Genomic DNA, 57,671 nt, shown 5'->3' on the forward strand with positions numbered 1-57,671 from the left:
CTCCAGCCCACCCCAGCCCCCCTTCCTGGTTTTTGGCGCCCCCCGTATCGAGGAGGCCGAGATTGCCGAGGTTGAGGCCTGCCTGCGTTCGGGTTGGCTGGGCACGGGGCCGCGGGTGGCCCAGTTCGAGCAGGATTTCGCCCGTTGGCGCGGGGTTCGCCCCTCGCAGGTGGCGGCCGTCAACTCGTGCACGGCCGCCCTGCATGTGAGCATGGTCGCGGCAGGTCTGGAGCCGGGCAGCGAGGTCATCACCACGCCGTTGACCTTCTGCGCCACGGTGAACGCCATCCTGCACGCCGGGCTGCAGCCGGTACTGGCGGACGTCGACCCGGTGACCCAGAACATCGATCCGGATGCCATCGAGGCGGCCATCACGCCCCGGACGCGGGCCATCCTGCCGGTCCATTTCGCTGGCCGTCCCTGTGCCATGGACCGCATCATGGCCATTGCCGAGCGGCACGGCCTGGTGGTGATCGAGGATTGTGCGCACGCCATCGAGACCGAGTTCCGTGGCAAGCCGGCCGGTACCTTCGGTGATTTCGGCTGCTACAGCTTCTATGTGACCAAGAATGTCGTGACGGGCGAGGGCGGCATGATCCTCGGGCGCGACGAGGAGCACATCGCGCGTGCACGCATCCTGGCCCTGCATGGCATGAGCAAGGACGCCTGGCATCGCTTCGGCGACAAGGGCTATCGGCATTACCAGGTGGTCGAGTGCGGCTTCAAGTACAACATGATGGATCTCCAGGCGGCAATCGGTATCCATCAGCTGGCTCGGGTCGAGCAGAACTGGCGGCGCCGCGCCGAGCTGTGGCAGCGCTACGACCGGGCATTTGCCGATCTGCCGGTGGGGCTGCCGGCGGCCCCGGAGCCTGATACGCGCCATGGCTATCATCTCTATACGTTGATGATCGACCCGGCGCGCTGCGGCATGGAACGGGATGCGTTCCTGGATGCGATGAACGCGGCGCGCATTGGCACCGGGGTGCACTATCTTTCGGTGCCCGAGCACCCGTATTACCAGCAGCGCTTCGGCTGGCGCCCCGAGCAGTGGCCGAACGCCATGCGCATCGGCCGGCAGACGGTCAGTCTGCCGCTGTCTCCCGCGATGAGCGACGAGGATGCCGAGCGGGTGATCGTCGAGGTTCGTGCCCTGGTAGGGCGCCAAGGCTGATCCTCCGCGCCTCGGGCATCGCCCCTAAACGTCTACTTCTCCAAGGCTTCGTGCGTTCGCACGGGTTATGATGCCGTGCCACTTTCCGGGGAATCTCTTTGAACCGTCTCAGCATTGTCCTGCCAGCCAAGAACGAAGGCCCGGCGCTCAAGTCCCTGCTGCCCCGCCTGCGCGCCGCTCAGCCGCACGCAGAGATCATCGTGGTGGATGACGGCTCGACCGACGACACGCGGCAGATTTGCGAGGCGGCCGGCGTGAGTTGCCTGTCCTCGCCGTACTCGATGGGCAACGGCGCCGCCATCAAGCGTGGTGCGCGTGCCGCATCCGGCGACGTGCTGGTATTCATGGACGGCGATGGCCAGCACGATCCGGCCGATATTTCCCGGCTGCTGGAGAAGATCGAGCAAGGGTTCGACATGGCCGTAGGCGCCCGCGACTGGGGTAGCCAGGCCGGTGTTGGCCGTGGCGTGGCCAACACGCTGTACAACTGGCTGGCGACCCGCATGACCGGGCACGAGGTGCTGGATCTGACCTCGGGTTATCGCGCGGTGCGCGCCGATCGCTTTCGCGAATTCCTGCACCTGCTGCCCAATGGCTTTTCCTACCCCACCACCAGCACCATGGCCTTCTTTCGCAGCGCCTACCCGGTGGCGTACGTGCCGATCAAGGCGGCACAACGCGTGGGCAAGAGCCACATCAAGCCGCTCAAGGACGGCGTGCGCTTCCTGTTGATCATCTTCAAGATCGCCACGTTGTATTCGCCACTCAAGCTGTTTGTTCCGGCTAGCGCGGTGTTCTTCGCGCTGGGCTGCGCGAACTACCTGCGGACGTTCCTGGCGTACGGTCGCCTGACCAACGGTAGCGCGCTGATGTGGAGCGCAGCCGTCATCATCTTCCTGATCGGCCTGGTATCGGAGCAGATCACCGCGTTGACGTACCGGCGTGATAGTTGACGTCCGGTTCGCCTCATGAAAAACGTTCGGGAAACACGCGCCGCCCCGCCGCCACACAGGCTGCTGGTGTTGAGTTCCACGTATCCCCGCTGGGCCGGTGATCCCGAACCTGCATTCGTGCACGAGCTCGCCAGGCGGCTCGTCGGCCGGTTCGAGGTTACAGTGTTGTGCCCGCATGCGGCGGGGGCGAAGCGTGAGGAGATCCTCGATGGAGTGCGGGTCTGCCGCTATCGCTATGCGCCGTCCCGTTGGGAGCGCCTGGTCAACGATGGCGGGATCCTGGCAAACCTCAAGGCGCAGCGATGGAAGTGGTTGTTGCTTCCCAGCTTTGTGCTGGGGCAGTGGCTGGCCATGCTGCGGCTCAGGTTGGCCTGGCGGCCGGAGGTGATCCATGCGCACTGGTTGTTGCCCCAGGGGATCTTGGCTGCATCCGCACCGGCGGTGCCACTGGTGGTGACCTCCCACGGCGCGGACCTGTTCGCGCTCAAGGGTGGCCTTTTCAGTTGGCTGCGGGGCAAGGTGATCAAGCGTGCGGCGGCGGTGACGGTGGTCAGCGAAGCCATGCGTCAGCGGTTGCGCGCGGAATGCCCGGAGGCCGACGCCCGCGTCATGCCCATGGGCGTGGACCTGGATGCGCGATTCACGGCTGACGCCGGCGAGCCGAGGTCACGCAGCACGATTTTGTCCGTGGGTCGACTGGTCGAAAAGAAAGGGCTGGTTCATCTCATCGAAGCCATGCCGATGGTGCTTGCCGCACACCCGGATGCACGCCTGGCTATCGTCGGGTTTGGTCCGGAGCGTGGCCGCCTGGAAGAACGGGTCAGCCAATTGCAGTTGCAGGATGCCGTGCACTTCGTGGGCGCGGTTCCCCAATCGGAACTCCCGCGGCATTATCGCTCGGCTGCGCTTTTCGCGGCCCCGTTCGTGGAGGCAGCGGGAGGGGACCAGGAGGGCCTGGGGCTGGTCGTCGCGGAGGCCATCGGCTGCCTGTGTCCTGCGGTGGTCGGCGATGTGCCGGCGGTTCACGATCTGATGGGTGACGCCCCCGGATGGGTGGTTCCCCAGCGGGACCCGGCGGCCCTGGCCAAGGCCATCATCAGCGTGCTTGACGATCCTGCTGCCGCTGCGAGACAGGTCGCTGGTTTGCGCGAGCGGTTGCAACAACGGATTTCCTGGCGTGCGGTCGCGGCCGGTTATGCGGACCTCTTCGACGGGCTGGTGTCGGGCGCGGAGCGGGTCGATGCTTGAGACCATGGAGCGCAAGCCACACGCCGACATCAGCAACATGCCGTTGCGCACGCTCAAGGCGCGCAAGATCGAGTTGCTGCTCGGACTCGATCATTCGCCGGCCGGCGGGAGCCTGCTGGAGGTCGGCACCGGCAGTGGTGGAATAGCCCACTACTTTGCCTGCCAGGTGCCGGGGCAGTGGCGTGTCAGTGCGGTCGACGTGATCGACAACCGGCAATTGACGGAAGGCTACGAATTCCGCCTGATCGACGGATGCGCACTGCCCTATGCGGACCGGTCGTTTGATGTCGTGATCAGCAATCACGTCATCGAGCACGTGGGCGACGAGGCAAGTCAGCTGATCCATCTGCGGGAATTGAAGCGGGTGCTGAAACCCGGGGGGCAGGGATATCTGGCCGTTCCCAATCGCTGGATGGTGATGGAGCCTCACTTCAGGGTGCCGCTGTTGAGCTGGCTACCCAGGTCGTGGCGTTCACCCTACCTGCGCCTGGCGGGCAAGGGCGAGCATTACGATTGCGAGCCGCTCACCATGGGGCGTGCGGAGCGGCTGATTGAAGCCGCTGGCCTGCACTACGCCAACGTGGGGTTGGCGGCGTTGCGAGCCACCGTGTCGATCGAACGTCCTGCCGGCCCAGTCATCCGCTGGCTCGCGGGCATGCCGGACGGACTGCTGAAGCCCGGTTTGCCCATCATGCCCACGTTGATCTATCGCGTATGGCGCGGCGAAGGGGATGCGATTTGAACGTGCGGCGCGAGTTAGCGAGGCGGTGCATGGCGCTGGGCGCCGGGAAGTACAGGAGGCGCGCTTGGGCAAGCGCTCGTTGAAAATCTGGTTTCCCGCCGTGAGGGCGGGCAGTGGTGCAGACGTTTTCATCGAACGACTGGCGCAGGCATTGGCCACCGCAGGACATGAGCCCGTGGTGCAGTGGTTCGAGCACCGCTACGAACTTACCCCGTGGCAGCTTCGCAAGGTTCAGGCTCCTGCCGGGGTGGACATCGTACATGCCAACAGCTGGCAAGCCTTCGCATTCAAGAGAGCCGGGATCCCGCTGGTGGTGACCGAGCACCACTATGTGCTCGATCCGGGCTTTCGCAGTTACAAATCCGCCGTGCAGCATGTCTATCACCGGACGCTGGTAGGCAGTTTCATGCGGCGCTCGTTCGCCGCGGCGGACAGGATCACCACGGACAGTCGATTCACCGCGGACGTGCTGGCACGTAGCGCGGGCGTGCAGGTCAGCGGAGTCATTCCGCTGTGGGTCGATTACCAGAAGTTCTCGCCGGCGGAGCATCTGCCGGTTTCCAAGGCAGGGCAGGTGTTCCGTTTGCTCTACGTCGGCAATGCATCGCGGCGAAAAGGTGCGGACATCATCCCGGCGTTGGCAGAGCAGTTGGGTCCCGGATTTGAAATTCGGTGTACTGCGGGATTGCGTGCCACCACGGGTATCGGGGCCGGGGCCAACGTCACGGTGCTGGGGCGCCGTTCGCAACAGGAATTGATCGACGAGTACAGGCAATGCGATGCCGTACTGGTTCCTTCCCGCTATGAAGGTTTTGGCTACGCCGCGCTGGAAGCCATGGCGTGTGCGAAGCCGGTGGTCGGCTTCAGCTGCGGCGCGGTAGACGAGGTGGTCGTCGATGGCGAGTCCGCTTTGCTGTGCCGCATCGATGATGTGGATGCACTGGCGGTCCATTGCCGGCGCCTGGCCGAAAACCGGGATCTCGCACGCGAGATGGGGAGGCGTGGCCGCCAGCGCGCGGTATCGGTGTTTACCGAAACCGATGCGGTCGACGCCTACGTCGCGCTGTATCGGTCGCTGGTAGGCGCATGAGGCGCTTGCGGAATAAAAGGGGGCAGTGATCGTGATTGATGGACGCGTATTGAATCTCGGTTCCGGCGAGCTCTATGAGCCAGGGGCGGTCAACGTCGATTTCTATGCGGACAAGGCTGACATCCGCCATGATCTCAATCGGTTCCCTTACCCATTCGCGGACAGCACGTTTGACGAGATCAGGTGCCTGAACATCATCGAGCATCTCGATGATGTCATTGGCGCGATGTGCGAGCTGCATCGCATCGGCAAGCCGGGCTGCAAGGTCACCATTCGCGTTCCGCATTTTCGTAGTGCAAGCCTGTATGAAGACCTCACTCACAAGCACGGCTTCGCCTGGCGGAGCTTCGATATTTTTTCCAACGACGGGAAGGTCTATGGAAACTATGTCGGAGTGAAGTTCGAGATCGTGTCCCGCGCCTACACGCCGTACAAGCTAGGGTTCCTCTACGATCTGTTGTCCAGGATGCCGGTGCTCACCGATAACCTGCTCAGCAAGTACGTGCCGATGGCCTCGATCCTTTTTGTCCTCAAGGTCATCAAATAGCTCTCGAGCTGTCAGGGGGAGTTTGCTCCAACCCTGCCTTGTAGCGGCGCATCAGGCGGCGCACCAGCGCCCAGCCGGCGACGGTCATGCAGATTTCGGCCACGATGACCGATGCCACCAGTCCGTACACGCCGAACCTTGGTGTGAGGACAAGCATGCTCGCGGCAAGGATCAATACGCCGCCGAGCTCGAAACCGAGGCGTTCGAGCGGGCGCCCAAGCGCGGCGAGCACGCACCCGGCGGCATTTCTCATGGAGATGAGAACCGGCGTCACGGCGAGCCACCGAAGCAGTTCGGCGCTGCCGGCAAAGGTCGGCCCCAGGACCCAGGTCAGGTAGGGGCTCAGCAAGGCCAGGGCCAGGCCGCAGACGACGCCCCAGCCCAGCGCAATGATGGCAATCGTCCATACCAGCCGGTAGTGCTGGTGGCTGACTTCATCACGGAGGCGGAATAGCCGCGGTTGTGCGGCCATGAGCATCGCAACGACCGGCATCACCAGCGCGTTCATGATGCGCGAACAGGCGATGTAGATACCCGCCTGCTGGGCGCCCACGCCCCTGACCGCGATCATCTTGTCCAGTTCGGACGGATTGAAGGCGACCAGCAGCATGGCAGCGTAGGATGCGCCGTCCTTGAGCTCCTGGCGGGTTGCCCGGCGCGGACGCCAGTCGAGTTGGATATGCCGTCGTGTGATCAGCCACCCCCCTACCAGGCCCACCAGCGATGCGGCCAATTGCAGTGCTATGAAGGCAGGCAGGCGAAGCTTGTCCGGCAGCGCAAAGCAGGCGCCGCAGACCACCACGCGCAAGCCAAGGGGCAGCCATTGCACCACCTGGCTGAGCGGCACGCGTTCCAGTGCCTGGAGCGCGAAGCTGAAAAGCATGGTGAGCGGAGTCAGCAGTAGCTCCGTCACCCCCAGCCCGGCCAGCAAGGGCAAGGTCAGCGTGGGATCCGTGACCAGGCACGAGCTCGCAAATACGAATGCCACCAGCAGGGCAAGACCAAGCAGAACCGTGAGTGGCCATGCATAGCGCCAGACACCCGCGATGGCCGACGGTCCACGGGACACCCGGCTGAGCATGATGTATCCCGAGCCGAGGTTGGGCAGCGTGCCTAGCACGATGGCCAACGAAGCCGCCGCAGCATAGTTGCCGTAGCGACTGGGTCCCAGCAGTCGGGTGAGCAGGATCAGCGTGCCCGCCTGCGTGGCCACCCGGAGGCCGAGCATGATGGCGGTTTTCAAGCTGGCGCGTGCGAGTCGTCCCTTCATTTCGCTCCCGTGTCGCCCTGCGTGGTACTTGAGCCGGCGGGCTTCTCTTGCAGCACGGCATCGAGCGAGCGCAGCAGCGGTCCGAGGCGCCCTCCGATATTGAGCGCCGTGAGGGCGGTGAGCTGGGTCTTCGCCTCGTCCATGTTCCCCGTTGCGGCCAGCATCCGGATGAGAGTGGCGCGGTAAGCCGGCTCGCTGGGCTTGGCATCCACGGCCCTTCGGGCCATCTGCAGGCCGAGCTTGCGGTTGCCGAGCACGCTCCAGGCGTAGTCGGCGTACATGGACAACAGCCGGGCGCTGGGATTGGGGTGGCTGACTGCCGCGCCATAGGCTTCCAGCATGCGGTCGGACGGAAGGTCGCAACTTTCGTCGTGCGCGCATTGGGTCAGGGCGCCAAGGGAGCTCTCGTCCTGCACGCCGGGCGGGCCTCTTCTCAACTTGCCGATCAGGCTGTCCCACCAGACATCCTTTTGCGGCAACCGCATGCGGGCATTCATGAAGATCAACGCTTGCTCGGGAAGAATCGATGAGCCCGGCAGGCGGCCGGCCCGCTCCAGTGCCTCATACGCCAGCGGGACAAAAGGCGAGGTGGGCTCGTAGTGCGAGTAAATGATGTAGGTGCGACCCAACTCATACTGGGCTCGCGGGGAGTCGGGGGCACGCGAGGCAAGGGTCTGGGAGAGCAGCAGGGGGTTACTCCAGGCCACCGATGTCCAGGCGGTTTCGCCAACCCACGCGAGCAGCAGGCCACCGAGTAGACCGAATCGTACGAGCGAGCCCGTTCGAGGCGTGGCGTGCTCAGGGGCAGGCGCTGTTGGCGCGAGCGCAGGGATCACTGCCAGCATCAAGCCCAGACTTGCGAAGTAGTTGCGGTGCTCATAGACGAGCTCCAGCGGAAGAATGGTGCCCGTCAGTAGGTGACTGCCAAGAAACCAGGCGAGGCCCAAAGCGGCGATGGGACGCCGTGGCCGCAGCCAGAATGCGGCTGCCACCAGGAGTATCAGGGCGGCAATGCTGGCGGCGGTTGTCCACGGAGTGAACAGCCCTGCCGAGGGCACGAAATCGTCGTGGTAGAACGACAGGCCCTGCGGCGTAGGCACGATCGTCCAGCGGATGTAATCAACCACGACGCGCGCTTCGCTGAGCAGTCGCGTGGTCATGGTGAAATCGCGCGTCGCCCAGGATTTGGGCTGCATGAGTCCCGGCAGCAGGTAGGCCATCCCTGCGAGCAGGGGAAGTACAAGCACCACCAGAAACATCACGAGCAGTCGCTTGTCCCTCGCAACGTGACTCGCATCGGGCATGGCCGATGAGCTGGTACGAAAGTTGAAGAGACACCACTCCATCATCAAGGCATACAGCGGCAACATCACCGCGGTCTCCTTGGCCAGCGCCCCCAGCGCCGTGGGTACCGTGATGCTTGCCAGGCAAAGCAAAAGCCCGGGCGTAAGCAAGTGCGTGCGGGGCTCGCGTTGCATCCACCTGCGACCGTGCAGGTAGCCGATCAAGCCCACCAGCACAAAGATGTTGGCCAGGCTTTCCATGCGCTGCACGACATAGAGCACGGCCGTGAGATTAATCGGCAGCAGCAACCAGGCCGTGGTGATGAGCAGCGCGAGCGGCACCGTTTGCTGATCGGGCACGGCCTCACCCGTCAGTGGCTCGGTTTCGGGGGATGGCGGCAGACTCAGCAGCGTGCGCAGGAGGATGAAGACCAGCAGCCCATTGAGCAGGTGGAAGAGCAGGTTGCTCGCCTTCATCCAGAATGGGTCGAGGCCGCTCATGAGGAAGTTGGCAGCGAAGGTGAGCGAGGCGAGGGGGCGCTTGAAGTCGCTCGAAGGGGAGGACAGTGCCGCATTCAGCAGCGACGTGAAACTTCCATCGTCCGGCTGCACGCCCTTGTTGTCGACGATGTTGGGATAGTCGTCAAACAGCCAGCCGCCGTGGAGGCCCGGCCAGTAGATCACTGCAGTCAGCAGCAGGACCAGCGCAAGCAGGCGCCAGCCCGAACGGGTTGACATGGAAAAGGGCGTCACGAGTTCTGGTTGGCATCAACGGAGATCGTGGCAGCTTACAGCGTTCGGGCCGGTGTTCCAGTCTGGAAATCTGGCCCGGTTGGTCGAATGCGGGCCACCGTTGGGCCTTCAGGGGGCATTAGGCTTACCGTGAGTCGGCGCGGTCAGGCGGGCGGGGCCCTGCCTGACGCTCGGCTGTGTTCATGGGGCGAGGTTTGACCAACCTCCAGGCCCTCATTGAGAGGGCGTCTCGGCGGTCCGTCATGGTCAGGAGGGCCCGCAGGGCATAGTCCATGGATCTGGGCACGTTCTTTCGATCCAGGCTCGTTCACTCATGTCGCTGCGATTACTTGCCAGATGGGCATCTGAAATCGACGTCGGCCTGCAGGATTTCCGTCGGCACGCGTGGATGCACGGATAGCAGGCTGTTGTTGGGGCGATTGCCCTCTACGGCAATTCCAGCAAGGTCAGTCATGGTTTCGAAGAACATGCCTGTCGATGCCAGCATGTCCTGTCGGTTCTGCAGAAGAGACACTTTGTCCTGGTTCAGCCTTTTGTAGAGCGGAGACGCCCAGAACAGTGCGGCTGGGTGTTGCGTCGCTTTTGAGAACTGTCCGTGTCCGCTCTGCATGCGGCAGTCATCGAAAAGCGCTTCGCCGTGGTCTGAAGAATAGAGCAGCCAGCTTTCGACGTCCTCATGCTTGGCGAGCTCGTCAATGAGTCCACTTAGAACGTGGTCCGTGAAAAGAATGGTGTTGTCGTAGCCATTGATAAGGACTTGCTTGTCGTCCCGATCGAACAGTTGCGCGGGGGCGCCGACGGGGTCGTCGGGAGTGAACTTGGCAAATGTCCTTGGGTATCTATCCGTGTAGCGGAAATGGCTGCCCATCGTATGGATGACCACGAAGCTGTCTCTTTGGTCTGGCGCACTGAGGATCCGCCTCAGCTGCGCGAGCGCGGCATCATCGTGCTTGCCTTCATAGCGGTAGTCCACTGGATTAAGGAATCGTACGTCATCTGATTCATGGGCGTAAGCCGAGATGGGCGAGTCGTGATAACCCATGGGCGCCTGGAGTGAAACCCAGGAGGTTCGAAATCCTGCCTGTTTGAAGACAGTGACGATCGAAGCCTCGGAAAAGGCGGTGTCGGTTATCGTGCTTGGCTTGCGGCTGATCATCAAGGGCACCGCCAGCCGCGTAAAAGGCCACGGCGTGTACATCCGTTTGAACGACACCACGCCATGGATTTTCGCGAGCTCCGGCGTGGTGTCTCGCTGGTACCCGTTCAGGCCCCAATGGTCTGCACGTGATGTTTCGCCAATGACAAGTACGTAGAGTCGTCGGTGGCCGTCTGTCGGAGGTGCTTGAACTGCGAATCTGAAGTCCTTTTCTCTGGCGATCGCATCCGCCAATGCCCGCCGCTCATTGAAGAAGCTGGAGAGCACCCAAGGGAGTCCAGTGGGATAGGTCGCTTCAACGGCTTTGTCTTCGCTCTCCTTTTCGATAGGAAATGCAGGTGCCTGGCCATGGGCGCCGGAGCTGACTGTAGTGGGAAATTTGGCGATGCAGGTGATTGCGATCCACGCGATCACGCCATAGATCAACAGGCGAGGCTTCCATAGTCGCCTGTAGGCATGGCCGAAGGGCCACGCCAGATAACCAAGAGTGAAGGGAAGCGCGAAGCTCAGGAGCAGGAACAAAGGCAGGGAACTGAGAAAATCTGACGCTTCTGCACGATTGGTCTCCAGCAGGACGGAGATGGCATTGGCATCAAATGTCCAGCCGTACTCTCGTATGAATGCAACCTCGCCAATCCCGATGATTGCCAAGATGGTCAGAACGATGACAACAAGACGAGGGAGGCGACCGTAAGCCAGGACCAGAACAAAGAGGCTCGCAAGCGCGCTGCAGAGAATGACAATGGACTGATCCCATTCGAGTGACTGGAACCCTCCACCAACCAATGTCAGAGATGGAAGCGCGCAGATGCCAGCCAGGCAGAGAAGGGATGCCAACTTGGTATAGGTGCGTTTCGTTGCGGCTTCTTCTTGAATGCTATCGATCGACATGCATTTCAGCCGGTGGAAGTGGGTTGGTAGCGCGCAGACATACGAAGTGGGAGCCTTAGACTAGGCCAGTAAGACCTATTGCCGGACGTGCTGTCCCGGGTGATGTCGCGCCAATTTTCCTTGCCGGGTGCTGGGGTGCTCTATCCGGCCAGGAGGCATTGGGTTCAATCGAGCCCTGTAAGTGGGCGCCGCCCCGGCACCTTCCCTGGTGCGAACGATGGAGTCGCACTAGCGCATCGGGATCGCTTTGGGCTCGATTGGCTTGCCGACATTGGGTTCCGGGACGGATGGCGGCGACTCCCCGGCCGACTGGGCGGCGGCTACATTCTGTGCAGACTGCTTTTGCAGGGCGATCAGGGTTGCATCGTTACGTAGCGCTGGCTGTAACTGCCAAGCCTGGGTAACAACCGCCAACGCCTCCTGGTAACGCTGACTTTCCAGGAGGTAAGCCGCGAGGCGCCGGGAATATCCCCCAACGTTCGTGTCCAGACTCAATGCCTGCCGCCAATGCCGGATGGCAAGTTCATGATCGTGCAGCACCGCGCCGGCTAGCTCCGCATAAGATGAGTGCAGGCTCTCACGGGTAGGGTTGCGCCTGATGGTGATTTCGTACGCACGCGCAAGCTGTTGGGCGTCAATGTCCTGGTTTCCCCGAAGACGTTCGGTCGTCAACTGATCGAGGGCGGCGTAGGCCTCGGGGCCCAGCGGATGGTTTTGCAGCTTGTCCAGGAAGCTGGCCCACAGTGCCTGGATGTCCTTTTGGTCGTGGTGGTCCGCATTGACAAGAATGAGGGCCTCTTCGGCCATCGGTGATGCCACGGGGAGACCGGCGGCTCGGCGCAGTTCCTTGATGCTTAGCGCGTAAAGCGGATTACCAGGGTTGTTCCCGGCCATGAACATGTAGCGTCGTGCCAGATCGTAGGCGGCGCGCGCGGAGCCCGGGTTGTCTTCGGCCAGCGTATTGGTCAGTAGAAGCCGGTCCCCCCAGATGGAGGCCCGAATGAAGGTGAGCGAGCCAAAATACACCACGAGGATGACCATGATGGAGGCGAGCACGGCTCTCTCCGTACGGCGTGTGGCGACGTATAGAAGGTCGGCCAGGGCCAGCAGAATGCCAAAGAGCGCCGGGTAGTTGCGGTGCTCGAACACCAGCTCCAGAGGGATGGGAGAGCTGGTCAGGCTGTGCGCCACAAAGAACCATCCAATGCCCAATGCAAACAACGGTCGCAGCTTTCGGAGCAGAATGGCCAGCGCCATGAGGCTTAGCAATAGCAGACCACCCAGCAGGGTGGAGATCGGCTGAAACAAGTCCTGTGAAACGGGGTAATTGTCGTAGTAAAAATGCAGCAGCTTGGGTAGCGGCAGCAGAATCCATCCGATATACAGGGGAAGCACGCGTAACTGGCTCAGCTGACGTTGCCATGCCGTGTAGCCGCGCCCCGCGTAGAGGGCATCGGCGGTATAGTGGGGGAGCAGATACAGCACGGCAGCCAATGCGGCCAGTGCGGCGCCTGTGGCATAAGCCGCTTTCAATGCGCGCCTCGTGGCGCGCGATTGTGCCGCAAAGTGCAACAGCGTCAATTCAAGCAGAAGCGTGTAACCCGGCACCAGCAGTGCCGTTTCCTTGGCGAAGTAGCCTACGACAGAGAGAAGGGCGCATAGCATGAGCCATGGCCACGCAGGCCGGCCTTTCGTCTGCTGCTGTCGTCCGCGCCAGTAGGCGAGCAGCGAAAGCAGCACAAACAGGAAGCCCAGCAGCTCCATGCGCTGCACAACGTACATCACGGTGGACACGTGCAATGGATGGATGGCCCACAGCGTGGCCACGCCCAGCGCCCAGTAACCGGAGGTTTGTCGCAACGCAGCCGTGTCGGCGTCTTGCGCCTTGACAGCCCAGCCGGCGAACAGGAAGCGCTGCGTCAGCAGCATCAGCAGTACGGCATTGAGCGCGTGCAACGCAAGGTTGGTGGCCTTGAACCACCAGGTGTTCCCACCCAATGCATAGTTGAACGCATAGCTCAACATGGCCAGCGGCCTCTGAATGTTGCTATGCGACCATGTCCATACGCGCAGCCAGTCCTGCCAGTGCCAGCCGGTGACATGAATGGCGGGGTTTTCCGCAAAGATGGGGTAGTCGTCGAAGATGAAGCCGCCCTGCAGTGCTGGCCAGAACACCAGCGCAATCAGCAGCAGCGCGACCAGCGGCAGAGCCGAGCGGAAGAGATGGGCGGGATGGAGGGGCATGAACTGGTCTGGTCGGGTGAGATGACGAAGCCTGTCGCACAAAAGGCAAGGGCCGCCCTGGGGCGGCCCTTGGTGGAGGTTGAGCCTCCGTTTAAGCTCAGGTACCAGCCGGCTGGCAGCTGGCCGGGGCGTACTTGGCCAGGACGTTGGTCGAGCAAGTCCAGCCGCCGCTACCGTTGCGCTTCCAGGTCACCGTGCTGCTGGTGATGGCGGTGTTGGCGTGGTTGCCGAAGGTCGCCATGATCGTTTCAGCGTTAGCCGTCCAGGCAACCGTCGGCACCTTGCCGCTGTCGGTGATCAGGTCGGAGGACGAGGCGGTGTCGACGCAGCTGCCCGTGCCGAACGAGGTCAGGCCGTTGTTGAGGCAGTCTTCCACGGCCACCTTCAGGTCACCGGTTTCGCCGATCACGCGGGTGACCTGCGAGCGGACAACGTAGGTCTGGTACTGCGGGATGGCGATGGCGGCCAGGATCGCGATGATCGCCACGACGATCATCAGTTCGATCAGGGTAAAGCCCTTCTGGTTCTTCATGGTGGTTCCTCTGTTTTGGTTAGCTAACCTTGGATTGTGCCCCTGAGCCCCGGTCCCGTACCCCCTAGGCGGATCCGGTCCCCTCACAACTCGCGTCGTCAGGAACGACCTGGTAGCTCGATGACATTGGCAGCATGTTGCATGCCACTTCCGTCGACGCTGGGTACCCGCCGTGAGGCAGGTCGCCGGATTGTGCAAGGGTTGGCACTAATCAACAAGCGCCCATACCCTGGTCTTGTCATTACTGCTGACCGGTTCGCGGCCGTGAAGGGCAATCCGTCGCACCAGGGACCAATAGTGTCAAACAGTGACGTGGTGCGGCATCTTTGGCCCCTTGGCCTTAACCGTTGCTGCAACTGGCGGGGAGGTATTGGGGATCCACGTCCGATATGCAGGACCACGAGCCGGAGCTGTTGCGATCGAGCTGGATGTAGTGCCCGCTGATCGCCGCCTGCCCTTGCAGTACGCACTGTATGTCCCCGTCGCCATTGACGGGAGCGTTGGCGGTGATGCTTTGGCAGCGCGGAGTGGATGAGGCGAGCCCCAGGTTGTCCGCGTTAGCGTAGCTTGACCCGTTGGTGACGCCTTGGTTTAGCAGGGTCTCGTAGGCGGTGCGGCCTGGAGAGATTTCGCTGAGTGCTGCCGTCATCTGGCTCTTCGCCACGTAGGTCTGGTACTGCGGAAGGGCGATCGCCGCCAATACGGCGATGATGGCCACCACGACAGTCAACTCGATCAGCGTAAAGCCCGCGTCGGTTCGCTGGCGCGACATATGAACTCCCCTGGGTGTCCCTGGGGGCTTGCACAGCAGCTTTTGTACCAAGCCGCTGCCTGAGCGGGCTGGCGGCCCGCTGTCGTTGCGGCAAGCATGGGGATTCGTGAAACGGATCACGCCCGCCCATGGTGCGTCGGACCCTGCTGCATCGACGCTTCGCCGCACCATACCTTGCGCCAGCCTTCGCGGGCTCTTACCGTGACCTTTTTTGCAACACTCAGGAACCTCACCAATGAAACCCTTGTTTGTCGCGCTGGCGCTTGCGCTGGCCACCACGTCCGCGGTGGCCGCCGAGGTCGAGAACCACGGCCCTCATCCGTTCAACATCCGTGACCTGGTGATGATGGATCGCGTGGGCGATCCGCAGCTGTCGCCGGATGGCCGCTACGCGCTGTACACCCTGCGCACCACCGACTACGCGGCGAACAAGGGCATCACTTCGATCTACCTGCTCGACCTGTCCAGGGGCGGCGAGCCGGTGAAGCTGGTCGACAAGGCCTCGACCCCGCGCTGGGCGCCCGACGGCAGCGCTTTCTATTACGTGGCCGCCAAAGACGGCGTGGCCCAGCTGTGGCGCCGCGCGCTGGGCACGGCAACCAAACCGGTCGATCCGCAGTCCGCGCAAGCCGTCCAGGTAACGCATGCCCCGATTGACGTGGACGGCTATAAGCTGTCGCCGGATGGCAAGAAGGCGGTGCTCACCTTCGGCGTGTTCACCGATTGCGCCGACCTGGCCTGTACCAAGGAGCGCCTCGACGGGCGTGCGGCCGACAAGGCCTCGGGCACGGTCTACGACAAGCTGTTCGTGCGGCACTGGGACACCTGGTCGGACGGCCGTCGCGCGCAGCTCTTCGTTACCGACGTGGATAATCCGGCAGAGCAGCCGGTGCTGTTGACGCGCGGCATCGACGGTGACGTGCCGAGCAAGCCGTTCGGCGACGATGGCGAATTCAGCTTCTCGCCCGACGGCAAGACCGTGTACTTCGATGTGCGCATCGCGGGCAAGAGCGAGCCGTGGTCGACCAATTTCGACGTTTACAGCGTGCCGGTCGATGGCTCGGCGGCGCCGCGCAACCTCACTGCCGCGAACCTGGCGTGGGACGCCTTCCCAGTGCCGTCGCCGGACGGCAAGACGCTCTACTACCTGGCCATGAAGGTGCCGGTGTCCGAAGCAGACCGCTTCGGCATCATGGCATTGGACCTGGCAACCGGGCAGAAGCGCGAGGTCGCGCCAAACTGGGATCGCTCGGCCGGTGGCCTGCAGATTTCCTATGATGGCAAAACGTTGTTCGCCACCGCCGACGACAACGGCCAGCATCCGCTGTTTGCCATCGATGTGGCCAGCGGCAAGGTTTCCACACTGGTTACCGATGGCGACGTGGGTGCTTATTCCGTCGGCAAGTCGAAGCTGCTGGTGCAGCGCGATGACCTCAAGCGCCCGGCTGACCTGTACACCGCCGACCTGCAGGGCAAGGGCCTGAAGCAGGTGACCCACTACAACGCCCAGCGCTTGAAAAACGTGCAGATGGGTGAGCCGGAGTTCTTCACCTTCAAGGGCTGGAACAGCGAGACGGTGCAGGGCTACGTGGTCAAGCCGGCCAACTACAAGTCGGGCAAGAAGTACCCGGTGGCCTTCATCATCCATGGTGGCCCGCAGGGTGCCATGAGCAACGGCTGGAGCTACCGCTGGAACCCGCAGACCTACGCAGGCCAGGGCTTTGCCGTGGTGACGGTGAACTTCCATGGTTCCACCGGCTATGGCCAGGCCTTTACCGATTCCATCTCGGGCGACTGGGGTGGCAAGCCGCTGGAAGACCTCAAGGCCGGCTGGAAGGCCGCGCTGTCCAAGTACAGCTTCCTCGATGGCGATCGCGCCTGCGCCCTCGGCGCCAGCTACGGCGGCTACATGATCTACTGGATCGCCGGCGTGTGGAACGAGCCGTGGAAGTGCCTGGTCGACCACGATGGCGTGTTCGATGCCCGCGCCATGTACTACGACACCGAGGAGCTGTGGTTCGAGGAGCGCGAGAATGGCGGCACGCAGTACGAACACCCGGAGAACTACGAGAAGTTCAACCCGGTCAACCACGTCAAGGACTGGCGCGTGCCCATGCTGGTGATCCACTCCGGCAAGGATTTCCGCATTCCCGACACCCAGGGCCTGGGCGCGTTCACCGCGCTGCAGCGCCGTGGCATTCCCAGCCAGCTGCTGCATTTCCCGGACGAGAACCACTGGGTGCTCAAGCCGCAGAACAGCGTGCAGTGGCATGAAACCGTCAACGCGTGGCTGAAGCAGTGGACGGCCAAGGAAGCATCTTCGAGTAACTGATTGAGCGTATAAGTGCAAAAAAAAGCGGCGGCCATCAGGTCGCCGCTTTTTTGAGCTGTAGCCGTCCTATGGCCGAACCGGTGCCGGTTGGACCGATTGAGTCAGTACTATGTTCAGCAGCTCCTTTATTTCCGTATCTTCGGGTGTCAGCGACAAAGCTGCTCGCAGCACATTTTGAGCGTCTTCTTTCTTGCCTTGTTGCATAAGCATTTGGCCTGTCAGCAGGTAGTAGGTGCGTAGTGTCTGTTTGTCTGCAGTAATCTGCCTTGTGTTGCGGGCGCGTTCGAGCGCAATGGCTGCCCGGTCAGGGTCATGCTGCAAGAGAGCCAGCTGGGCAATGTTGAGCATGCAAACGGTGCAAGGTGTCGGGTCGGCAAGGACCTTGTCGCCGAACTGGCGGCCTGCGGCATAGTTTTTGGTCTTTAGGTAGGCGAACAACAAGTTACTCTTCGGCTGAGGATCGTGCGGGTGCGATGAAAGCACCCAAGTCCACAAGGTGACGTCGTTTGCCCAGTTGGGCAGGACGATCCGAATGCCAATGATGGAAAAAGCAAACCAGAAAAACACGGCAATAGTTGCCGCAGGCCTAGTCATTAGGATGCCGATGCGCCACTTGAGCCATGTGGGGCGGCGCAGCATGGGTACCATGGCGCAGATGGTGGCCAGTGCCAGGCTTGCATAACGTTCATGATAGAGGTTGGCCTCGAACTCCACGGGAATGATGTGGAGGACCGGAAGCAAGGCTGCCGTAGCAGCTACGATCATGCCGCCGAATGAGGACTTGCGTGCAAGCGTGAGATAGAGGCCACCTCCGGCAACGACGAGTGCCAACGTGATGGCCAGAAAGGATTCCGGCGGCATTTGGCCAAGGAAGTCTTGAGGCTCATACGGATGAATGGGGCTCATGCTGGAAATTGGCCAAGTGATGACCTGCAGGTAGTGCAGGTAAACCGTGCTGATTTCCCATACGCGCGCCAAGGGTGGAGCAGGTGGTGCGTAAAAGTTGCTGGTGACAGCGCCTAATGCCCAGTGTCGAAAGGCCAGATAGGCTATACCGGACAGGGCGATGCCAAGATAGGTACGCCAGTTGTGTCTCAGCGTAGTCATGACGCTATCGATGAAGCGGAGGTTCTTTCCTCCTGAGAAGAGCATCCAGTCGAATAACGCGAGCAGCAGGGGAAACGACAAAGCAGCCTCTTTCGAGCAAGCGGCAAGAAAGAAAATCATCGCCACGACGCCTGCACGCAGCCACGGTTTCTGGATGCTTATGTTCGCAACCAAGCCAAGCAGCACGAACAGGATCAAAACCAGTTCGAACTGACACCCGATCCATGCCACGGTTTCGATAAGGGCAGGGTGAAGCCCATAAAGCAGCATGCAAAGCGGGACCAACCACGGTTTGCGCGCCGCATCCAATTGGGATTGCGTGGCGCAGCGCCATGCCAGCACGCCGACCAACGCCACATCGATCAAGTGGAGGGCGAGCGAGATGGCGTGCATTGGCCCCGGCGAGCTGCCGAAAACGTGTAGTTGCAGCGCAAAAAAACCTACAACGAGGGGGCGAAAGTAATACTCCCAGTAATTGAAGTCGCGGAGGATGTAGTGCTTCCACAAGTCACCCTCAATCAGCCACGGGCGATCATGAAAGCTTTGCCAGTCGTCCCAGACAAAGTTGAAATGAATGACGGGCCAATAGAGGAAGGCGATCACCAGCAGGGCGATGGCTCCAAGTGCATAAGTGCGTCGGTAAGTCATGCGCTCCCCCGCGCTTGATGCATCATTTTTGAATATCTTTGGACATGTCGTGCTGACCATGAAATCGGGAAGCAGTGCTTGAACAGCCGAATTTCCTGGGTGGATGCGCCCGGGAACTGGTGATCAAATGTCGGGCGCTGCCGCGTGAATATCTCGATAGCGCTTGCGCTTTGGGCCAGGCCGTCACTGCCTTTCATCGGTCTTCTCCTTGGCTGCGAGGGCTTCGATCAGTGCAGCCTGGGCCACCGGGTCGTTGGGCTTGATAGCCAGGGATTCCTTGAGGAGCTGTTGAGCGTAATCGTAGTGACCCTGCATGGCCATCAAGCGGCCCAGTTCGCGATCATAGATCTGGCGGGCTTCCGGACTTCTCCTGACCAAGAAGGTATCGCTGGCTTTTTTGAGTGCTGCTGTAGCTCGCACGGGGTCGTTCCTGTCGATCGACATGCCGGCGATATGGAGCAGGCAGGACGTGCATGTTGCGGTATCGGCCAGGATCTCGTCCGTCAGCTTCTGAGCATTCGCCGAGTCGCCGTTTCTGTCGTAGGAAAGTAGCAGGTTGTCTCGCGCCGTCGTGGATTGTGGGTCGAGCGCGAGGGCCCATCGCCAAAGCGCGACATCGTTCGCCCAGTTGGGCGCTAGGAGGCGAATGTCCACCACGCAAAGAGCCAGCCACAGGGCAAGGGCAACAGGTGAGAGCAGACGCAATGCGCTTGCGACGCTGGAACTGGGAGGGGTGGTCTGCGGCCACCGGATCAGCGGTGCCAGCGCGCAGACGACGGCGATCGCCATCGTTGCATAGCGCTCGTGATACAGGTTGTGATCAAAGTCCACCGGGATCAGACGTAGCACCGGCAACAACGCGATGGTTGCTCCGACAATCATGAAGCCGACGGCAGCACCGCGCTTCAGGGCTAACCAGAAGCCCATGCCGATCACGCCGAAAAAGGCTGCGCATGTGAGCAGGGACATGGCGGTGACCGTCTGGACGACTGAGGCATCCTTGGGGTGCAGCGGCGCGATGCCAGCCATCGGCCAGAGGATTACCTTCAGGTAGCACAGATAGGTTAGGCTTATTTCCTGCATCCACACCCACCAGATCGTCTTTCCGAATATCGGTGTGGCCTGTGGAGGTGGCAGTGCCAAGTGGCGCGATGCCAAGTAGGCCAAGCCAGCGATCGCCATGCCCGCATAGGCTAGCCCGTTGCGACGAAGCACCGTACCTGCGATGGCGGAAATCGTTCGCGCGCTTGTCCGGGCATACAACGCTATATCGAACAAAACGACGAGCAGTGGCAGCATCCCGCCCGATTCCTTGGCGCATGCGGCCAGGAAACAAAGCACTGCCAGCGTAGCTGCACGAATCCATGTGCGCCGGATATAGGTGTTGGCAACCAGGCCTAGCAGCGTAATCAGAGTCGCCATCAGGTCGAACTGGCAACCGATCCACGAGACGGTTTCGATCAATGCCGGGTGCAGTCCGTAGATCAACATGCAAACCAGCATCGCCCACGCTTGGCGTACTCGAGGAGCGCCGGTCAGGGCGCCGACCCGGTAGGCGAGGGCGCCAACCAAGACAACGTTGACCAGGTGGAGCGCCAGGGACACGACATGCATGGGTCCTGGTGCGCCATGGAAGAGTTTGACCTGCAGCGCAAGGAATGCGACGACCAAGGGGCGAAAGTAAATGGTCCACTGATTGAAGTCGCGGAACACGTAGTGCAGCCACCGTTCTCCTTGCAGATCCCGGAAGCTCGGCCAGTCATCCCATATGAAGCCGGCATGGATGACCGGCATGTAGGTGAATGCTATGGCGGCCAGGATGGCGCCAGCCAGCCCAAGCATCAGCCACTTGTTCATACTTCCCCCTGGATCCCGCGACATCCGACGTCTTGCACGACACGCTATCCCTGCGTGGGCGGGCCGGTTGGCGCCAGCGTGTCTGCTTCACTGCCTTGAATGGTAGGGGGCCGCCGAGGTGGTGGCTAGGGCTGCGCAGGTCATCTGGCTTGAATCGTGACGCACTCCGTCGTCTGGCTCGGGCATGAGACTGCGCCGATGGCCTGGGGGTTACAGCCACCGATTGCGTTTGAGGGTGATGTAAATAGTCACCACGATCCCGACCACCAGCGCGATGATCAAGGGATACGCCCATGGTTTGGCGAGCTCCGGCATGTGGGTGAAGTTCATGCCGTACCAGCTGGTGATGAGGGTGGGAGCGGCAAGCATGGCCGCGTAACCGGCCAGGCGCTTCATGACCTCGTTCTGGCCGAAGGTCACCAGGGAAAGATTGACGTTGATTGCGGCAGCCAGCATCTCGCGCATGGCGCTGATCGACTCGTTCACGCGGAACACGTGGTCGTAGACGTCGCGGAAATAGGCACGCAACTCATCCGGTATCAGTTGCGGATGCAGGCGCACCAGCTGGCTGATGATGTCCTGCATGGGGGCGACAGCCAAGCGCAGGGTCATCAGGTCGCGTTGCATGTCGTACAAGCGCCTTATGGTGCTGCGCTTGAAGGTATCGGCGAAGATGTCCTTCTCGAGCTCCTGCAGCTCCTCGCGAAAGTCACGCACGATTGGCAACAGGTTGTCGACGATGTAGTCGAGCACTCCGTACAAGCCATAGCTGGGGCCGAGCGCAAGAAGTTCGGGCGTGTGCTCGCAGTTGCGTCGCGCAGGCGCATAGGAAAGCGAGGCGCCGTGGCGCACGGTGACCAGGTAGCGGGCGCCCAGGAATACATGAGTCTCGCCAAAGGCAATGTGCCCGCTCACCAGCTGGGCCGTCTGCACCACGATGAACAGCGAATCACCGTAGGTTTCGATCTTGGTGCGCTGGTGCGCGGCCTGGGCATCTTCGATCGCCAGGTCGTGCAGGTCGAACTCTTCCTGGATCTTGTCCAGGAGGGCGGCATCCGGTTCGTGGAGCCCGACCCACACGAAGGTGTCAGGTTGCTTGAGCACCTCGCTGATGTCGTCGATGCTGATGTCGCCTATGCGCTGACCGTCGAAACGGTAGGCGACGCAGTTGATGACCATCGACGGGGAGGGTGCGGGAGCTACGGGAGTAGAGACGGTAAGGGCCATGCGCGAATGATGCGCCGGGCAGGAAGACAGGGCAACGACAGGCCTTTCAGCCTGCCGTGGTCACTTTCACTTCACGATGACGAAGACACCACGCCAGCGCGACCCAGCTTGGCAACGCAAACAGCAGCCAGGGCTGGTTCTGTTGCACCACGCCAGGCAGCAGGTGCAGCAGGATGGCGATCAGGGCCGCTGCCAGTTGCAGCACGATGAGCACGTCGATCTTCCGCGACGCCGGCGCTCCGCGGCGTGAGCGCCACAGGGCGGGAAGCAACAGGAAGGCGAGCGGATTGAACAGCAGCAGGTTGGCGTTGGCCCAGGCCGAGTGGTGCGTGGTCAGGGTCCATAGGACCAGCAGGGCGATGCCGACGAGTCCGGCCAGTACGAGATAGAGCGAGCCGAGCAGCGCGTAGACAGTGCGTACGAAGCGTCGCGTCGCCACCAGGATGCCGGCGAACACGAGGCCGGCCAGGCCCAGCGGCAGTCGCAGGTCGGGCGCCTGTTCCGGCGGGGCATCCAGGCGATTGGGCGAAACCAGTTGTTCGCTGACCACCAGCGGATGCGCGCTGCCGTCGGCCGCAGTCACGGTCACGTGGGATATCTCACGCTGCAGCACCATCGGCAGGAAGCTCTCCTGCCACGCGCTCAGCGGCTGATCGGCGTACGGGCCGAGGCCCAGGTCGAGGATCAGCATCAGCCATGCCTGTTGGCTCATCAGTCGCGCGGTCTGCTGGCGATAGGTCATGCTGGCGGGGCGGGATTTCAGCTGCTGGCCGAGGATGCCGCCCAGTGCCTTGTCGAGTGCGTCGCGCACCTTGGTGGCGCAGTTGTTCGCGTAATAGTCGTAGTCGTAGCGCACGTTTTCCGGGCGCAGGTTCCACAGCAGGAAGTCGCGCAGGTCAGCGGCCTGTGCCGGCGTGAAGGCGAGCCGCTGGCGGGTGACCGAACGCCCCACCTGCACGTAGTACTGTTGGTCGGTATCCGACGGCTCCGCATCCATCAGGTAATGCATGCGGCCGGCGGCGAAGTGCAGCAGGAAGCCCTTCTCGTCGAAGTCGAACACGCCGTAGTTGAAGGTGACGGCCTCGCCGCTCACGCTGTCACGCAGCTCGATGGCATCGTGGCCGAAGCGTTCCCAGTAGGTGTCGCCGGGACCATAGGTGATCAGCGATACCTCGAGGTTGGCGCCGGGTGCGTCGGCGACGCCGGCGTGAGCGCGTGGTGCCCAGCCCAGCACCACTGCCAGTAACAGCAGCGCGAACCCGGCCAGCAGGTGTCGCGGTCCACGTCCCATCATCGCCGGTGCCGGCGTCCTGCCTGGGTGATGCACGCTCAGCCTTCTCCCTGTCGGGTGACCCGGAATGCCTGCACGCGGCGGTCGTCGGCTTCGGTCACATGGAACAGGAAGTCGCCAATGGCGATTTCCTCGCCAACTTCCGGCAGGTGGCCAAACTCGGAGGTGCACATGCCGCCCACGGTGTCGAACTCCTCGTCGGAGAAATGGGCGCCGGTCTGTTCGTTGAAATCGGCGATCGGGGTGAGCGCACTCACCGTCCAGCCGCCGCCTGAGCGTTCATGCATCAGCGAGGGTTCCTCCTCGTCGTCGTGCTCGTCGTCGATCTCACCGACGATCTGCTCCAGCACGTCCTCGATGGTGATCAGTCCGGCGACGCCGCCGTACTCGTCCACCACCAGTGCCATGTGGTTGCGCGTGTGGCGGAATTCCGCCAGCAGCACATTGAGGCGCATCGACTCGGGAATCAGCCCGGCCGGGCGCAGCACGGTGTGGATGTCGAAATGGTCGCCGTCGCCGACGAATTTCAGGAGGTCCTTGGCCAGCAGCACTCCGAGGATGTCGTCCTTGTCCTCGCCATGGACGGGGAAACGCGAGTGGCCGGACTCGACCACCGTGCCGAGGATGTCGCGCAGGGGCGCCTCGGCGGACACCATGACGATCTGTGCGCGCGGGACCATCACGTCGTCCACGCTCAGCTCGGTGACCTTGATTGCACCCTCCACCATGGTGAGGGTGTCATTGGACATCAGGCCATTGGCCTGGGCGGTGCGCAGCTCTTCGATGAGCTCCTTCCGGTTGCGCGGCTCGCCGGAAAACAGATGGCCCAGTCGATCCCACCACTTGCGGTGGGCCGGGCCGCTGGTACTGCCAGGGTCCTCGTTCATTACTCGTGCGGATGCTGCCCGAAACCGGGCGGAATCATGAGTCTAGCGGAAAATCCGTGACGATTCAGGAACAAGGCCGCAGGGTTTGCCCTTGAGAGGCCCCGGGCGACCGGCTGGCGGCGGTGCTGGTTCATGCCGGGTTGCCGAGAACTGGGCACGCGTCGCGGCCGGGGCGTGCCCAATGGCGTTCGCCTGGGGCATGCGCCAGGCGCGGCCATGTCCTTCGGTGGGTCGACCCGGCCGATGGTCTGGCCGGCCGCTGGCTGCCTTGTTTCGACGGGGGTAGGGCGAACCCGTGGGCCGATGCGCAGGCTTGCTGTACGGTGCCCTCGTGGGCCGCCGAGGCCCCACGGCAGCCGGTCTTGGTGGCCTCCAGGCTGTTCCGACCATCCGCCTGACGCGCGCCGGGCGGATGGGCCGGGGAGTGCGCCACCCGCTGCCGCTTCAACGGCCACGGCTGCGACGGGCCCGGGAAGACGTCTAGACGTCCTTTTCCGAGGCGTACGGGTCCGCGATGCCCAGTCCGGCGAGAATGCGAGTCTCCAGGGCTTCCATGGCCTCGGCTTCGGTGTCCTCGATGTGGTCGTAGCCGAGCAGGTGCAGCACGCCATGCACGGTCAGGTGGGCCCAGTGGTCGCGAGGTGAGATGCCCTGTTCGGCCGCTTCGCGGGCCACCACGGGAGCACAGATGGCCAGGTCGCCGATCAACGGCAGGTTCAGGCCCGGGGGCAGTTCGGCGGGAAAGGAGAGCACGTTGGTGGCGTAGTCCCTGCCGCGGTACTCACGGTTGAGCATGCGGCCCTCACGGGTGTCGACGATGCGGATGGCCAATTCAGCCGCCTTGCGTCGCTTGGCGCCGCGCAGGGCCGCATCGACCCAGCGGCGGAAGCTCGCGGCGGCGGGCACGCCCTTGCGCGCCACGCCGTAGACGATGGAAACCCCTGCCGGCGTGCTCACCTGGATTGCTCCTCGGACGACTGCTCGAATGCCTCGTAGGCACGCACGATCTTCGCCACCAGCGGATGGCGCACCACGTCGCGCGAAGTGAAGAACGTGAAGCTGATGCCTTCCACCCCGCGCAGCACCTCGATGGCGTGGCGCAGGCCCGAGCGCACGTTGCGCGGCAGGTCGATCTGGCTGACGTCGCCGGTGATCACCGCCACCGAGCCGAAGCCGATGCGGGTGAGGAACATCTTCATCTGCTCCACCGTGGTGTTCTGCGCTTCGTCGAGGATCACGTAGGAATCGTTGAGCGTGCGGCCGCGCATATACGCCAGCGGTGCGATCTCGATCACGTTGCGTTCGATCAGCTTGGCCACTTTCTCGAAGCCCAGCATTTCGTACAGCGCGTCGTACAGCGGGCGCAGATAGGGGTCGACCTTCTGGGTCAGGTCGCCAGGCAGGAAGCCGAGCTTCTCGCCGGCTTCCACCGCTGGGCGCACCAACAGCAGGCGCTGCACGCGATTGGCCTCGAGTGCCTCCACGGCGCTGGCCACGGCGAGATAGGTCTTGCCGGTGCCAGCCGGGCCCACGCCGAAACTGATGTCGTGGGTGGTGATGGCATGCAGGTAACGGGCCTGGTTGGGGCCGCGGCCCTTGATGACGCCGCGCTTCACCTTGATGGTGACTTCCTGCGCGCCCTCGGCGGCCTCGTTGACGATCGCGTCGATGCCCGATTCGGCCAGGTGCAGGTTGATCTTGGCGCCGTTGAGCGACTCGTTGGCGGTCACTTCGTACAGCGCTCGCAGCACCTTCTCGGTCGTGCGCGCCGCGCCTTCCTCTCCGATCACCTGGAACAGGTTGCCGCGATGGTTGATCTCCACGCCCAGGCGCAACTCCACCTGGCGCAGGTGCTCATCGAACGGACCGCACAAGTTGGACAGGCGGGCGTTGTCTTCCGGTTCAAGGGCGAAGTCGCGCTGGTTGAGGCCGTTGGTCATGGGTTGCGTCGAAAAGTTGGTGGTCAATCCCCTCTCCCGCCGGCGACCGAAGGAAGTCCCCGTGGGAGAGCAGGTGCCGGTCCCGCGGGGACTACCTTCGGGTCGCAGCGGACGAGGCGGCGGGCGGAGCGGTCGGCCTGGGGTCTTCCGATCCCCAAACAGGGGGCCAGCCCCGCACCCTCACCCCAACGCCTCTCCCGAGGGGGAGAGGGGCAAAGGTCAAGCAGCTACTTCATCGGCGAGGTGCACCCGGCCACGCAGCGAGTTGCTCATGGCCTCGGTGATCACCACGTCAATGAACTGGCCGATCATCCGCGCATTGCCGGGGAAGTTCACGTAGCGCATGTTCTCGGTGCGGCCGGTGAATTCGTTGGGATTCTTCTTGCTGGTCTTTTCCACCAGCACGCGCTGCACGGTGCCGACCATGGCCTCGTTGATCTTGCGCGCATTGTCGTTGATGGCGGCCTGCAGGCGCGCGAGGCGGGCATGCTTCACCTCGGCGGAGGTTGTGTCCTCGAGGTTGGCGGCCGGGGTGCCGGGACGCGACGAGAAGATGAAGGAGAAGCTTTGGTCGAAGCCGATGTCGTCGATCAGCTTCATGGTCTTCTCGAAATCCTCGTCGGTCTCGCCAGGGAAGCCCACGATGAAGTCCGAGGAGATGCAGATGTCCGGGCGAACCGCGCGCAGCTTGCGGATCTTCTGCTTGAACTCCAGCGCGGTGTAGCCGCGCTTCATCGCGCTGAGGATGCGATCGGAGCCGGCCTGCACCGGCAGGTGCAGGAAGTTGGCCAGCTGCGGCACATGGGCGTAGGCCTCGATCAGCGAGTCGGAGAACTCCAGCGGATGCGAGGTGGTGAAACGGATGCGGCCGATGCCCTCGATCTGCGCGATGGCGTGGATCAGCACGGCCAGGTCGGCGGTGCCGCCGTCATGGGTGGGGCCGCGGTAGGCGTTGACGTTCTGTCCCAGCAGGTTCACTTCGCGCACGCCCTGCGCGGCCAGCTGGGCCACCTCGACGATCACGTCGTCGAACGGGCGGCTGATCTCCTCGCCGCGGGTATAGGGCACCACGCAGTACGAACAGTACTTGGAGCAGCCTTCCATGATCGACACGAAGGCGGTCGGGCCCTCGGCGCGCGGCTCGGGCAGGCGGTCGAACTTCTCGATCTCGGGGAAGCTGATGTCCACCTGCGCCTTGCCGCTGGCGCGACGCGCCTCGATCAGCTCGGGCAGGCGGTGCAGGGTCTGCGGGCCGAACACCAGGTCGACGTACGGAGCGCGCTTGATGATGTCCTGGCCTTCCTGCGAAGCCACGCAGCCGCCCACGCCGATCAGCACCGGCTTGCCGCCCTGCTTGTGCTCCTTCCAGCGGCCGAGCTGGCTGAACACCTTTTCCTGGGCCTTCTCGCGGATCGAGCAGGTGTTGACCAGGATGACGTCCGCCTCGGACTCGTCCTGGGTCAGCTCCAGGCCGTGCGAGGCCTTGAGCACGTCCGCCATCTTGGCCGAGTCGTACTCGTTCATCTGGCAGCCGTGGGTCTTGATGAAAAGCTTGCCGGTCATGGGCTTGGGTACCGTGGTTCAGTGGGCGGCGAAAAGGCCGCCGAACCGCACAGTTTACGCGCCTGAGGCCTGGGCTGCCAGTTGAAGCGCCGTGCCGGATCAAGCACTTGCGCCGGGAGGGGCGCGGGGTGGCCAAGTTTGTCCTGCCGCACGAAACGGCCAGCTGCCGCTTGGCGGCGGGCGCGGCTGGGGGCACACTGGCCGCCAGACCTGGCGCCGGGCAGGACTGCGCACAGGGGAGTACCGACGGGGGATGTATGGCAGTGCTTGACCGGGGCGTGCTGCGGCACCCAAGGGGGAGGCCATGATCGTGGCGCGCCTCAGGGCTGGCTGTGGTTCGATACCCGGCCGGCTGGCCGCAGGGGCGCTCGCGCTCGCCGGCCTGCTGGGGCTTCCACCGGGCGCCCACGCAGGCGCGCTGTACCGCTGCACCGGCAGCGCCGGCGAGGTGGTTTTCAGCAGCAACACCGCGGGCTACCAGGGGTGCAGCCGGATCGCCGGCACGCCAGACCCGGTGCGGCGTCCGTCCGCCACCAGCCGGGCGTCACCCGCTGCATTGGCTGGGATCACGGGAAGTGCAGAGACATCCGCCAGGACCGTCCCTGCCACGCCTCCCCCGCAACCGCCTTCGCTGGCCTGGGTGCAGGACTCGGTCGAGACCACCGCCCGGATCGTGCCGCCCCCGCAGCCGCAGCCGCCGGCCGGCAAGGCGGGGCAGTGGAGTTACAGCGAGGCCACTCCGGCCCGCACCAGTTCGGTGCCGGACAAGCCGGTGGCCGATGTCTCGGCGGATGGCAACCGGGTGCTGCGTGGCGCCGTCTATCGCGTGGTGCGCAAGGATGGCAGCGTGGAGTACACCAACCTGCGCCCCGCAGGTGCGCAGGGGCCGGCGGTCACCATGCTGTTCAGCTACATCGCCACCTGCGTGGCCTGTAACCTGCACTCGAACATCCGCTGGGATTCGGTGGCGCTCCACCTCAATGAATACGTGGATGTGATCCGCCTGGCCAGCCAGGAGTACGGCGTGGACGAAGCCCTGCTGCGGGCCATCATCCATGCGGAAAGCGCGTTCAATCCGCGCGCCATGTCGCTCAAGGGCGCGCAGGGCCTGATGCAGCTCATGCCGGGCACCGCCATGGACATGGGCGTGCGCGATGCCTTCGACACCGACCAGAACATCCGGGGAGGCGCCCGCTACCTGGGCCTGCTGCTGCGCGCCTTCAACGGCGACGAGCGATTGGCCGCCGCCGCCTACAACGCAGGGCCGGCCGCCGTGCAGCGCTATAACGGGGTGCCTCCCTATGACGAGACCCGGGTCTACGTGGAGCGCGTGGGTACCTTGCGCAAGCGCTACGGCATGGCGCTTCACCCTGCAGGTGGTAGTCGCACGCCGATCGCGGCCGGGATCTCAGCCATCCAGTGAAGCGGTGGGCGTCAGTGGCGGACGCTGGGCCAGGATCACTTCGGTATGGAAGGGCGTGCCATTGCGCAGGCCGGACACTTCCACCTTGCTGCCTGGCTTGAGGGCCGCTTCGTGCCGGCGCAGGTCGGCCGGGTCCACGATGTCCTCCGAACCGATGCGCAGCAGGATGTCGTGCGGCTGGATGCCGGCCTGGGCGGCCGGGCCACCCGGGTAGATGTCGGTGACCTGCGCCCCGCGGGCGGCAGCCGGGAGGCCGCTGTCGGCGGCCACCGGCACGAAGGTGTAGTCGGCGCCCATCCAGCCGCGCACCACGTGGCCGGTGTCGATGATCTGGTCCAGCACCTTCTTGGCGCTGGTGACCGGGATGGCGAAGCTGATGCCCTCGGCATTGGCCGCCTTGCCGATAAGCAAGGTGTTGATGCCCACCAGCTCGCCCTCGGTGTTGACCAGCGCGCCGCCGGAGTTGCCCAGGTTGATCGCCGCGTCGGTCTGGATGAAGTCCTCGGGGTTGGCGCTGCTCAGCTGGCGGCCGATCGCGCTGACAATGCCCATCGTCACGGTCTGGTTGAGGCCCAGCGGGTTGCCGATGGCCAGCACCACGTCGCCGGTGCGCACCGGGGTGTGGTCGGCGATGCGGATCACCGGCAGGTTGCTGGCGTCGATCTTCAGTACGGCCAGGTCGGTCTCGACGTCGGCGCCCACCACCTTGGCCTTGGCCACGCGACCGTCGTACAGCAGCACCTGGATGTCGTCGGCGTTGGCGATCACGTGATTGTTGGTCAGCACGTAGCCTTCGCTGCTGACGATCACGCCCGAGCCGAGGCTCTGTTCACGGCGCTTGTAGGCCGGGCCGGCCGGCCGGCCGCCGAACAGGCGCTGAAGCACCGGGTCGGTGTACATCTGCACGGCCTGCTCGGTGACCATCTTGTTGGCGTAGATGTTCACCACCGACGGCGCCGCGCGGGCCACTGCGTCGGCATAGGAGATGGGGCCGCTGGTGCGCGTCGCCGGTGCACTGGCCGAGGGGGTGTCGCCGGCATGGCCAAGTCCGAAATGTTGCCGCAGGCGATTGCCCACGTCCGGCCACGCCAGGCTGATGACGAAGGCAACCGCCAGCCCGAGAACCACGAAGCGGGCGATGAAGGCGAGCGTGCCTGCGGCATGTTTCATGTAGTTATGCGTTTCGTAGCAAGACGTTAGGACGAGTGATGCGCCAGGGCGACAGGCGCGGCGCTTTTATTGTACGAGTCATGCCCTGACGCTACACTAACGCGATTTTGCGAGAGCCAGATTTCTACTGGCGCTTGCGAAGCGGGTCGTCCCGGGAGCTTCCCGGTGCGCAGGGTGCCCGGGGGGTGGAAGCGTGCAGCTTTCGCTGCATGCTCATCGTGCTGGTGCCGCGCGTGCCTGCTGTTTGTTTTTTGGGGGAGTCGTAGGGTTTATCGGTTCGCGGCAGCGGTAATTTGCCGCGTAGCATGTCGACGCGCTTGGCAAGCACCTGTGGAACTTATTAAGTTCCGCGTCTCAATGGCATGTAAGTACCGGAGAGCCTGATGGCGAACGAAGTCGTCGATCACGGCCGCCGCCGCTTCCTCACAGCGACCACGGCCGTGGTCGGAGGTGTGGGAGTCGTTTCGGCAGTCGTGCCCTTCATCAAGTCGTGGGAACCGAGTGCGCGGGCCAAGTCCGCGGGTGCCCCGGTCACGGTCGACATCAGCAAGATCGAGTCCGGCCAACGCGTAACCTACCCCTGGCGCGGCCTCCCGGTCTTCGTCGTCAATCGCACCCAGGCCCAGCTCGATGCGCTGCCCAGCCAGGACAGTCGACTCGTCGATCCCAAGTCCGATTCCGGCTCGGCCGAACAGCAGCCCAAGTACGCCCAGAACGAGAACCGCTCCATCAAGCCCGAGTGGCTGGTGCTGGTGGGCCTGTGCACCCACCTGGGTTGCGTGCCCGATTTCGTGCCGGTGATGAAGCCCGAGCCGTTCGATCCGGACTGGAAGGGCGGCTTCTATTGCCCCTGCCACAAGTCACGCTATGACATGTCCGGGCGCGTCTACCAGGGCGTGCCGGCTCCGAAGAACCTGCTGGTTCCCCCCTACCATTTCGTCGACGACGGGCACATCCAGATCGGTGTGGATCCGAAGGAGGCCGGCTGATGGCCAACGTATTCACGCGGATCGGCGACTGGGTCAACGAGCGGGCACCGGGCCTCATGCCCATGTACCGCAAGCACATGACCGAGTACTACGCGCCGAAGAACTTCAACCTTTGGTACTACTTCGGTTCGCTCGCGCTGGTGGTGCTGGTCAACCAGATCGTCACCGGCATCTTCCTCACCATGAACTACAAGACGAGTGCGGCGGAAGCCTTCAACTCGGTCGAGTACATCATGCGTGACGTGGAGTGGGGCTGGCTGATCCGCTACATGCACTCCACTGGCGCCTCGCTGTTCTTCGTGGTGGTGTTCTTGCACATGTTCCGCGGCCTGATGTACGGCTCGTACCAGAAGCCGCGCGAACTGGTGTGGCTGCTGGGCATGCTGATCTTCCTGGCGCTGATGGCTGAGGCCTTCATGGGCTACGTGCTGCCGTGGGGCAACATGTCGTTCTGGGGCGCCAAGGTGATCATCTCGCTGTTCGGCACCATCCCGGTGATCGGCGGCAGCCTGGTGGAGTGGATCATGGGCGACTACCTGCCCGCCGACGCCACGCTCAACCGCTTCTTCGCGCTGCACGTCATCGCGCTGCCGCTGGTGCTGCTGCTGCTGGTGGTGCTGCACCTGGCCGCGCTGCACGAAGTGGGCTCCAACAACCCGGATGGCGTCGACACCAAGCATGGTCCGAAGGGCAACCGCTGGGACGCGACCAAGCCGGCCGACGGCATTCCCTTCCATCCGTACTACACGGTGAAGGACCTGTTCGGCGTCGGATTCTTCCTCGTCATCGCGGCGTTCATCATCTTCTTCGCGCCGACCTTCGGCGGCTGGTTCCTTGAGCACGACAACTTCGTGCCGGCCAACAACCTGGTGACTCCGACGCACATCAAGCCGTCGTGGTACTTCACCCCGTTCTACGCGATCCTGCGCATGATCCCGTCGTTCTTCGGCACGGCCTTCTGGGGCGTGCTGGGCATGTTCGGGGCCATCGCGCTGCTGTTCCTGCTGCCATGGATCGACGCGGGCAAGGTGCGCTCCATCCGTTATCGCGGCACCGGCTTCAAGGTGGCGCTGCTGGCCTTCGCCGCTTCCTTCATCGGCCTGGCCATGGTCGGTGCGGGCGTGATCGGCGAACTGGCACTGTCGTGGTTCCCCACCGATGCGACGGCGGCCGAGAACGCCTTCGGTCGCGTGATGACCTTCATCTACTTCGGGTACTTCGTGTTCCTGTGGTTCTACACGCGCCTTGGTTGGGAAAAGACCAAGCCGGTCCCGGAACGGGTGGTGTTCGACCATGACTAAGCGACTGTTCCCGATGAAGAAGATCCTTGTCTCGTTCGCTCTCGCCGTTGGCCTCGTCGCCGGCACCACCTCGGTGGTGGCGGCCGAAGAGGGCGGCCTGCCTTCGGCGGGTACCAACATCCGCGACCAGGCGTCGCTGCAGCGTGGCGCCAAGCTGTTCTTCAACTATTGCGTGGGTTGCCACTCGCTGAAGTACGTGCGCTACTCGCGCATGGCCGAAGACCTGGGCCTGAGCGAAGACGAGGTGATGAAGAACCTCAACTTCACCGGCGCCAAGTTCGGCGATCCGGTGATCTCGCACATGCCCGAAGATTCCGCCCAGCAGTTCTTCGGCAAGGCCCCGCCGGACCTCTCGCTGGAGGTGCGGGCCAAGGAGGAGGGCCCGGATTGGGTTTACGCCTACCTCAATTCGTTCTATGTGGACCCGACCCGTCCGGTGGGCTGGAACAACACGGTGTTCCCGAACGCCTCCATGCCGTTTCCCCTGTGGGAGCTGCAGGGCGTGCAGACCGCCGTGAAGAAGGAAGGCAGCGACGACGTCGAGAAGCTGGAGCTGTCCCAGCCCGGCAAGCTCACCCCGGCCCAGTACCAGCAGGCCACGCGTGACCTGACCAACTTCCTCGAGTACGCCTCCGAGCCGGCCGCCCTGCAGCGCCAGCGCTATGGCATCTGGGTGCTGCTTTTCCTTGCGGGCTTCACTTTCCTGGCATATCTGCTAAAGAAGGAATACTGGAAGGACGTCCACTGACGGGCGTCGCTCCATGGCCTGAGGTACGGCGGCCCAGTGCCGCCGTATCCGCATAATGTCGATGGGGAGATCGCGCATGGTCCAAAGCGCTCGCTCGCGTACCGCACTCACCCTGTACACCACCGCGGACGGCATCCAATGCCACCGCACCCGGTTGGTCCTTGCGGCCAAGGGCGTCAGCTATGAACGGGTCATGGTCGACCCGGTCAAGCCTCCTGAGGACCTGCTCGACCTCAACCCGTACGGGACCACGCCGACCCTGGTCGATCGTGACCTGACCCTCTACAACACTGCCGTCGTCTGCGAATACCTGGACGAACGCTATCCCCACCCACCCTTGATGCCGATTGATCCGCTGTCACGAGCGCGCCTGCGCCTGGCCACGGTACGGATCGAGCTCGACTGGCTGCCCGAAGTGGACACCATCCGGGCTGGTGGACGCCCTGCCGACGCCGCCCGCAAGCGGCTGCGTGAGCACCTGCTGGCCTCCTTGCCCCTGTTCAAGGCCTCGCGGTTCTTCCTCAATCCGGAGATGAGCCTGACCGATTGCCTGGTGGCCCCGGTGGTATGGCGGCTACCCTGGCTGGGGGTGGATCTGGGGCGCGAGGGCAAGCCGATCCTTGATTACGGCGAGCGCCTGTTCGCCAGCCAGGGCTATGTACGCAGCATGACCCCGGAAGAAAAGGCGATGCGGTCCTAATCCGGACGCTGGTTGCTGCCGGCAGGCACCGGCTGGCCGAGGCGGCTGGCAGGTGAGGTATTGCGATCCTGCGACAATCCGCCCCGGCTTCGCATTACACTGCGGCGATCCAACCGGCCTGGCTCTGCGTTCAGTGGGGCCGGTCTCCAGCAGGCTTTTGCATGACCGACGACAAGCTCCCGCCGATGACCTCCAATCGCCCCTATCTGTTGCGGGCGATCTATGACTGGATCACCGACAACAATCTCACGCCCTACGTGCTGGTGGATGCCGGCCGCGAAGGCGTGCGGGTGCCTCCCCAGGTCGTCAAGAACGGGCAGGTCGTGCTGAACCTTGCCATGCGTGCGGTGGCGAATCTGGACCTGGGCAACGACTGGATCAGCTTCCAGGCCCGCTTCTCCGGAGTCAGCCACAACATCCACATTCCGGTGTACGCCGTATTGGCGCTGTATGCCCAGGAGAACGGGCAGGGCATGATGTTCCCGGCCGATGAGGGGGGCGACCAGCCGCCGCCGTCCTCGCCCGATCCGGATGACACGCCGCCGCCGACCGACGGTGACCAGGCCGGCGACAAGCCCAAGCGCACCGCGCCGTTCCTGCGCGTGGTCAAGTAACGCAGAAATCCATGGCCGCCTCAGTGCAGGCGGCTGTCCCGGCGCAGGCGCGGCCTTAGCGGCACCACGTTGTCGGCCGCGGGAGGGGGCGTCATGTGTTCGGCCATCAGGTCGGGCAGGTGGCTCTGGATGGTGGGCAGGCTGAGCCCGGTGAGCGTGCGCTCGATCATCCACAGGCGGCCGGGTTCGCGGTCATCCCCATCGATGCTGACCTCGAAGCTGTAGCAGCGCTCCAGTGCAAGCCGGCCCTGGAGACGGCGCAGCCGCAGGCTGCGCAAGCCCACGCTTTCATCCAGCAGCTGCAGTCCGTGCTGGCGGCATTGCTGGCGCGCCTCCTGGCAGGCCTGTTCGCGGGCGCGACTGAGCTTGAGCCAGGCGCCGATGATCGCCAGCAGGGCCAACAGCAGGATCAGGTCGGGAAGTTCACTCATGGGCCGAGAGTGGAGGTGTCGTGGATGGCTTGCAAGCCATCCTGCCCCCAGTCGCGGCAAGGCGAGGTCGGGCACGCCCGGGGCCGGCGGGCCCCGGGCGGGGCGGCCTCAGTCCAGCTGCAGTCGCAGGGACAAGTCCACCGCCCGGACGTGCTTGGTCAACGCGCCCACCGAGATGAAGTCGACCCCGGTCTGGGCGTACTCGCCGATGGTGGAGAGGTCCACGTTGCCCGAGATTTCCAGTTGTGCCCGGCCCTTGGCGATGGCCACGGCCTCGCGCATGAGGGGCAGGGTGAAGTTGTCCAGCATGATGCGGTCGGCGCCGGCGGCCAGGGCCTGGTCGAGCTCGTCGAGGTTCTCCACCTCGATTTCCAGCAGCAGCGATGGATGCAGGTGCCGAGCCGCCTCGGCCGCGGGGCGGATGCCGCCGGCCGCGATGATGTGGTTCTCCTTGACCAGGATGGCGTCGTAGAGGCCCACCCGGTGGTTATGGCCACCGCCGCAGCGCACTGCGTACTTCTGCGCCAGGCGCAGGCCGGGTACGGTCTTGCGGGTGTCGAGCACGCGCACGCCGGTACCCGCCACGGCGGCCACGTGGGCGGCCGTGGCCGTCGCGGTGCCTGAAAGCAGCTGGAGGAAGTTGAGGGCCGAGCGTTCCGCGCTGACCATGGCGCGCGCGCGTCCGCGGATGTGGCAGATCACGCTGCCGGCGGCGACGCGGTCACCATCACGCACGGACCAGCGGATGTCGATCGCCGGGTCCAGTTGGCGGAAGCAGGCGTTGAACCAGTCGATGCCGGCCATTACGGCATCTTCGCGGCAGGTCAGCGTGGCGCTGGCCTGGGCGTCGGCGGGAAGCAGGTCGGCCGTGGCGTCACCCGAGCCGATGTCCTCGGCAAAGGCGCGCTCGACGTCCGCCCGGATCAAGTCGGGCGAGGGTGAAGCAAGATCTGTGGGTGTCATTCGTTGGTCGGGCTGTTCGCCGAAGCGGGCTGGCTGAGTCGACCGACGATGGCATCCAGCGCACGGTCGAAGAGAGCGGAGGATTCAAGCACACGTGCCGTGCCGTCGGCGAGTGCCGCAGCCAGTTCGTGCGGCGAGTAATCCGCCACCTTCAGGCCGCGGCGATTCACGAACAGGTAGCGTCCGCTCATCGGGCTGATCCACGACAGCTTGGCGCGCTCGATGGTCTCCGGGCCGGTGGTGAACTCCAGCCAGGTGCCGGGCTTGAGCTCGGCGACCAGACGCATCTCCGGGGTGTCGATGACTGGCTCGGGTTCCGGTTCGGAGCGGGCCAGTTCGGCTTCCGACTCAGCGATCGGCTGGATGCTCTCGGGGATCGGCAGCGAGGTGGACTCCTCCACCGCCTGTACTTCCGCTTCCGGCACGGCTTCGCCGAGCTGGTGGCGGTAGTAGGTGTGCAGCTGCGCCAGCAGGCGATCGATGTCGCTTTCCTGGAAGGCGACATTGGCCAGGCCGCGACGCAGGGCGCGCTCGATGCCGGGCAGCATCTGGCGCAGCGCGCGACGCTCGTCCAGCGTGCGGGCCGGCTTGGTGCTGTCGATGAAGTCGTTGGCGAAGCGCAGCGCGTCGCGGAATTCGCTCGATTCCTCGCCCTGGCGCAGGATGGTCAGCACGAGGTAGTTGGCCCAGGCACGCGACAGGATGCCGTGGATCAGCGGCGGCAGGTTGTGCCCATCGATGCGCGTGAGGATCTCGCGCGCGGCGCGGCGGCGTGCCTGCTCGAGCTTCTCACGGCCGCGGGTGGACTCCGCCACGCGCTGCTCGGCCAGCTCGGCACGACGACGGCTGATGTCCTGGAATTCCTGCAGCTCGACACACAAGCGCTCGAAGATGGTGAGGTCGTCGTCGAAGTCCTGCAGCAGGCGGTCGACGATGGACTTGATCTTGTCGTGCAGGCGATGGTCGCGGTCGGATTCGGCCGACCAACCCTTGGCCGCGTCGGCCAGGTTGTCCAGCAGGCGGCGGGCCGGATGCTGACGGTGGGCGAACAGCTTGCGGTCGAGGATCGCGGCCTTGAGATAAGGAATCTGCAGGCGTGCCAGCAGGACCTGCATCTCGGTCGGCAGGTTGCGGTCCTCGAGGATGAACTCGAACAGCATGCCGACCAGGTCGATGGTGTCCTCATCGATGGTCGATACCTGGCTGGGCTTTTCGCCGCGCAGCGAGCCGATCTGGGCCAGCAGGTGCTCCTTCAGTTGCTGCACTTCGCCGGCCAGTTCCATGGCATTGCCGGCATGGGCCGGCAGTTGCTGGTTGATGGCCGCCTGGCTCTGCAGCACGCTCAAGGCGCCGATCAGCTCATTGGCGCTGGGCATCTGTATCGCCCCGGCGGGTACGCGAATGGCCGGTTCGGGGCCGGCGCGGCGCGCGCTGAACAGGGTGCGCAGGGTTTGCAGCAGTTCGTTGGAGGCTGCGCCTTCGTCTTCGGCGAGGAAGGCCCCGCCTTCGGTGGGTGCTGCGCCGGCATCGGCGCCGGCCATGGTGGCGGCATTGCCGGTGGCATGACGGGCGGAGCCGCCCGGCCGGGCCACTTCGTGGCGCAGCTGAGGCAGCACGCCGGCACGCACCAGCTCGCCGTTCACTTCCTGGTACAGCTCGTCCAGCGAGGCCAGCACGTAGCGATCGAACAGCTTGTAGATGATCAGCTTGACGCGCATCTCGGCGTTGAGCTCGCGCATCGCCTGGCGGAAAGCCTGTGACAGCGCGGAGGGGCCGACCGGATTGGTGGCGTCGTCGATCTTGATGCCGCCGTAGATCACCGACAGCCGCTGGTTGACGGCAAACAACTCGCGCGTGAGGCGCGTTTCGTTCTTGCCGATCATGCTGGTGATGGCCAGCGATTCTTCCAGCTCGTTGTCGGCGACCAGGGACAGCTCCACCGAGCCGATCGGCAGGGCGGGCGAACTCGGGCCGTTGCTGGTATTGCGGTAATTGGCAGCGAAGTCGGTCAGGTCGCGCGAGACCTGGGCCAGGAAGCTGCGCTCCACCATCGGGCGGCGCTTGCGCACTTCGCGCATGCCGTCGAAGTAGTGCATCTGCGCCGCGTTGTTTTCTGCCTTTTCGGCCAGGTCGAAGAGGGCGTCGTCGACATGCTCGAACATGCCGTTGATCAAGATCTGCAGGCGGCGGCCCGCGATGTCCCGGACGTTGTTCAAGAGGGCGCCTCCGCGCTCGCTGGAAGGGTCCAGGCGCTGGCTCAGGCTGACGATATTGGATGGTTCACTGGCGTCTTTCATCGCCACACCCCTGAAGTGATGCCGACGTGCGTTCAGCCCATTCCGACAATACGCATCGCTACAATAAGGTAAAGCCCGGCGCGCTGTCATGCGCCGCTTCGATATATGTCGACGCGTTCACAGGGGGCGTAGGGTTTTGCGGTGAGTTGCTTGACCGAAGCTTACGCGGCGGCCGGGAAATCCCTGAGCTGGAGGGTGCCGATGCCCTCCTCGGGCAGCATCACCGGGATGCCGTCCTCGACCCGGTAGATCACCTTGCGGTCGGTGGTGATCAGCCCTTCGGAAAGGGCGGTTTTGACCGGGGCGCCCGCCACGCTCTGCACCTGGCCGGAGCCGATCGCGGCATTGACGGCCTCCAGTTCGGAGCGGCTCAGGGGACGGACAGGGGCCTTGCTGACCGGGCAGCAGAGGATGTCGAGCAGGCGTTTATCCATGGGGAGCGGGATCGTGCCGAAACGCGGAAAGTCCGTACAATAACCCCTTTTGGATGGCTTGGGTCATGACGTCGACTTCCCTCCCGCCGCGCGTGGGTGTTGTGATGGGCTCCCGTTCCGACTGGGAGACCATGGAGCACGCGGCCAACGCACTGGCCGAACTGGGCATCGCGCACGAAGTTCAGGTGGTGTCGGCCCATCGCACCCCGGCCCTGTTGTTCAAGTACGCCGAGGAGGCGGTGGGGCGCGGCATCCAGGTGATCATCGCCGGTGCCGGTGGCGCTGCACACCTGCCGGGCATGCTGGCCGCCAAGACCCGCCTGCCGGTGTTCGGCGTACCGGTGCAGTCCAAGGCACTCAACGGCATGGACTCGCTGCTGTCGATCGCGCAGATGCCGGCCGGCATCCCCGTGGGCACGCTGGCCATTGGCCGTGCCGGCGCCGTCAATGCCGGCCTGCTGGCCGCCGCGGTGCTGGCGCTGCATGACGAGTCGCTGGCCAAGGCGCTGGACGCCTACCGCGCACGCCAGACCCAGAGCGTGCTCGACTATCCGGACCCGCGCGCGTGACCGCCCGTCGCCAGCCCGTGCTTGGTATCCTCGGTGGTGGCCAGCTCGCCCGCATGCTGGCGCTTGCCGGGGCACCGCTGGGGGTGAAGACCCTGGTCGTGGACAGTGCCGTCGACGCCTGCGCCGGACAGGTGGCCCCCCTGGTGGTGGCTGACTGGACCGACTACGAGGCCCTGGAGCATTTCGCCGCCCAGGTGGACGTGGTCACCTTCGATTTCGAGAACGTGCCGGCCGAGACCGCGCATCGCCTGGCCAAGCGCGTGTCGGTATTCCCGGCGCCGCGGGCGCTGGCGGTGGCGCAGGACCGGCTGGCCGAGAAGATGCTGTTCCGCGAATGCGGGCTGCATACGCCCGATTTCAGGGCGGTCGATACCCGCGAGGACCTGGATCGCGCACTCGCCGCCATCGGCGCCCCGGCCATCCTCAAGACACGCCGCCTGGGTTATGACGGCAAGGGCCAGTTCCGCATCCGCAGCCTGGCGGACGCCGATGCCGCCTGGGCTGCGCTGGGAGCACAGGCCACGGCCCACGGCCTGATCCTCGAAGCCTTCGTGCCGTTTGACCGCGAGCTCTCGGTGATCGCCGTACGGGGCCGCGATGGCGAGTTCCGCACCTGGCCGCTGACCCAGAACTGGCACACCGACGGCGTGCTTTCACTCAGCCTGGCACCGGCGCCGGATATCGCTTCGCTGCAGGAGCGCGCCACCCAGCTGGCCAGCACCCTGGCTGAGAAGCTCGATTACGTTGGCGTGTTCGCGCTGGAGTTGTTCGTCAAGGACGGCCAACTGCTCGGCAACGAGATGGCGCCGCGCGTGCACAACTCGGGGCACTGGACCATCGAAGGTGCGTTGACCAGCCAGTTCGAGAACCATGTGCGCGCCGTGCTCGGCCTGCCGCTGGGGGATACCTCGGCGCGCGGGCTCTCGGCCATGTTCAACTGGATCGGCGAGCTGCCCGACGCCGCGCCGGTGCTCGAGGCCGTGGATGCGCACTGGCACGACTACGGCAAGCAGCCGCGGCCGGGTCGCAAGGTGGGGCATGCGACGGTGTGCGCGCCGGATGCGGCTGCCCTGGTCGAGCGGCTGGCCGGTATCGCCCATGCGCTTGGGCGTGACCAGCAGGCTGGCCCGGCGATCGGCGAGCTGCGCTAAAGGTTCGGGTACCCCGGTGACCGCGCTTCCTGGTCGCGATCCGGGGTGCGGCGTCACCGCTACGCAGGCTCGCGCACTCAGGGTGCGCTCCTGCAGATGGCGCGGATAAGAAAACGGGGCCCAAGGGCCCCGTTTTCGTTGCGCCATGATGCCGGGAATCAGGCCAGGTTCTTGGCCGCGAAGTCCCAGTTCACCAGGTTCCAGAACGCCTCGATGTACTTCGGACGGGCGTTGCGGTAGTCGATGTAATAGGCGTGTTCCCACACGTCGCAGGTCAGCAGCGGCTTGTCGCTGCCGGTGATCGGCGTGGCGGCGTTGGAGGTGTTGACGATGCCGAGCGAGCCGTCCGGACGCTGCACCAGCCAGGTCCAGCCGGAACCGAAGTTGCCGACGGCCGACTTGGTGAACTCTTCCTTGAACTTCTCCACCGAGCCGAAGGCCTTGGTGATGGCGTCGGCCAGCTTGCCGGTCGGCTCCTTGCCGCCCTTCGGGCTGAGGGAGTTCCAGTAGAAGGTGTGGTTCCAGACCTGGGCGGCGTTGTTGAACACGCCACCGGAGGACTTCTTGATGATGTCTTCCAGCGCGGCGTTCTCGAACTCGGTGCCCTTGATCAGGTTGTTGAGGTTGGTCACGTAGGCCTGGTGGTGCTTGCCATAGTGATATTCCAGCGTTTCGGCCGAGATGTTCGGCTCGAGCGCGTTCTTTTCATAGGGCAGGGGGGGGAGTTCGATCGCCATGATATGGCTCCTGGGCGTTGGCTGAGGAAAGGAGTCGCGGGCGTGGCCGCAGGTGGGCGGCCAGCGATGCACGACTGATACACTACCGATCTAAGCGCATTGTAATGATGAATGGCCAGACTTATGGATGTTAACGAGCGAATCAAGGCCGTGCTGTCCGAACACGCCATCGTGCTCTTCATGAAGGGCACGCCGCAGTTCCCCATGTGCGGCTTTTCCAGTCGCGCAGCACAGGCGCTGAAGGATGCGGGTGCACAATTCCACGCCGTCAACGTGCTGGCCGACCCGGAGGTGCGCGCGGCATTGCCGCACTACGCCAACTGGCCGCCCTTTCCGCAGCTGTTCATCCAGGGCGAATTGATCGGAGGCTGCGACATCGTCGAAGACCTCAAGGCCTCCGGTGAACTGGCCCGCATGGCTGCCGACGTCGCGGGGGCCGATTCCTGATGGCGCTGCCGCTTGCACGACTGCCCGCGGGCTGGGCACCCGCGGCCGATACCTTGGACGGCCGCGTGGTTCTGGTCACCGGCGCCTACGGTGGCCTCGGCGCCGCCGTCGCCCGTGCCGCCGCTGCGGCGGGCGCGACCGTCGTCATCACCGGACGACGCAAGCGTCAGCTGGAGCAGCTCTACGACGCGATGGTGTCCGAAGGCCTTGCCGAGCCGGTGATTCATCCGCTCGACATGGAGGTGGCGACGCCGCGCGACTACGAGGCGCTTGCCGACGGACTGGCGCGTGATTTCGGGCGGCTGGACGGCATCGTGCATGCTGCGGCGAGTTTCAACGGGCTCACGCCATTGGCGATGCACAAGCCCGATGACTGGTTGCGCGCCTTGCACGTCAATGTGTCGGCGCCGTTCGCGTTGACCCAGGCGTGCACGCCGCTGCTCAGCCAGGCGCAGGACAGTGCCGTGGTGTTCGTGCTCGACGACCCTTCGTTGGTGCAGCGTGCGCACTGGGGTGGCTACGGCGTATCCAAGGCCGCGCTCGAACGCTACGTCGCGATCCTGCACCAGGAAACCGAGGCGAGTGCGCTGCGTGCGCATGCCTTGTTGCCGGGCCCGATGCGCACCACCCTGCGGCGCGAGGCCTATTTCGGCGAAGACACCACCATGCAGCCCCTGCCCGATGCGACGGCCGCCGCCGCGGTCTATCTGCTGGGTGCGCAGGGCGTGGTCGCGCGCGGCGCGGCGCTCGACCTGCGGCCTCAGGCATGACGGCGCGACAGGGGAAGTACTGAGATGGAAACGCAGATGACCACGCTGTCGGCGGCGATCCTGCTGTTCCTGATCATGGATCCGCTGGGCAATATCCCGATCTTCCTCAGCCTGCTCAAGGATGTGGCGCCCAAGCGGCGCCGCTTCGTGATGATCCGCGAGCTGCTGATCGCGCTGGCGGTGCTGCTGGGCTTTTTGATGGGTGGCCAGCTCATCCTGAAGCTGCTGCAGTTGCGCCAGGAGTCGATCAGCATCGCCGGTGGCATCGTGCTGTTCCTGATCGGCATCCGCATGGTGTTTCCGCCGGCCGACGGTGGCGGCATCTTTGGCAAGCCGGGCGAGGGCGAGCCGTTCATCGTGCCGATGGCCATTCCCGGCGTGGCCGGTCCCTCGGCGATGGCCGCACTGCTGCTGCTCACCAATACGCAGCCGGGACGCACCGCCGACTGGGCGATCGCCCTGCTGGGTGCCTGGCTGGCCACCTCGGTGATCCTGCTGTGTTCCACTTATCTGTTCCGCTGGCTGGGTGAAAGCGTGCTCACCGCGCTGGAACGCGTGATGGGCATGCTGCTCATCGCCTTGTCGGTGCAGATGTTCCTCGGTGGCGTGGCCGCCTACCTGCATCTGGCGATTTGACGCTTTCTTCATGATGGCCCGCGTGCGCCGCCGCTAGCGGCGCGCGCCGCTGCGGCGTGCCCGGCATGAAGGGTGCAGCCCGTGGCGCAATGACGCTCACGTGATCTTTCGGTCCTTTCCGCATAACCTTGCTGTCATAATCCGCGACCAGCATTGGGGTAAATCCCAGGAGGCGGTCATGCTCAGCGTTGAACAGACCCTCACCGAACGTCTGCCATGGTTGGCACAACATCCCCTGATCCGTCGCCCCGTCGCCGGAATGCTGGGCCGACTGGCCGATGAGGATGGCTTCAACCGTACGCTGACGGCGTTGGGGGAGGCCGAGGGCTTCGACTTCGTCGAACGCTCACTCGACTTGCTTGGCGTCAGCTACTACGCCAATCCGCGCGAGCGCGAAAACATTCCCGTCGAGGGCGGCGTGCTGATCGTCGCCAATCACCCGCTGGGCATGATGGACGCGTTGGCGCTGTTGCAGCTGGTGGGCTCGGTGCGCAGCGACGTGCGTATCCTCGCCAACGACTGGCTGATGTCCATCGACCAGCTGCACAAACTGCTGCTGCCGGTGGATGTGTTCGGCAAGGGTGCGGCCTCGCGCATGCGCGACATCTATCGCGCCCTCGACAACGGCGAGGCCCTGATCGTGTTCCCGGCCGGCGAAGTGTCGCGCGTACGTCCGGCGGGTGTGAGCGATGGCCGCTGGTCCGACGGTTTTGCGCGGCTGGCGTTGCACAGTCGCGCGCCGGTGCTGCCGATCCATGTGGCGGCCCGCAATTCGGCCATGTTCTACGGCATTTCCATGCTGGCCAAGCCGCTGAGCACGGCCATGTTGCCGCGCGAGGCGATTTCGCCGGTGAGCAGGCGCATCGGCTTCAGCGTAGGCGCGCTGGTGGGGGCCGAGGAGCTGGAGCAGCGCAGCGGTGGCTCGACCCAGCGTGCCGCCAAGCTGATGCGTCGCCACGTCTACAGGGTCGGCCGGCATCGCGGCCTGATCTTCGGCGGCCAGGCACCGCTGGCGCACCCGGAGCCTACCGAACGCGTGGTCGCCGAGTTGCAGGGGCAGGCCGAAAAGCTGGCCGACCTCAACGACGGCAAGCAGGTGCTGCTGTTCAAGGGCACATCCGACAGCGCTGTGCTGCGAGAAATCGGCCGCCTGCGCGAGCTCACCTTCCGCAAGGTGGGCGAGGGCACCGGTGCTCGCCGTGACCTGGACATCTACGACCCGCACTACGAGCACCTGGTGCTGTGGGACCCCAAGGCGCTGCGCATCGTCGGCTCCTATCGTTTTGGCCACGGCGGACGCCTGATCGCGGAGCGGGGCATGTCGGCCCTGTATACCTCCAGCCTGTTCAATTATTCGCCCGCACTGGAGTCGCGCCTGGCGCAGGGCCTGGAGCTGGGCCGCAGCTTCATTGCGCCGGCGTACTGGCGTTCGCGTGCGCTGGACCAGCTGTGGCAGGGCATTGGCCTGTACTTGCAGCGCCATCCCGAGCTGCGCTACCTGTTTGGCCCGGTGAGCATGTCGGTGAGCCTGCCGCGCGAAGCGCGTGAATGGATCGCCGCGGCCCACCAGCATTACTTCGGGGCTCCCGGTCTCGCGTCGGCCCGTCAGCCCTTCGTGATTTCCCCGGCGGTGGTCGACCTGGTGCGCGGGGCACTGGCCGGGCTGGATCCGGCCGCAGGGCTGGGCAAGCTCAAGCATCATCTGGATGCGCTGGGCGTGAGCCTGCCGGTGCTGTACCGCCAGTACGTCGACCTGGTGGAGCCGGAGGGCGTGCAGTTCCTCGACTTTGGCGAGGATCCGGGCTTTTCGGGCTGCGTGGACGGCCTGGTCATGCTCGACCTGGCCACGCTCAAGCCCGCCAAACGCGCCCGGTACCTGGGCAAGTAAATACCGATTGCGGATGTCCGGTCCGACGGAGCCTTGCGGCTCACCGCAGGTTTGGTGGTGGCCGGCGGCGTGGGTTATTTCGGACCCGATCTCCCGATTTTTTGATACGCGTGATTGGTCGGTAAATTTCTTGTAAAATAGTTATGCAAACCTTAGCGGACTGGCTGGCGTGCAAGGGGCACAAAGCAGTACCGGCCAGTAGCGTCAACTGATTTTTTTTCGATTTTCACCCGACCTGACCGGTCGGGTTTTTTTACGCCCGGAGGAATCGTTTAAAATTACGTTAAACGGTAAGAAATTACGTTGTGGCGCAGTGATTTGCGATACATTTTGAGATTTTCCGCAAGAAATTTCTAACCGGGCGCAGATTCCCCCTTCCCCTAAACCGTTGGCTGACGCAAGGGCGCTCGGCCTCCCATTTTTTTGTCACTTCTGGAATCGACGATGATGAAACGAATCCACCTTTCCATGGCGATCGCTGTCGTGGTTTGTATGGCTACGGGTACTGCCGCCGCGCAGGACTCCGCCGCCCAGACCGACCAGGCGAACGCCAACAAGGAGGCGGCCAGCCAGCGCTCCAATGCGTCGAGCACCTCCAACACCACCACCTCCAACGACACCAAGCGCGTTCAGCAGCTGAACACCGTGACGGTGCAGGCGCAGAGCCTGTCGCTGGGCGGGGGCATGATGTCGGTGCAGACGGCTCCGAAGGCGGTTTCCACCATCACCCGCGACGCCATCGAGAAGGCTTCGCCGGGCGCCAACTTCACCCAGATGATCGGTTCGATCCCGGGCGTGAACGCCGCCACGGACGACGTGACCGGCCTGGCCAACGGCCACTACAGCATCCGCGGCTTCGACTCCTCGGACATCGGCATGACCGTGAACGGCGCGCCGATCACCGATACCGGCAGCTACTCGGTGTACGCCACCGAGTACGGCGATTCGGAGAACATGGGTGACATCACCGTGTTGCAGGGCATCCCCGATGTCGACATGCCGGACTCGGGCGCCAGCGGCGGCCACATCGGTTGGGCGACCATCGACCCGTCGCACACCGCCGGCCTGGATTTCACGCAGAGCATCGGCAACAACGACTACCGCCGCACCTTCATCCGCCTGGAAACCGGCGACACCGGTCCGGTGCGTTCCTGGCTGTCGTACTCCAACAACAGCGCCGACAAGTGGCGCGGTGATGGCGACATGAACGTCACCAAGGTCGATGGCAAGTCGATCTGGACGATCAACGACGACAACTCCATCAGTGCCTCGCTACAGTACAACCGCGAGAACAACATCAACTACCGCTCGCTGACCAAGGCCCAGGAACAGCAGTACGGTTACCACTACGACTACACGACCACCTGGATGCCGGGTTCGTCGGCAGCCGCCATCAGCAACAACACGTATTACTACGGCCTGCGCACCAATCCGTTCTCCAGCTACCTGTTCAGCCTGGACGGCGAGTTCAAGCTGAGCGACAACCTGCGCCTGTCGGTGGTGCCGTACTTCTGGTACGGCAGCGGCGGTGGCGGCGCCGGCGCTTCGGCGACCGAGAGCACCTCGCCGCTGGATCGTTTCGGCTATGCCAACCAGGACCTCAATGGCGACGGCGTGATCACCAACAACGCCAAGGGCGTGGTGTACTCCTACTCGGCAGCCACCACCTTCCGTCCGGGCGTGATCGCCAAGTTCAACCAGGACTTCGGCCTGGACAACAGCCTCGAATACGGCGTGTGGTACGAGCGCTCGCGCAAGAGCCAGGCTGACACCTACGGCCTGGTCGACAACCAGGGCAACCCGGGCGACATCTGGGGTGACTCGGCGTACGTGGTGTTCCCGAGCGGCCTGCCGCAGAAGGTGTATGACGAATACACCAACACCGAGATCAAGAAGGGCTTCGTCACCGACAACTGGACCCCGAACGACCAGTGGACCTTCACCGCTGGCGTGAGCTACCTGTGGGAGAACCGCACGGGTTGGGTGTGGGAGTACCCGGGCTCGCTGGCCGGTTCGGCCACCAAGCTGCAGAACTACAGCAACGTCGACAAGAACTGGAACAAGTTCCTGCCGACCGCTGGCATCAAGTTCCAGCTCAATGACCAGAACCAGTTCTACATCGGCAGCGGCAAGACCTTCCGTGCGCCGCCGAACACCGTGGCCCTGCTGAACACGCTGGACAACCAGACCCAGGCCAACAAGCCTGAAACGGCCTGGAACACCGACCTCGGCTACCGTTTCTACGGTGAGTCGCTGTCGGCCAGTGCGGACATCTACCGCAGCAACTACAGCAACAAGCAGGAAAGCGCCTACGACGAGGCCACCGGCTACACCTACTACACCTCGATCAACCGCATGCACATGCAGGGTTTCAACGGTGAGGTGAGCTACAAGCTGGCGAAGGACTGGACGGCGTATGCCTCCTACACCTACACCCAGGCCAAGATCGTCGGCAGCATCGATGGCGGCAGCGGCGATGGCATCTATCCGACCAATGGCAAGACCATGCCGGATACCGCCCGCAACATCGGCAACGTGAGCATCGGCTACGACGACGGCACCCACCTGTGGGCGACCCTGTCGGCACGCGTCACCAGCTCGCTGTACGGCGACTACATGAACACCGAGAGCGTGGGTGGCTTCACCACCTTCAACCTGAGCGCGGGCTACAAGTTCGACAGCTGGAGCTGGCTGAAGAACCCGTACATCAAGTTGAACGTGACCAACCTGACCAACCACCAGGCGTTCTCGTACGTCAGCTCGGCGCAGTTCCTGGCCACGCAGATGGGCTCGCTGTACACCAGCTCGCCGACCTACGGCCTGCTGCAGCCGCGTGCCTACATGCTGACCTTCGGCACCTCACTGTTCTAAGTTCCACCTGCAGCTTGCTGCAACGAACCGGCCCCGCATGGGGCCGGTTTTTTTTCGCCCGGACGCAAGGTCCGGGTCGCCGCCTCACGGGGCGGCCACGGCTACCCCGGCAGCACGGCGAGCCCTATCGCCGCCAGGCCGGCGATCGTTGAACTTCAAGTTCTTACGATAACGTCGGCGAGAACCGCAAGAAATGTGAGATTTACGTCAAAAAGTTACGATTCTGTAATATAATGCGACTACATTCGTCGTGATGAGTCCTGGCTGGCGGCCTCGCCGGGCCCCTTGGGCGCATCAAATTATTTCAGGGAATCAGTCACTTAAGACGGTGAGAGGGGCATGGGACTCCTCTGGCTGGTCCCATGCTTTTTCTTGCGAATCTCTTAGGGGTCGAATCTCGATGAACAACTCTTTGCGCACCAAGCTGTTGCCGGTGGCCATTGCTGCGTTGCTCGCGGCGTCGCCGGTGCTGGCCCAGGACACCTCCTCCTCGATCAGTGGTCGTGTGCTCGATGCGAGCGGCCAGCCGGTGGCTGGCGCCACCGTGCAGATCGTGCATGAGCCCACGGGCACCACCAAGACCCTCACCACCGACGCCAGCGGCCGCTACTCGGCGCAGGGCCTGCGCGTGGGCGGTCCGTTCGACGTGACGGTCACCAAGGACGGCTCCAAGGTCGAGCAGGAAAACGTCTACCTGCAGCTGGCCCAGGACACCGCCGTCAACCTGACCATGGGTGCCGGCCAGGCGGCCGTGCAGAACCTCGGCGGTGTGACGGTGTCGGCCAATACGCTGGCCCAGACCTTCAATTCCGACAACAAGGGTCTGTCGACCAACATCTCGCGTCGTGAGCTGGAAGCCACGCCGACCCCGAACCGCTCGATCCAGGACGTGGTTCGCCTCGATCCGCGCGTGACCATCACCGACCGCGACCGCGGCCAGATCTCCGCGCTGGGCCAGAACTTCCGCTACAACAACATCACCATCGACACGGTCAGCGCGGGCGACCCGTTCGGCCTGGAAGACAACGGTCTGGCCAGCGTCGGCACGCCGATTTCGCAGGACACGATCGAGGAATACAACATCTCGACCGCCAACTACGACGTGTCCGCCCGCCGCGGCGTGGGCGCCAACGTCAACGCGGTCACCAAGAGCGGTACCAACGATTTCCACGGCTCGGTGTATTACACCTACCAGAACACCAACGACATGGTGGGCGAGCTGAAGAACGCCAACGGCCAGAGCTCCAAGTACACCGGTTTCGACCGTAACTGGACCTCGGGCTTCACCTTTGGCGGCCCGATCCTGAAGGACAAGCTGTTCTTCTTCGCGTCCTACGAAGAGTCCAAGAAGGTGGGTGTGGGTTCGAGCTATGGCCCGAGCGATTCGGACTATACCAACACCGTGCAGGGCCTGACCCAGGCGCAGGTCGACTCGATCATCGCGCAGGCGCAGAAGCTGGGCCTGACCCCGGGCAACTACACCGACAAGTTCGACCTGACCGACAAGCGCTACCTGGTCAAGCTGGACTGGAACATTTCGTCCAACCATCGCGCCAGCTTCCGCTTCAACCAGACCAAGGAAGTGCAGCCGATCGCCACGGCCAGTGCCGTCGGCTACCTCAACCTGAGCAGCAACTGGTACTCGAAGAACCGCGACAGCAAGAGCTACACGCTGAACTTCTTCGACGACTGGACCGACAAGTTCTCCACCGAGTCGGCCATCTCGTACGCCACCTATGACCAGGCGCGCGCCGCGCTGGTGGGCGGCGACCAGCCGTACATCCAGATCTATCCGAACAACGATGCCACCAGCGGCACCAACGTCGCCATCGGCACCGAGCCGAGCAGCCAGGTGAACGCACTGAGCGTGAAGTCGTGGAATGCGTACTTCGCCGGCACCGTGTACCTGGGCGACCACACCCTGAAGGGCGGCGTGGACTACCAGCGTGACCAGTACTACAACGCGTTCCTGCAGCGCTACTTCGGTTCGTACCAGTTCAACCTGGCCAACTGGCCCAGCGGCGCCTGGTACAACTACCAGATGAAGCGCCCGGTCAACGGCTACTCGCTGGATGACGTGGCCGCGCGCTACACGCTGAACCAGTACGGCATCTTCCTGCAGGACACCTGGCAGGTCACCGATCGCCTGTCCGTGCAGTATGGCGTGCGCGTGGACATTCCCATCACCGACGACCAGCCGCTGCTGAACCCGTGCTTCGCCGCGGCCCCGGGCAAGGCCTTCACCGCCTACCAGGCTGACGGCAAGACCCCGGCCTGCGTGGCCTCGAAGGGCGGCTTCGGCTACGCCAACAACACCCGCGTCAGCGGCAATCGCGTGGTGGAACCGCGCCTGTCGTTCAACTACCAGTTCGACACCGAGCGCATGACCCAGCTGCGCGGCGGCGCGGGCCTGTTCATTGCGAACAACCCGAGCGTGTGGATCTCCAATGCCTACGCCAACAACGGCTACAACGTCGGCACCTGGAACATCACCGACAGCAAGAGCGGCCTGCCGGGCACCGTGCTGGCCAACGTGGGCACCAAGCCGGCGCCGTCGTACGACCCGAACAACCCGATCATCCCGGGTAACTCGACCACGCTGGGTTCCTCCTCGGCGAAGATGGCGGTCGATACGGTCGACCCGAACTTCAAGCAGCCGACCGTGTGGAAGATGAACCTCGCGCTCGACCGCGAGCTGCCCTGGATGGGCATCGTGGGTTCGGTGGAGTGGATCCACCTGCAGGTGCGTGACGCGATCTTCTACAAGAACATCAACATCGGCGCGCCGACCGGCGTGGCGCAGGACGGCCGCAACCTGTACTGGAACGCGAACGTCAAGGGCACCACCGGCACGGCCAGCAGCAATGGCCTGAGCTCGAGCAACGAGCGCGCCAATGCCAACCCGGCGTTTGATCGCGCCACCACCTTGCTGACCAACAGCCACAAGGGCAGCTCGGACAACGTCACGCTGTCGTTCAAGAAGGCCTTCGCCAACGAATGGTTCGGCATGGTGGGCTTCAGCTGGAACCGCGCCACGGACGTCAATCCGGGCTCGTCCAGCGTCGCCAACTCCAACTACAGCAACAACGTCTGGGTGAACCCGAACGAAGACAAGGCGACCACCTCGGCCTACTCGGTTCCGTACCGCGTGATCGCATCACTGAGCTGGCAGCATCGCTTCTTCAGCGACTACGCCACCACCATCAGCGCGATGTACGACGGCCACTCCGGCTCGCCGTACAGCTGGACCTACGGCAACGACATCAACGGCGACGGCTACGCCCGCGACCTGGTCTACATCCCGAAGTCGATCAACGACGTGAAGTGGGCTGCTGCCGTCACCGACAAGATGAAGCAGCAGTTCATGGATTACATCAACAACGACGACTACCTGCGCAAGCACAAGGGTGAGATCGCTGGCCGCAACGCCGATCGCGCGTCGTGGATCAGCCAGCTCGACCTGTCCTTCCGCCAGGAGATCCCGGGCCTGTTCGACGGCAACAAGGGCATCATCTCGCTCGACATCTACAATTTCACCAACATGCTCAACAAGCGTTGGGGCGTGGAGCGTCGTGCGACCTTCCCGGGCGTGCGTAACCTCGCTGACGTGAGCGGCATCGACGCCAACGGCAACTACTACTACGACATCTCCGGCAAGAACTACAAGGACAAGAACGGCAACTACGCGCCGAACGCGTCCCCGCTGCCGGTGAACGAGTCGCTGAACCCGTCGCAGCGCTGGTCCGCCATGCTGAGCGTGAAGTACACGTTCTGATCCCGTCGTAAAAATCGGCGATCTGGCCGGCGTCCGCGAGGGCGCCGGCTTTTTTTGTGGGGGAGATGAACCGGTCCTGGCTTGACCCTGCCATGCCTGGCGCGGGAAGCTACGCGGTCCGCCGCGCTTTTGCCCGGACGCACGAGCCGCGAGGATGCGGCGAGGAGAATGCTTCAATGAGTGAGAATCAAGCCGGCAAGTCCGGCCGGGCCGCTACCGTCAGCGCGCGCATTTCGCCCGCCGGTGGCCTGGATATCCTGTCCCGCAACGAAGTGGCGCGCCTGCGCGACGCCAGCGGTTCGGGCCTGCACGCCTTGCTGCGCCGCTGCGCGCTGGCGGTGCTGACCTCCGGCAACATGAGCGACGACCCGCGCTCGATCCTCGAGCAGTTCCCGGACTTCGACATCCAGGTGCTGCAGCAGGACCGCGGCATCAAGATCGAGCTGACCCACGCGCCGGCCCAGGCCTTCGTCGATGGCCAGATCATCCGCGGTATCAATGAGTTGCTGGTGGCCGTGGTGCGCGACATCGTCTATGTGTCGACGCAGATGGAGCAGGGCAATTTCGACCTGAACGACAGCGTGGGCCTGACCCATGCGGTGTTCGAGATCCTGCGCAACGCCCGCATCCTCAAGGCGCAGATCGACCCGAACCTGGTGGTGTGCTGGGGCGGCCACTCGATCTCGCGCGAGGAGTACGACTACACCAAGCAGGTGGGCTACCAGCTGGGCCTGCGCGGCATGGACATCTGCACCGGCTGCGGCCCGGGCGCCATGAAGGGTCCGATGAAGGGCGCCACCATTGCGCACGCCAAGCAGCGTCGCCGCAACAACCGCTACATCGGCATCACCGAGCCGGGCATCATTGCGGCCGAATCGCCGAACCCGATCGTCAATCACCTGGTGATCATGCCGGACATCGAGAAGCGCCTCGAGGCATTCGTGCGCATGGGCCACGGCATCATCGTGTTCCCGGGCGGCGTGGGCACGGCCGAAGAGATCCTCTACCTGCTGGGCATCCTGCTGCACCCGGACAACGCCGGCGTGCCGTTCCCGCTGATCTTCACCGGCCCCCGCCAGTCGGCGGCGTACTTCGAGCAGATCGACCGCTTCCTGCGCTTGACCATGGGCGACAGCGTGGCGCAGCACTACCAGATCATCGTCGACGATCCGGCCGCGGTGGCGCGCGCGATGGTGCGCGGCATCGACAAGGTGCGCAATTACCGGCTGGACACCAAGGACGCGTTCTTCTTCAACTGGGCGCTCAATATTCCCTACGCGTTCCAACTGCCGTTCCGTCCCACCCACGAGGCCATGCGTGCACTGGCCATTCACCGCGATCGTCCGCGCCATGAGCTGGCGGCCGACCTGCGCCGCGCGTTCTCCGGCATCGTGGCCGGCAACGTGAAGGAAGAGGGCATGCGGGCTATCGAGAAGGAAGGCCCGTTCGACATCGATGGCGACGCCGACATCATGCAGTCGCTGGACGAACTGCTGAAGGCGTTCGTGGCGCAGGATCGCATGAAGCTGCCAGGTGGCACCGCCTACGTACCCTGCTATCGGGTGTTGACCGGCGAAACGGCCCATTGAGCCTTGGTTTTCGCTGAAAACGTCTTGACAGACCCGAGCTGGATATTCAAACTATCCAGCTCACCCCGCCCGAATAGCTCAGCCGGTTAGAGCACTTGACTGTTAATCAGGGGGTCGTTGGTTCGAGTCCAACTTCGGGCGCCATCTTCCGAAAAGGCCCTGCCGCAAGGCAGGGCCTTTTCTTTTTGCGTCGCCCATCCCGCGGCAACGGCTATATTGGGCCCGGGTAACCCGGCGAGGCGTGCCATGCACAGGTGCGTGAGCGTAGTGGCGGTGGTCCTGTTGGCAGGGTGCGCCAGTGCGGGCGATACCGCGCGGCAAAAGCCCACGTTCGTGGCGAGTACGGCCAAGACCGATCGCGAGTATGGCAACTGCGTGCTCGGGCAGTGGCAGGCGATTTCGCCGGCCGCGCACATGGTGGAGATGGCCGATGGCTTCCAGGTCATCGTTCCCAATGCCACCACTCCGGTCGAGGAGCTGCTGGTGATACGCAGCAGGGCCAACGGTGCCGATGTCGCCCTGCACGAGCATCTGTCCATCGTGGCCATGCGGGCCTATCGCGAGACGGCCAAGGCTTGCCTCTCCTGAAGGAATGTTCAGCCCTCACTGGCGCAGCGCTGCGCCTGTTCGGCTGTCGCGTGGGTGCTGAGAATCCTGCCGGACGAGGCTACCGTGATGGCGAGCGTCACGCGGGCATCGCCCCTGCTGCACAGGGTGAAGGTGGCATTGCTGCCGCCAGCGCTGCCGTCTGGCTGGAAACGGATGCGCTTGCGCCCGGTGGTGCTGAGGATGGTGAGCGCCGGCTGCCCGCCTGTTACCCAGACCGCTGCGCCGTTGAGCTGGTCGGCCTTTTCGGACTGGTAGTGGCCAACCAGCCACCCGTCCTCCCAGTGCAGGGAATCACTGCACTGCTGGCCGTCGCGGGTGGGGCACAGCAGGGTGCGCCGCCGTGTCTCGATCGCCAGGTTCCTCGCGGCCCGCAGCGCGGCGGCAAGGTCACTGCCAGCCGCCTGCAGGTGGCTGCGTGTCCTGAGGTGACCCAGTGCCGGGGCGCCCACGCACAGCAGGGTCGTGGCGATGGCCAGTACCAGGATCTGCTCGATCAGCGTGTAGCCGCCGTGCGTGCGGCGGGGCACTCCGTTCTCTCGTTTCATGGGCCGCGTTCCTTGCAGCTGGGAACCTCAACGCTAGCCTTCCCTGGCCGGCAAGGTGGTCGTCAAAGGGCGAGCAGGCCTGTCGTAACCTGCTGACAGGCCTTGTCAGCAGTGCGATTTAAAATGCCCGCACGCGACCGCATGTAGAGCCCCATGACTGACCGCTTCGAACTCGTATCCCCCTACAAGCCCTCGGGCGACCAGCCCGAAGCCATCCGCGCGCTCAGCGAAGGTTTCGAGGCGGGCCTGGCCGCGCAGACCCTGCTGGGCGTTACCGGCTCGGGCAAGACCTTCACCATCGCCAACGTGATCGAGAAGATCCAGCGCCCGACCATCGTGCTGGCGCCAAACAAGACGCTGGCGGCGCAGTTGTACGGGGAGTTCAAGGAGTTTTTCCCGCACAACGCGGTGGAGTACTTCGTCAGCTACTACGACTACTACCAGCCCGAAGCCTACGTGGTGGCGTCGGATACCTTCATCGAGAAGGACGCGTCGATCAACGACCACATCGAGCAGATGCGGCTGGCGGCGACCAAGGCGCTGCTGTCGCGCAAGGACTCGCTGATCGTAGCTACTGTGTCGGCGATCTATGGCCTGGGCGATCCCGAGGACTACCTGTCCCTGCGCCTGATTCTGGCCAAGGGCGAGCGCATCGACCAGCGCGCCTTGATCCGTCAACTGACGGAACTGCAGTACACCCGCAATGAGATGGAGCTGCGCCGCGGTACGTATCGCGTGCGCGGCGAAGTGATCGACGTGTTTCCGGCCGAATCGGAAACCGAGGCGCTGCGCATCGAGCTGTTCGACGGCGAAGTCGAGGCCATGGCACTGTTCGATCCGCTCACCGGCGAGACGATCCGCAAGGTGCCGCGCTACACGGTGTATCCGCGCACGCATTACGCCAGCACCCGCGAAAGCGTGCTCAACGCGATCGAGACCGTCAAGGTCGAGCTGAAGGATCGCCTGGAGCAGCTGTACAAGGACAACAAGCTCGTGGAAGCGCAGCGCCTGGACCAGCGCACGCGTTTTGACATCGAGATGATGGCCGAGGTGGGCTACTGCCAGGGCATCGAGAACTATTCGCGCCACCTCACCCGGCGTGGCCCGGGCGAACCGCCGCCGACCCTGTTCGACTACCTGCCGCCCGATGCGCTGCTGGTGGTGGACGAATCGCACGTGACCATCCCCCAGCTGGGTGCCATGTACAAGGGCGACCGCTCGCGCAAGGAAACCCTGGTGGAGTTTGGTTTCCGCCTGCCTTCGGCGATGGACAACCGGCCGCTGCGCTTCGAGGAATGGGAGGCGCGCGCGCCGCGCTCGATCTACGTGTCTGCCACTCCGCGCGAGTACGAGCTGCAGAAATCCGGCGACGCCATCGTCGAGCTGGTGGTGCGTCCCACTGGCCTGATCGACCCGGAAGTGGAGGTGCGGCCGGTGCGCACCCAGGTCGACGACCTGCTGGGCGAAGTGCACAAGCGCGTGGCGATGGGTGATCGCGTGCTGGTGACCACGCTGACCAAGCGGATGGCCGAGAACCTCACCGAGTATCTGGGCGAGCATGGGGTGAAGGTACGTTACCTGCACTCGGACATCGAGACGGTGGAGCGCGTGGAGATCATTCGCGACCTGCGCCTGGGCGAGTTCGACGTGGTGGTGGGCATCAACCTGCTGCGCGAAGGCCTGGACATGCCCGAGGTATCGCTGGTGGCGATCCTCGACGCGGACAAGGAGGGCTTCCTGCGGTCGACCGGTTCCTTGATCCAGACCATCGGTCGCGCCGCGCGCAACGTGCGTGGCAAGGCCATCCTCTATGCCGATTCGATAACCCGCTCGATGCAGGCGGCGATGGACGAGACCGCCCGGCGTCGCGAGAAGCAGCAGGCCTACAACGAGGCCCATGGCATCACGCCGCAATCGGTGGTGCGCCGCATTGCCGACATCATGGAGGGGGCGCGCAGCGAGGTGCCGGGCCGCAGCCGCAGCCGCCGAGGCGAGAAGAAGGGTGTCGCCGTCGCCGAGCAGGCTGCCGATTACGCGACGCTCAGCGCCGATCAGGCCTCGGCCATGATCAAGAAACTGGAGGCGCAGATGTACAAGCACGCCGAGAACCTGGAATTCGAGGAGGCGGCCCGGATCCGCGATCAGATCCACCAGTTGCGCGAAAAAGCCCTGCGCTGAGCGGATCTTGGCGGGACGGTTGTCGCCGGCCGCCGGAGCACGTATACTGCGCGGCTCGCACGGCATGCCGGGCGAGCACCGGGCGGTTAGCTCAGCGGTAGAGCACTACCTTGACATGGTAGGGGTCACAAGTTCGATCCTTGTACCGCCCACCAATACCGATGAAACGGCGCGACCTTCGGGTTCGCGCCGTTTCTTTTTGCGTCTGTGCGTGCTGCAGGCGGCAGTCCATCCCTTCGGCCGGATGCGCGGGAGCGTTCCCTCGAGCGCATGCAGACAGGGGCGGCGGCGCCGACGATACTTGGCCGCTGTGACCCCAAGGAGCCAGCGATGACGTACCTGTGGATCAAGAGCTTCCATCTGCTGTTCGTCATCGCGTGGATGGCGACGGTGTTCTACCTGCCGCGCATTCTGGTGAATATCGCCGAGGCGAGTGACGAAGTGGCGGTGAAGGCGCGGCTGGTGCTGATGGGGCGGCGGCTGTACCGCTTCGGGCACAACATGTTCGGCCTGGCTTTCCTGTTTGGCCTCACGCTGTGGCAAGGCTGGCGGCTGTTTCCGGGCAGCCTGCCCAATTTCGGCGAGGCGCATTGGCTGCATGCCAAGCTGGCGCTGGTGGTCGTGCTGTTCGGCTACTTCATCTGGAGCGGGCGCCTGCTCAAGCGCAGCGAGCAGGGCGGGGCACTCCCCTCGTCGAAGACGCTGCGCATCATGAATGAACTGCCGGTCTTCGTACTGCTGGGTATCATCTTCCTGGTGATCGCCAAGCCGTTCTGAGGCGCGCCCGGTAGCTGCGCACCGTGTGCGCGAAAAGCCTATGGAGTGCTGACGCCGGAACTCTGTGGTCGCGCACAGGGTGCGCTCCCGTATCGGCGATGCGTGGCTTATTCGCTGCGCTGGAAATACTCGCGGTACCAGGCGACGAACTTGGCCACGCCATCCTCGATGGATGTGTTCGGCGCATAGCCTACGTCGCGGCGTAGCGCGGATACGTCGGCCCATGTATCGGGCACATCGCCGGGCTGCATCGGCAGCAGGCGCTTTTCCACCGTGCGGCCCAGGTGTTTTTCCATCAGCTCGATGAAATGCATCAGCTGCACGGGCTGGTCGTTGCCGATGTTGTACACCCGGTATGGCGCGCTGGAGGTGCCCGGGCTGGGGTGCAGGGCATCATGCGAGGGGTCGGGCAGGGCGATGTGGTCGAGCGTGCGGATCACGCCTTCGACGATGTCGTCGATGAAGGTGAAGTCGCGGCTGTGGTTGCCGTAGTTGAACACGTCGATCGGCTCGCCGCGGCTGATGCGGTCGGCGAACAGCATGGGCGACATG

The 57,671-nt window shown here is 64.0% G+C and carries 47 protein-coding genes and 2 tRNA genes (1 of these 49 running past the window's edge); 27 read left to right on the top strand and 22 right to left on the bottom strand.

The features are described 5' to 3' along the window. Nucleotides 1–25 precede the first annotated feature (25 nt). The 6 genes from DVU99_RS18500 to DVU99_RS18525 all read left to right on the top strand — a co-directional run bounded on the left by DVU99_RS18500 (nucleotide 26) and on the right by DVU99_RS18525 (nucleotide 5,754). Nucleotides 26–1,174: a DegT/DnrJ/EryC1/StrS aminotransferase family protein gene (locus DVU99_RS18500; protein WP_114241760.1), complete on the top strand. Its 1,149-nt coding sequence runs from the start codon at nucleotides 26–28 to the stop codon at nucleotides 1,172–1,174. A gap of 98 nt (nucleotides 1,175–1,272) precedes the next feature. Continuing rightward, nucleotides 1,273–2,127, top strand: coding sequence for a glycosyltransferase family 2 protein (locus tag DVU99_RS18505; RefSeq protein ID WP_114241713.1), 855 nt, complete (start codon nucleotides 1,273–1,275; stop codon nucleotides 2,125–2,127). Between the two features lie 15 nt (nucleotides 2,128–2,142). After that, nucleotides 2,143–3,375: a glycosyltransferase family 4 protein gene (locus tag DVU99_RS18510; protein ID WP_114241714.1), complete on the top strand. Its 1,233-nt coding sequence runs from the start codon at nucleotides 2,143–2,145 to the stop codon at nucleotides 3,373–3,375. Continuing rightward, nucleotides 3,368–4,117 carry a bifunctional 2-polyprenyl-6-hydroxyphenol methylase/3-demethylubiquinol 3-O-methyltransferase UbiG gene (locus DVU99_RS18515; RefSeq protein WP_114241715.1) on the top strand — a complete coding sequence of 250 codons (750 nt, stop codon included), beginning with the start codon at nucleotides 3,368–3,370 and terminating at the stop codon, nucleotides 4,115–4,117. The genes DVU99_RS18510 and DVU99_RS18515 overlap by 8 nt, the downstream gene beginning before the upstream one ends. 64 nt (nucleotides 4,118–4,181) lie before the next feature. Continuing rightward, nucleotides 4,182–5,207 carry a glycosyltransferase family 4 protein gene (locus DVU99_RS18520; protein ID WP_198670387.1) on the top strand — a complete coding sequence of 342 codons (1,026 nt, stop codon included), beginning with the start codon at nucleotides 4,182–4,184 and terminating at the stop codon, nucleotides 5,205–5,207. Nucleotides 5,208–5,232: 25 nt separating this feature from the next. Next, nucleotides 5,233–5,754 (top strand): methyltransferase domain-containing protein, encoded by a 522-nt coding sequence (locus DVU99_RS18525; protein WP_114241717.1) that lies wholly within the window; start codon nucleotides 5,233–5,235, stop codon nucleotides 5,752–5,754. Here DVU99_RS18525 and DVU99_RS18530 read toward each other — a convergent pair. The 6 genes from DVU99_RS18530 to DVU99_RS18555 all read right to left on the bottom strand — a co-directional run bounded on the left by DVU99_RS18530 (nucleotide 5,747) and on the right by DVU99_RS18555 (nucleotide 14,655). Next, a complete protein-coding gene (locus tag DVU99_RS18530; protein ID WP_114241718.1) occupies nucleotides 5,747–7,024 on the bottom strand; it encodes a lipopolysaccharide biosynthesis protein in 1,278 nt (425 codons plus the stop codon). The two genes, DVU99_RS18525 and DVU99_RS18530, sit on opposite strands and share 8 nt — an antisense overlap. Continuing rightward, the gene (locus tag DVU99_RS18535) at nucleotides 7,021–9,045 is read right to left on the bottom strand and encodes a hypothetical protein (RefSeq protein ID WP_114241719.1); all 2,025 of its coding nucleotides are present in this window, start codon (nucleotides 9,043–9,045) and stop codon (nucleotides 7,021–7,023) included. Before DVU99_RS18535 ends, DVU99_RS18530 begins: the two co-directional genes overlap by 4 nt. A 340-nt stretch (nucleotides 9,046–9,385) precedes the next feature. Further along, nucleotides 9,386–11,107, bottom strand: coding sequence for a phosphoethanolamine transferase (locus tag DVU99_RS18540; RefSeq protein WP_114241720.1), 1,722 nt, complete (start codon nucleotides 11,105–11,107; stop codon nucleotides 9,386–9,388). A 228-nt stretch (nucleotides 11,108–11,335) separates the two neighbouring features. Further along, on the bottom strand, nucleotides 11,336–13,351 hold the full coding sequence (locus DVU99_RS18545; RefSeq protein ID WP_114241721.1) for a hypothetical protein: 2,016 nt from the start codon (nucleotides 13,349–13,351) through the stop codon (nucleotides 11,336–11,338). A 97-nt stretch (nucleotides 13,352–13,448) separates the two neighbouring features. Then, the gene (locus DVU99_RS18550) at nucleotides 13,449–13,883 is read right to left on the bottom strand and encodes a pilin (protein ID WP_114241722.1); all 435 of its coding nucleotides are present in this window, start codon (nucleotides 13,881–13,883) and stop codon (nucleotides 13,449–13,451) included. A gap of 340 nt (nucleotides 13,884–14,223) precedes the next feature. Continuing rightward, on the bottom strand, nucleotides 14,224–14,655 hold the full coding sequence (locus DVU99_RS18555; RefSeq protein ID WP_114241723.1) for a pilin: 432 nt from the start codon (nucleotides 14,653–14,655) through the stop codon (nucleotides 14,224–14,226). Between the two features lie 235 nt (nucleotides 14,656–14,890). On the opposite strand from DVU99_RS18555, the gene DVU99_RS18560 reads away from it, so the two are divergent. Continuing rightward, complete coding sequence (locus DVU99_RS18560) at nucleotides 14,891–16,987, top strand: S9 family peptidase (protein WP_114241724.1); 2,097 nt, start codon at nucleotides 14,891–14,893, stop codon at nucleotides 16,985–16,987. A gap of 66 nt (nucleotides 16,988–17,053) precedes the next feature. Here the strand turns inward: DVU99_RS18560 and DVU99_RS18565 are convergent, their stop codons facing one another. The 8 genes from DVU99_RS18565 to miaB all read right to left on the bottom strand — a co-directional run bounded on the left by DVU99_RS18565 (nucleotide 17,054) and on the right by miaB (nucleotide 27,507). Further along, nucleotides 17,054–18,742 (bottom strand): lipopolysaccharide assembly protein LapB, encoded by a 1,689-nt coding sequence (locus DVU99_RS18565; protein ID WP_114241725.1) that lies wholly within the window; start codon nucleotides 18,740–18,742, stop codon nucleotides 17,054–17,056. Nucleotides 18,743–18,925: 183 nt separating this feature from the next. Next, the gene (locus DVU99_RS18570; protein WP_114241726.1) at nucleotides 18,926–20,599 is read right to left on the bottom strand and encodes a lipopolysaccharide assembly protein LapB; all 1,674 of its coding nucleotides are present in this window, start codon (nucleotides 20,597–20,599) and stop codon (nucleotides 18,926–18,928) included. 210 nt (nucleotides 20,600–20,809) lie between these two features. Further along, complete coding sequence (locus DVU99_RS18575; protein ID WP_114241727.1) at nucleotides 20,810–21,826, bottom strand: magnesium and cobalt transport protein CorA; 1,017 nt, start codon at nucleotides 21,824–21,826, stop codon at nucleotides 20,810–20,812. 46 nt (nucleotides 21,827–21,872) lie between these two features. Then, a complete protein-coding gene (locus tag DVU99_RS18580; RefSeq protein WP_232823657.1) occupies nucleotides 21,873–23,120 on the bottom strand; it encodes a DUF4105 domain-containing protein in 1,248 nt (415 codons plus the stop codon). Between the two features lie 35 nt (nucleotides 23,121–23,155). Beyond that, on the bottom strand, nucleotides 23,156–24,004 hold the full coding sequence (locus tag DVU99_RS18585) for an HlyC/CorC family transporter (RefSeq protein WP_114241728.1): 849 nt from the start codon (nucleotides 24,002–24,004) through the stop codon (nucleotides 23,156–23,158). A 480-nt stretch (nucleotides 24,005–24,484) separates the two neighbouring features. Then, nucleotides 24,485–24,961 carry an rRNA maturation RNase YbeY gene (gene ybeY, locus DVU99_RS18590; protein ID WP_114241729.1) on the bottom strand — a complete coding sequence of 159 codons (477 nt, stop codon included), beginning with the start codon at nucleotides 24,959–24,961 and terminating at the stop codon, nucleotides 24,485–24,487. Continuing rightward, nucleotides 24,958–25,944: a PhoH family protein gene (locus DVU99_RS18595; RefSeq protein ID WP_114241730.1), complete on the bottom strand. Its 987-nt coding sequence runs from the start codon at nucleotides 25,942–25,944 to the stop codon at nucleotides 24,958–24,960. The genes ybeY and DVU99_RS18595 overlap by 4 nt, the downstream gene beginning before the upstream one ends. 219 nt (nucleotides 25,945–26,163) lie before the next feature. Beyond that, the gene (gene miaB / locus DVU99_RS18600) at nucleotides 26,164–27,507 is read right to left on the bottom strand and encodes a tRNA (N6-isopentenyl adenosine(37)-C2)-methylthiotransferase MiaB (protein WP_114241731.1); all 1,344 of its coding nucleotides are present in this window, start codon (nucleotides 27,505–27,507) and stop codon (nucleotides 26,164–26,166) included. A 304-nt stretch (nucleotides 27,508–27,811) separates the two neighbouring features. Between miaB and DVU99_RS18605 the strand changes: the two genes are divergently transcribed. Continuing rightward, nucleotides 27,812–28,930, top strand: a complete 1,119-nt coding sequence (locus DVU99_RS18605) for a lytic transglycosylase domain-containing protein (RefSeq protein ID WP_114241732.1) — start codon at nucleotides 27,812–27,814, stop codon at nucleotides 28,928–28,930. On the opposite strand, the gene DVU99_RS18610 is transcribed toward DVU99_RS18605, so the two are convergent. Further along, a complete protein-coding gene (locus DVU99_RS18610) occupies nucleotides 28,916–30,100 on the bottom strand; it encodes a S1C family serine protease (protein ID WP_114241733.1) in 1,185 nt (394 codons plus the stop codon). The two genes, DVU99_RS18605 and DVU99_RS18610, sit on opposite strands and share 15 nt — an antisense overlap. Nucleotides 30,101–30,483: 383 nt before the next feature. Between DVU99_RS18610 and petA the strand changes: the two genes are divergently transcribed. The 5 genes from petA (at nucleotide 30,484) to DVU99_RS18635 (ending at nucleotide 34,452) form a co-directional block, all read left to right on the top strand. Next, entirely contained in the window at nucleotides 30,484–31,089 is a 606-nt protein-coding gene (gene petA, locus DVU99_RS18615) for a ubiquinol-cytochrome c reductase iron-sulfur subunit (protein ID WP_114241734.1), read from the top strand. Next, nucleotides 31,089–32,390, top strand: coding sequence for a cytochrome bc complex cytochrome b subunit (locus DVU99_RS18620; protein WP_114241735.1), 1,302 nt, complete (start codon nucleotides 31,089–31,091; stop codon nucleotides 32,388–32,390). Before petA ends, DVU99_RS18620 begins: the two co-directional genes overlap by 1 nt. Further along, entirely contained in the window at nucleotides 32,383–33,138 is a 756-nt protein-coding gene (locus DVU99_RS18625) for a cytochrome c1 (RefSeq protein ID WP_232823658.1), read from the top strand. Before DVU99_RS18620 ends, DVU99_RS18625 begins: the two co-directional genes overlap by 8 nt. A gap of 76 nt (nucleotides 33,139–33,214) precedes the next feature. Beyond that, a complete protein-coding gene (locus DVU99_RS18630; RefSeq protein ID WP_114241737.1) occupies nucleotides 33,215–33,838 on the top strand; it encodes a glutathione S-transferase N-terminal domain-containing protein in 624 nt (207 codons plus the stop codon). Between the two features lie 161 nt (nucleotides 33,839–33,999). Next, the gene (locus DVU99_RS18635; protein ID WP_232823659.1) at nucleotides 34,000–34,452 is read left to right on the top strand and encodes a ClpXP protease specificity-enhancing factor; all 453 of its coding nucleotides are present in this window, start codon (nucleotides 34,000–34,002) and stop codon (nucleotides 34,450–34,452) included. A 20-nt stretch (nucleotides 34,453–34,472) separates the two neighbouring features. Here the strand turns inward: DVU99_RS18635 and DVU99_RS18640 are convergent, their stop codons facing one another. The 4 genes from DVU99_RS18640 to DVU99_RS18655 all read right to left on the bottom strand — a co-directional run bounded on the left by DVU99_RS18640 (nucleotide 34,473) and on the right by DVU99_RS18655 (nucleotide 38,577). Further along, a complete protein-coding gene (locus tag DVU99_RS18640) occupies nucleotides 34,473–34,883 on the bottom strand; it encodes a DUF3301 domain-containing protein (protein WP_114241738.1) in 411 nt (136 codons plus the stop codon). Nucleotides 34,884–34,991: 108 nt separating this feature from the next. Further along, nucleotides 34,992–35,846, bottom strand: a complete 855-nt coding sequence (gene nadC, locus DVU99_RS18645; protein ID WP_114241739.1) for a carboxylating nicotinate-nucleotide diphosphorylase — start codon at nucleotides 35,844–35,846, stop codon at nucleotides 34,992–34,994. Then, nucleotides 35,843–38,143, bottom strand: coding sequence for a DUF1631 domain-containing protein (locus tag DVU99_RS18650; RefSeq protein ID WP_114241740.1), 2,301 nt, complete (start codon nucleotides 38,141–38,143; stop codon nucleotides 35,843–35,845). Before DVU99_RS18650 ends, nadC begins: the two co-directional genes overlap by 4 nt. Nucleotides 38,144–38,304: 161 nt before the next feature. Then, complete coding sequence (locus DVU99_RS18655; RefSeq protein ID WP_114241741.1) at nucleotides 38,305–38,577, bottom strand: Trm112 family protein; 273 nt, start codon at nucleotides 38,575–38,577, stop codon at nucleotides 38,305–38,307. Between the two features lie 65 nt (nucleotides 38,578–38,642). On the opposite strand from DVU99_RS18655, the gene purE reads away from it, so the two are divergent. Next, nucleotides 38,643–39,146 (top strand): 5-(carboxyamino)imidazole ribonucleotide mutase, encoded by a 504-nt coding sequence (gene purE, locus DVU99_RS18660; RefSeq protein WP_114241742.1) that lies wholly within the window; start codon nucleotides 38,643–38,645, stop codon nucleotides 39,144–39,146. Continuing rightward, nucleotides 39,143–40,297: a 5-(carboxyamino)imidazole ribonucleotide synthase gene (locus DVU99_RS18665; RefSeq protein ID WP_114241743.1), complete on the top strand. Its 1,155-nt coding sequence runs from the start codon at nucleotides 39,143–39,145 to the stop codon at nucleotides 40,295–40,297. The genes purE and DVU99_RS18665 overlap by 4 nt, the downstream gene beginning before the upstream one ends. Before the next feature lie 158 nt (nucleotides 40,298–40,455). Here the strand turns inward: DVU99_RS18665 and sodB are convergent, their stop codons facing one another. Further along, nucleotides 40,456–41,034, bottom strand: coding sequence for a superoxide dismutase [Fe] (gene sodB / locus DVU99_RS18670; protein ID WP_114241744.1), 579 nt, complete (start codon nucleotides 41,032–41,034; stop codon nucleotides 40,456–40,458). A gap of 123 nt (nucleotides 41,035–41,157) precedes the next feature. Between sodB and grxD the strand changes: the two genes are divergently transcribed. The 9 genes from grxD to DVU99_RS18715 all read left to right on the top strand — a co-directional run bounded on the left by grxD (nucleotide 41,158) and on the right by DVU99_RS18715 (nucleotide 53,598). Next, complete coding sequence (grxD, locus tag DVU99_RS18675) at nucleotides 41,158–41,481, top strand: Grx4 family monothiol glutaredoxin (RefSeq protein WP_114241745.1); 324 nt, start codon at nucleotides 41,158–41,160, stop codon at nucleotides 41,479–41,481. Beyond that, nucleotides 41,481–42,251 (top strand): SDR family NAD(P)-dependent oxidoreductase, encoded by a 771-nt coding sequence (locus DVU99_RS18680; RefSeq protein WP_114241746.1) that lies wholly within the window; start codon nucleotides 41,481–41,483, stop codon nucleotides 42,249–42,251. The genes grxD and DVU99_RS18680 overlap by 1 nt, the downstream gene beginning before the upstream one ends. Before the next feature lie 36 nt (nucleotides 42,252–42,287). After that, complete coding sequence (locus tag DVU99_RS18685; protein ID WP_114241763.1) at nucleotides 42,288–42,887, top strand: YhgN family NAAT transporter; 600 nt, start codon at nucleotides 42,288–42,290, stop codon at nucleotides 42,885–42,887. Between the two features lie 178 nt (nucleotides 42,888–43,065). Continuing rightward, on the top strand, nucleotides 43,066–44,775 hold the full coding sequence (locus tag DVU99_RS18690) for a lysophospholipid acyltransferase family protein (protein WP_114241747.1): 1,710 nt from the start codon (nucleotides 43,066–43,068) through the stop codon (nucleotides 44,773–44,775). Nucleotides 44,776–45,267: 492 nt separating this feature from the next. After that, nucleotides 45,268–47,646, top strand: coding sequence for a TonB-dependent receptor (locus DVU99_RS18695; protein WP_232823660.1), 2,379 nt, complete (start codon nucleotides 45,268–45,270; stop codon nucleotides 47,644–47,646). A gap of 400 nt (nucleotides 47,647–48,046) precedes the next feature. After that, a complete protein-coding gene (locus DVU99_RS18700; protein ID WP_114241748.1) occupies nucleotides 48,047–51,421 on the top strand; it encodes a carboxypeptidase regulatory-like domain-containing protein in 3,375 nt (1,124 codons plus the stop codon). A 176-nt stretch (nucleotides 51,422–51,597) separates the two neighbouring features. Continuing rightward, nucleotides 51,598–53,010 carry a nucleotide 5'-monophosphate nucleosidase PpnN gene (ppnN, locus tag DVU99_RS18705; RefSeq protein WP_114241749.1) on the top strand — a complete coding sequence of 471 codons (1,413 nt, stop codon included), beginning with the start codon at nucleotides 51,598–51,600 and terminating at the stop codon, nucleotides 53,008–53,010. Between the two features lie 67 nt (nucleotides 53,011–53,077). Next, nucleotides 53,078–53,154 (top strand) — tRNA-Asn (locus tag DVU99_RS18710). A 102-nt stretch (nucleotides 53,155–53,256) separates the two neighbouring features. Beyond that, entirely contained in the window at nucleotides 53,257–53,598 is a 342-nt protein-coding gene (locus DVU99_RS18715) for a hypothetical protein (protein ID WP_157971486.1), read from the top strand. 8 nt (nucleotides 53,599–53,606) lie between these two features. Here the strand turns inward: DVU99_RS18715 and DVU99_RS18720 are convergent, their stop codons facing one another. Further along, entirely contained in the window at nucleotides 53,607–54,164 is a 558-nt protein-coding gene (locus DVU99_RS18720; protein WP_114241751.1) for a GspH/FimT family pseudopilin, read from the bottom strand. A gap of 153 nt (nucleotides 54,165–54,317) precedes the next feature. On the opposite strand from DVU99_RS18720, the gene uvrB reads away from it, so the two are divergent. The 3 genes from uvrB (at nucleotide 54,318) to DVU99_RS18735 (ending at nucleotide 57,119) form a co-directional block, all read left to right on the top strand. Then, nucleotides 54,318–56,342 carry an excinuclease ABC subunit UvrB gene (gene uvrB / locus DVU99_RS18725; RefSeq protein ID WP_114241752.1) on the top strand — a complete coding sequence of 675 codons (2,025 nt, stop codon included), beginning with the start codon at nucleotides 54,318–54,320 and terminating at the stop codon, nucleotides 56,340–56,342. A gap of 80 nt (nucleotides 56,343–56,422) precedes the next feature. Next, nucleotides 56,423–56,497 (top strand) — tRNA-Val (locus DVU99_RS18730). Between the two features lie 175 nt (nucleotides 56,498–56,672). Continuing rightward, the gene (locus tag DVU99_RS18735) at nucleotides 56,673–57,119 is read left to right on the top strand and encodes a CopD family protein (RefSeq protein WP_114241753.1); all 447 of its coding nucleotides are present in this window, start codon (nucleotides 56,673–56,675) and stop codon (nucleotides 57,117–57,119) included. A gap of 107 nt (nucleotides 57,120–57,226) precedes the next feature. On the opposite strand, the gene DVU99_RS18740 is transcribed toward DVU99_RS18735, so the two are convergent. Further along, a protein-coding gene (locus DVU99_RS18740; protein WP_114241754.1) for an NAD-dependent epimerase crosses the window boundary here: on the bottom strand, nucleotides 57,227–57,671 show its final stretch. Its footprint extends 569 nt past the window's final position; the window shows 445 of its 1,014 coding nt (coding positions 570–1,014); its start codon lies off the right edge, out of view; its stop codon occupies nucleotides 57,227–57,229.

This window comes from Dyella sp. C9, assembly GCF_003332825.1.
Lineage (GTDB): Bacteria > Pseudomonadota > Gammaproteobacteria > Xanthomonadales > Rhodanobacteraceae > Dyella.

Coding starts and splice junctions, on each gene's coding strand:
- DVU99_RS18510 (WP_114241714.1), top strand. CDS start 2,143: ATGAAAAACGTTCGGGAAACACGCGCCGCCCCGCCGCCACACAGGCTG.
- DVU99_RS18515 (WP_114241715.1), top strand. CDS start 3,368: ATGCTTGAGACCATGGAGCGCAAGCCACACGCCGACATCAGCAACATG.
- DVU99_RS18530 (WP_114241718.1), bottom strand. CDS start 7,024: ATGAAGGGACGACTCGCACGCGCCAGCTTGAAAACCGCCATCATGCTC.
- DVU99_RS18535 (WP_114241719.1), bottom strand. CDS start 9,045: ATGTCAACCCGTTCGGGCTGGCGCCTGCTTGCGCTGGTCCTGCTGCTG.
- DVU99_RS18540 (WP_114241720.1), bottom strand. CDS start 11,107: ATGTCGATCGATAGCATTCAAGAAGAAGCCGCAACGAAACGCACCTAT.
- DVU99_RS18545 (WP_114241721.1), bottom strand. CDS start 13,351: ATGCCCCTCCATCCCGCCCATCTCTTCCGCTCGGCTCTGCCGCTGGTC.
- DVU99_RS18550 (WP_114241722.1), bottom strand. CDS start 13,883: ATGAAGAACCAGAAGGGCTTTACCCTGATCGAACTGATGATCGTCGTG.
- DVU99_RS18555 (WP_114241723.1), bottom strand. CDS start 14,655: ATGTCGCGCCAGCGAACCGACGCGGGCTTTACGCTGATCGAGTTGACT.
- DVU99_RS18560 (WP_114241724.1), top strand. CDS start 14,891: ATGAAACCCTTGTTTGTCGCGCTGGCGCTTGCGCTGGCCACCACGTCC.
- DVU99_RS18565 (WP_114241725.1), bottom strand. CDS start 18,742: ATGACTTACCGACGCACTTATGCACTTGGAGCCATCGCCCTGCTGGTG.
- DVU99_RS18570 (WP_114241726.1), bottom strand. CDS start 20,599: ATGAACAAGTGGCTGATGCTTGGGCTGGCTGGCGCCATCCTGGCCGCC.
- DVU99_RS18575 (WP_114241727.1), bottom strand. CDS start 21,826: ATGGCCCTTACCGTCTCTACTCCCGTAGCTCCCGCACCCTCCCCGTCG.
- DVU99_RS18580 (WP_232823657.1), bottom strand. CDS start 23,120: ATGATGGGACGTGGACCGCGACACCTGCTGGCCGGGTTCGCGCTGCTG.
- DVU99_RS18585 (WP_114241728.1), bottom strand. CDS start 24,004: ATGAACGAGGACCCTGGCAGTACCAGCGGCCCGGCCCACCGCAAGTGG.
- DVU99_RS18595 (WP_114241730.1), bottom strand. CDS start 25,944: ATGACCAACGGCCTCAACCAGCGCGACTTCGCCCTTGAACCGGAAGAC.
- miaB (WP_114241731.1), bottom strand. CDS start 27,507: ATGACCGGCAAGCTTTTCATCAAGACCCACGGCTGCCAGATGAACGAG.
- DVU99_RS18605 (WP_114241732.1), top strand. CDS start 27,812: ATGATCGTGGCGCGCCTCAGGGCTGGCTGTGGTTCGATACCCGGCCGG.
- DVU99_RS18610 (WP_114241733.1), bottom strand. CDS start 30,100: ATGAAACATGCCGCAGGCACGCTCGCCTTCATCGCCCGCTTCGTGGTT.
- petA (WP_114241734.1), top strand. CDS start 30,484: ATGGCGAACGAAGTCGTCGATCACGGCCGCCGCCGCTTCCTCACAGCG.
- DVU99_RS18620 (WP_114241735.1), top strand. CDS start 31,089: ATGGCCAACGTATTCACGCGGATCGGCGACTGGGTCAACGAGCGGGCA.
- DVU99_RS18625 (WP_232823658.1), top strand. CDS start 32,383: ATGACTAAGCGACTGTTCCCGATGAAGAAGATCCTTGTCTCGTTCGCT.
- DVU99_RS18630 (WP_114241737.1), top strand. CDS start 33,215: ATGGTCCAAAGCGCTCGCTCGCGTACCGCACTCACCCTGTACACCACC.
- DVU99_RS18635 (WP_232823659.1), top strand. CDS start 34,000: ATGACCGACGACAAGCTCCCGCCGATGACCTCCAATCGCCCCTATCTG.
- DVU99_RS18640 (WP_114241738.1), bottom strand. CDS start 34,883: ATGAGTGAACTTCCCGACCTGATCCTGCTGTTGGCCCTGCTGGCGATC.
- nadC (WP_114241739.1), bottom strand. CDS start 35,846: ATGACACCCACAGATCTTGCTTCACCCTCGCCCGACTTGATCCGGGCG.
- DVU99_RS18650 (WP_114241740.1), bottom strand. CDS start 38,143: ATGAAAGACGCCAGTGAACCATCCAATATCGTCAGCCTGAGCCAGCGC.
- DVU99_RS18655 (WP_114241741.1), bottom strand. CDS start 38,577: ATGGATAAACGCCTGCTCGACATCCTCTGCTGCCCGGTCAGCAAGGCC.
- purE (WP_114241742.1), top strand. CDS start 38,643: ATGACGTCGACTTCCCTCCCGCCGCGCGTGGGTGTTGTGATGGGCTCC.
- sodB (WP_114241744.1), bottom strand. CDS start 41,034: ATGGCGATCGAACTCCCCCCCCTGCCCTATGAAAAGAACGCGCTCGAG.
- grxD (WP_114241745.1), top strand. CDS start 41,158: ATGGATGTTAACGAGCGAATCAAGGCCGTGCTGTCCGAACACGCCATC.
- DVU99_RS18680 (WP_114241746.1), top strand. CDS start 41,481: ATGGCGCTGCCGCTTGCACGACTGCCCGCGGGCTGGGCACCCGCGGCC.
- DVU99_RS18685 (WP_114241763.1), top strand. CDS start 42,288: ATGACCACGCTGTCGGCGGCGATCCTGCTGTTCCTGATCATGGATCCG.
- DVU99_RS18690 (WP_114241747.1), top strand. CDS start 43,066: ATGCTCAGCGTTGAACAGACCCTCACCGAACGTCTGCCATGGTTGGCA.
- DVU99_RS18695 (WP_232823660.1), top strand. CDS start 45,268: ATGGCTACGGGTACTGCCGCCGCGCAGGACTCCGCCGCCCAGACCGAC.
- DVU99_RS18700 (WP_114241748.1), top strand. CDS start 48,047: ATGAACAACTCTTTGCGCACCAAGCTGTTGCCGGTGGCCATTGCTGCG.
- ppnN (WP_114241749.1), top strand. CDS start 51,598: ATGAGTGAGAATCAAGCCGGCAAGTCCGGCCGGGCCGCTACCGTCAGC.
- DVU99_RS18715 (WP_157971486.1), top strand. CDS start 53,257: ATGCACAGGTGCGTGAGCGTAGTGGCGGTGGTCCTGTTGGCAGGGTGC.
- DVU99_RS18720 (WP_114241751.1), bottom strand. CDS start 54,164: ATGAAACGAGAGAACGGAGTGCCCCGCCGCACGCACGGCGGCTACACG.
- uvrB (WP_114241752.1), top strand. CDS start 54,318: ATGACTGACCGCTTCGAACTCGTATCCCCCTACAAGCCCTCGGGCGAC.
- DVU99_RS18735 (WP_114241753.1), top strand. CDS start 56,673: ATGACGTACCTGTGGATCAAGAGCTTCCATCTGCTGTTCGTCATCGCG.